The sequence below is a fragment of the Micromonospora sp. MP36 genome, assembly GCF_008119785.1.
In the GTDB taxonomy this organism is placed as follows: Bacteria; Actinomycetota; Actinomycetes; order Mycobacteriales; family Micromonosporaceae; genus Micromonospora.
Genome location: NZ_VSFA01000038.1, coordinates 1 through 57,671, shown reverse-complemented (window position 1 = coordinate 57,671; position 57,671 = coordinate 1). Strand labels below are relative to the sequence as shown.

The window sequence follows — 57,671 nt, the reverse complement described above, 5'->3', positions numbered from 1 at the left end:
CCGGCGGCCGGTCCGACCGCCCTCCGCCGAACGGCCAGCGGGCACTTGCGCCGATTGGTCGACCGTGACGGCTCGGGTACGATCGGTCAGGAAAAGCCGCTCGACGACTGGTTTATCCGCGTTGACCGGACCGGCTCCGGCCCTGCGACGACCTGTGGCGTCCCAGGCGTGTTTTTCGTTACCTCGACCCGCCGCGATCGGCGGTTGAGAATTCTCACTCTTTCGCCGCCGGATGGCGGCTTGTCCACCCGGGTATCGGCTCCTAGCGTTAGCCCGGCTCTGGGCTGGCCCACGCCGCCGGTACGGTATGTCCGCCGACGGCCGTACTTCGCGGCACGTGTGTCCATGCGCGCGCCCCGCACGCTTCCGCGGGCGCCGATACAGGTCAGCGGGGGGTTGATGGTTCGGGTGCAGCTCCGGTCACCGGGCCGGGACAGGCGCCGGGTACGCCGGCACCGGCACGCGCCGGCCCGGAGAACGGAAACGGCGAATCCATGACCGGTGAGCTGAGCGAGGCGGTTGCCGCGGCCCAGGCGGGCGACGAGGAGGCCTTCCGCTTCCTCTACCGCAGCCTGCAACCCGGGCTGCTGCGCTACCTCACCGCCCTGGTCGGCGCGGACGCCGAGGACGTCGCCTCCGAGGCCTGGCTGCAGATCTCGCGTGACCTGCCCGGCTTCGCCGGCGGGGAGTTTCGCGCGTGGACGGTCACCATCGCCCGCAACCGGGCCATGGACCACCTGCGCCGGCAGCGTCGGCGGCCGTCCCTGCCGGTGCCGGTGCAGGCGCTCAGCGAGCTGGCCGGGGACGCCGACACCGCCGAGCGGGCCGGCGAGACCATCGGTACCGAGAGCGCGCTCGCGCTGATCGCCACGCTGCCACAGCGGGAGGCGGAGGCGGTGCTGCTGCGCGCCGTGATCGGGCTCGACGCGGAGACCGCCGGGCGGGTGCTGGGTCGGCGGGCGGGCGCGGTCCGTACCGCCGCGCACCGGGGGCTGCGCCGCCTCGCCGCGCTCCTGGAACGCTCCGACGTGCGCCAGCCGTCGGGCCGGGCCGAGCAGGCCACCCCGCCCCGCCCCCGTACCGGTCGGGGGCGACCGGCGCCGAGCGCACCCAAGGCCGAGCCGGCGGACGGCTGACGTGAGGGGAATCTGGATGCGATTTCGCCGGTCCGGCGGGCCCGCCCACCGGGCGGAGTCCGAGGGTCTGCTCGACGCGGCCCGTGGCGGTCAGCCCCCGACGGCCGAGGCCGATCCGCTGGCCCACCTGCTCGCCGCGGCGGCGGCGCCGGCCGAGCCGGGCGAGCTGTCCGGAGAGGAGCAGGCGCTCGCCGCGTTCCGGGCGGCCCGCGCGGCACCCGTACCGGCTACGGCTCGCGTGGCGCGTCGGTGGGGACGGCTCCGCGTCGGCGCGGCGGCCTGGCTGGCCGGGCTCGCTGCCACCGCCACCGCCGGGGTCGCGTTCGCCGCGGTGAGCCTCGACCGGCCCGACGAGCCGGCGCCGCCGGCCCCGACCACGCCGGGCAGCACCGGCGGGGAGAGCGCGGCGTCGCCGACGGGGTCCGGTGACGACCCGACCGCCACCGGAACGCCCGGCGCGGCCTCGACCACCGGCACCGGCCCGACCCCGACCGGCGGACCCGGCCAGCCGGCCGGCGCCGGAGAGCTCGCCGGCCACTGCCGGGCCTACCTGGCCAAGTCGCCCAGGCAGCGGGCCAGGGCGCTGGAGACGCCGGGCTTCGCCGACCTGGTCACCGCGGCGGGCGGGGCGGACCGGGTGGAGGACTACTGCCTCCGGCTGGTCCCGGACCGCGCCCCGAAGTCGTCCCCTGCTGCCCCCGCCACGTCGCCTGCCGCTCGCACCACGTCGCCCGAGGCCGCTCGCGCGACCACGCCGGCTCCGGCTTCCGACAAGGCTCCGGCTTCCGACAAGGCTCCGGCTTCCGACAAGTCGAGCACCGGCCGAGCAGACACCGGCAAATCGGGCAACGGCCCGGCAGGCGCGGCCAACGTGGATCGCTGATCCTGGCGCGGGCGCTGGCGAACGATCGCCGCCGACGCCGGCCGCGACCGGAACCCGGACAAAAATTCATCTCCCTCGGCGGGCGGGATCCGTCTGCTAGACAGAAGATGGGTGGGACCGCGGACGCCCCCGCCGGTGACGGTGCGGGCGTCCGTCGACACCGTGGTCGCCCACCCCGCACGGGGAGAGGAGTCTTCTCTTGGTGATGTCACCGGAGCTGGACCGGACGACCGTCCTGCCGGACGTGGCCGCCGCCGCCCGGCACATCGCCAGGATCTGCTTCAAAACCGGGCCACCCACGCTCACCGGCGTCGAACTGGAATGGACGGTGCACGACGCCGCGGACCCGGCCCGCCCGGTCGACCGCGAGCGCCTGCGCCGGGCGCTGGGGCCGCACTGCCCCGTCACCCTCGACCCCACCAGCCCTGCGGAGAGGCTCCGGCACGGCGGCACCGTGACCGTGGAGCCGGGCGGGCAGGTGGAAGTCTCCTCCGCGCCGCGACCGTCGATCGCCGCGCTGATCCTGGCCACCGAGGCCGACGTCGCCGAGCTGACCGCCGCGCTGGACGCCGCCGGCCTCGCCCTGGGCCGCACCGGCCTGGACCCCTGGCGCTCCCCGTGCTCCGTCGTGGAGACCCCCCGCTACCAGGCCATGCGCTGCGTCTTCGACCGGCACGGTCCGGCCGGTCAGGTCATGATGTACAGCACCGCCGGCCTGCAGGTCTGCCTGGACGCGGGCGAGCCGGAGCAACTGGCCGGACGGTGGGCCGCCGCCCACGCCGTCGGGCCGCCGCTGCTGGCCGCGTTCGCCACCGCCGACCGGTACGCCGGCCGGCGTACCGGATGGGCGTCGGCTCGGATGGCCGCCTGGCTGGCCATCGACGCGGCGCGGACCCGGCCGGTCTGGTCACCCGCCCAGCCCGACCGCGACCCGGTCACCGCCTGGACCGAGTACGCGCTCGCCGCGCCGCTGCTGTGCGTACGCGGCGACGGTCCAGACTGGACGCCGCCGGCTGACGTCACCTTCGCCGACTGGCTGGCCGGGGCGCTGCCCCGCCCGCCGACCACCGACGACCTGGCGTACCACATCAGCACCCTCTTCCCGCCGGTGCGGCCGCGCGGCTACCTGGAGGTCCGCTACCTGGACGCCCAGCCCCGGCGGGAATGGACGGTGCCGCTGGCAGTGCTGGCCGCGCTGTTTGCCGAGTCGACGACCACCCGGGACGCGCTGGCCGTGGCGGCCCCGGTCGCCGACCGCTGGCAGGCCGCGGCCCGGCACGGGCTCGCCGACCGCCCGCTGGCCGCCGCCGCGGTGGCCCTGTTCGACCTGGCCCTGGCGGCCCTGCCCCGGCTGGACCTGCCGGCCGGGATCCACGAGGAGACGAGCCGAGGAATCGTGCGGCGCCGCGCCGCCGCGGAGAGGGGACACCGGTGACCACGACCGAGCGGCCGGGTACGGACAGCGAGCAGCTACGCAGCCGGATCGCGGCGGAGCTGGACCGCACCCGGACCCGCACCGCGCTGCTGACCGACGCGGTGGACGACGACGACCTGATGCGGCAGCACTCCACCCTGATGTCCCCGCTGGTCTGGGACCTGGCCCACGTCGGCAACCAGGAGGAGCTCTGGCTGGTGCGGGACGTCGGCGGCCGCGGGCCGGTGCGTCGCGACATCGACGACCTTTACGACGCGTTCAAGCAGCCCCGCAAGGACCGACCCGCGCTGCCCCTGCTGCCCCCGGCCGAGGCCCGCGCCTACGTGCGCACCGTCCGGGACAAGGTGTACGACCTGCTCGACGGGATCCGGTTCACCGATCGGAAGCTGATCGAGGACGGCTTCGCGTTCGGGATGATCGTGCAGCACGAGCAGCAGCACGACGAGACGATGCTCGCCACCCACCAGCTGCGCGCCGGGGCGCCGGTGCTGGACGCGCCACCGCCGCCCGAGCCGCGCGGCCGGGTCGGCGGCGAGGTGCTGGTGCCGGCCGGTCCGTTCACCATGGGCACGTCGACCGACCCGTGGGCGCTGGACAACGAGCGCCCCGCCCACCCGGTGGACCTGCCCGCGTACGTCATCGACGCCGCACCGGTCACCAACGGTCAGTACCGCGCCTTCATCGACGACGGGGGGTACGCCGAGCCGCGCTGGTGGAGCGCGGCGGGCTGGCGACACCGCGTCGAGGCGGAGCTGAGCGCGCCGATGCACTGGCGGCGGGACGGCGACGGCTGGGCGTACCGCCGGTTCGGCCGCTGGTCGCCGGTGCGCGACGACGAGCCGGTGGTGCACGTCTGCTGGTACGAGGCGGAGGCGTACGCGGCCTGGGCCGGCAAGCGGCTGCCCACCGAGGCGGAGTGGGAGAAGGCGGCCCGCTGGGACCCGGCGACCGGCCGGTCCCGCCGCTACCCGTGGGGCGACGACGACCCGACCGTCGCGCACGCGAACCTGGGGCAGCGGCACCTCTGGCCGGCGCCGGTGGGCGCGTACCCGGCGGGCGCCTCGCCGCTCGGCGTGCACCAGCTCATTGGGGACGTCTGGGAGTGGACCTCGTCCACCTTCCGAGGGCATCCCGGCTTCGTGGCGTTTCCGTACCGCGAATACTCCGAGGTCTTCTTCGGCGACGAGTACCGGGTGCTGCGCGGCGGCTCCTTCGGCACCGACCGGGCGGCCTGCCGGGGCACCTTCCGCAACTGGGATTACCCGATCCGGCGGCAGATCTTCAGCGGGTTCCGCTGCGCCCGGGACGCCCGTCCCGAGGAGGCGCACTCGTGAACGAGCGGAGCGGGGCGCCGGCGTGAGCGGCGGTCCCGGCTGATGTGCCGCCACCTGGCGTACCTCGGTCCGCCGGTCAGCCTGCGCAGCCTGCTGTACGACCCCCCGTACGGGCTGCTGCGGCAGTCCTGGGCGCCCCGCGACATGCGCGGCGGCGGCACGATCAACGCGGACGGCTTCGGCGTCGGGTGGTACCCGGGGGCCGGCGACCCGGTCCGCTACCGGCGGGCGCAGCCCCTCTGGAGCGACACCACTCTGCCCGAGCTGGCGGCGGTGACGGTCGCCGGTGCGGTGCTGGCCGCGGTCCGGTCCGCCACGGTCGGTATGCCGGTGCAGGAGGCGGCCGCCGCGCCGTTCGCCGAGGGGCGCTGGCTGTTCAGCCACAACGGGGTGATCCGGGGCTGGCCGGACACGGTGGTGCCGCTCGCCGCCGAGCTGCCGGTCCGCGACCTGCTGACGTTGGACGCGCCGACCGACGCCGCGCTGCTGTGGGCGCTGGTCCGGCACCGGCTGCGGGCCGGGCACGATCCGACGCGGGCGGTGGCGGACACCGTCGCGGCGGTCACCGCGGCCGCGCCCGGGTCGCGGGTGAACATGCTGCTCACCGACGGTACGACGGCGGTGGCCAGTGTGGCCGGGCACGCCTTGTCGGTGCGCCGCGGCGCGGAGTCGGTGCTGTTGGCCTCGGAACCCCTCGACGACGACCCCGACTGGCAGGCGCTGCCGGACGGGCAGCTGGTGGTGGCGACCGCTACCGGGGTGCACACCCGGGACCTGGTGGTCGCCTAACCAACGTTTCCACGGGTAGGGCAGGACGTTCGGGTAACGGAAGGGACACCTCATGGGCGCGGAGCCACTGGAGATCTACCTGGCGGAGCAGGACCTGGACCGGAGCCTGCGGGAGGACGTACGGGTCGGGCTGACCGCGCAGCCGAAGTGGCTGCCACCGAAATGGTTCTACGACGCCCGGGGCAGCGAACTCTTCGGCGAGATCACCCGGCTGCCGGAGTACTACCCGACCCGGGCCGAGCGGGCGGTGCTGACCGAGCACGCCGACGAGATCGCCGAGCTGACCGGGGCGAAGACCCTGATCGAGCTGGGCTCCGGCTCGTCGGAGAAGACCCGGCTGCTGCTGGACGCGTTCACCCGCCACGGCGACCTGGGCACGTTCGTGCCGCTGGACGTGTCGGTCAGCGCGCTGCGGGAGTCCACCGACCAGATCGCCGCCGAGTACCCCGGGCTGCGGGTACGCGGCATCGTCGGCGACTTCACCCGGCAGCTCGACCGGCTGCCCACCGGCGGCCGGCGGCTGGTGGTGTTCCTCGGCGGCACCATCGGCAACCTGCTGCCGGTGGAGCGGGCGGAGTTCCTCACCGCCATGCGCGCCGCACTCGAAGCCGGGGACTGGCTGCTGATCGGCACCGACCTCGTCAAGGACCCGAAGGTGATCGTGCCCGCGTACGACGACACGGCCGGGGTGACCGCCGACTTCAACCGCAACGTGCTCCGCGTGATCAACCGGGAGCTGGGGGCGGACTTCGACCCGGAGGCGTTCACCCACGTGGCGGTCTGGGACCCGGAGCACGAGTGGATCAAGATGCGGCTGCGCGCCGAACATCCGACCCGGGTGCACGTGCTGGACCTGGACGTCGAGTTCGCCGCCGGTGAGGAACTGCGCACGGAAGTGTCAGCGAAGTTCCACCCCGAGGGGATCGCGGCGGAGCTGACCGACGCCGGCTTCGCTTCGCACGCGTTCTGGACCGACCCGGACGGGCTGTTCGGCGTCACCCTCGCCCGGGCCGACTGAGCGTGCCGGGCCGCCGCGGGTCACGCCGTGCACCCCCGGCGACCCTGCCCACTGGGGTGGGCTAGGCTGGGCCGCGCGAAGGGGAGTAGCCCCCAATGTCGTGGTCGACATACTGATGCGTTCCGCATCCGGCCACGCGGCCCCGGTCCCCGGGGCGGGCGAGACCTTCGACTCAGGCTGTCGCAGCCGGGTCGAGGGCGCCCCCGTACCTCCTCCCGGCTTGATCGGGAAGGTTCACATGGACGGTTTCCTCGTCGCCCTGGTGATCAGCTTCGGCGTCATCTTCGTCGCCGAGCTGGGCGACAAGTCCCAACTCATGGCCCTGACGTTCGCCACGCGGTTCAAGCCCGTGCCGGTGCTCATCGGCATCACCATCGCCACCGCGATCGTGCATCTGGCCTCGGTGGGGATCGGATACGGCCTGCACGCGGCGCTGCCCACCACCTGGATCTCGCTCATCGCCGGGGTGGCGTTCCTCGGTTTCGGCGCGTGGACGCTGCGCGGCGACAAGCTCACCGAGGAGGAGAAGCAGAAGGCCGAGAAGAGCAGCAAGTCCGCGGTGATCGCGGTCGGTGTCGCGTTCTTCCTGGCCGAGCTGGGTGACAAGACCATGCTGGCCACCATCACCCTGGCCACCAAGTACGGCTGGTTCGGCACCTGGCTCGGCTCCACGCTCGGCATGGTGGCCGCCGACGCCCTGGCGATCCTGGTCGGCCGGCTGCTCGGCCGGCACCTGCCGGAGAAGATCATCCGGTACGGCGCCGCGGTCCTGTTCGCCATCTCCGGCCTGTGGCTGATCCTGGAGGCGGTCAACAAGCTGACCTGAGCCCGGCGACCGGCACCGCCGCCGGCGACCGACCGGTCGCCGGCGGCGGTGCCGGCGATCGTCGAGCCCCGCCCCGGGTATGAAGATCTGCGCCGCGCTGCGCTGGGGGCCGCCACCGCATAGCGTGAGCGACGAGAGGCGAACCTTCGACGACCTTGGAGGTCAGCGCATGGCCAGGCACGACGAGCCAAACGAGTACGGCTTCGCCGGGGACCCCACCGCTCCCGAGCCGCCGCCCGGCGCGCGCCCCGACGAGCAGGACCTGGCCGAGGCGGTGGCGGTGCCGGCGGACGACCTCATGGAGCCGTACGCCGAGGCGGTCGAGGAGGAGACCGAGGAGCGGGAGGAGCCCGAGGAGGAGCGCACGGCCGATCGGCGGCGCTGACGCGCGACCTCCGGCGCTCCCGGCGCTAGGCGGCCCCCTCCTGATAGACGTCCGGGATGCCGTCGCCGTCGGCGTCCCGGCTCTCCCGCTCCGAGATCCGCCGGTACGCCCGGTTGCGGCGCAGCAGCACCGTCGAGGCCAGCACGGCCGCGACCAGCGAGCCGAGCAGCACGGCCACCTTCACCCGGTCGTACTCCGGGCTGCCGGCGCCGAAGGCCAGCTCGCCGATGAGCAGCGAGACGGTGAAGCCGATGCCGGCCAGCAGCGCCAGCCCGAGCAGGTCCGCCCAGGTGATCTCCTCGTCGAGTTCGGCGCGGGTGAACCGGGCGAGCAGGAACGTCGAGCCGAACACGCCGATGGCCTTGCCGAGCACCAGACCGGCGGCCACCCCGAGCACGACCGGGTCGGTCAGCACCGCGCCCAGATCGACGTCGACCAGCGACACGCCGGCCGCGAAGAACGCGAAGACCGGCACCGCCAGGCCCGCCGAGACCGGCCGCCATTTGTGCTCCAGCCGTTCGGCCAGTCCCGGCCCGCCGGCCCGGGAGGGCAGCACGGGCACGGTGAAGCCGAGCAGCACCCCGGCCACCGTGGCGTGCACCCCGGAGGAGTGCACCAGGGCCCAGGCGAGCACGGCCAGCGGGACGAGCGCCCACCACCAGGTCCGCCGCCGCTGCACCAGCAGCGCGAAGACGGCGATCGGCGCCAGCGCCGCGAGCAGCGGCACGGGGTGGAAGTCGGCGGTGTAGAAGACGGCGATGATGATGATCGCGAAGAGGTCGTCGACCACCGCGAGGGTGAGCAGGAAGGCGCGCAGCCCCTGTGGCAGGTGCGAGCTGACCACCGCCAGCACGGCGAGGGCGAAGGCGATGTCGGTGGCGGTCGGGATGGCCCAGCCGCGCAGCCCCGTCCCGCCGGTGGCGAGGACCACTCCGACGTAGCAGAGGGCGGGCAGCAGCATGCCCCCCATGGCGGCGATCACCGGCACGGCCGCCCGCCGGGGATCGCGCAGGTCCCCGGCCACGAACTCGCGCTTGAGCTCCAGACCCACGACGAAGAAGAAGATCGCCAGCAGGCCGTCCGCGGCCCACGCGGCGAGGCTGAGATCCAGGTGCGGCGCCGCGCCGCCGGGCCAGGGCACCCAGCGGCCGAGTTCCGCGTACGCGGACCGCCAGGGCGAGTTGGCCCAGATCAGCGCGATCACGGCACCCAGCAGCAGCAGCCCGCCGCCCACCGTCTCGGTACGCAGCATGTCGGCCAGGAAGCGCGCTTCCGGCCAGGAGCGGCGGGAGAGAAGGCGTTCGGGCAGGCGGCGGTGCGGGGTGCGATTGGTCATGCGATGTCCGACTCCGGCTCGTCGATCGGCAGGGAACTCGCCGACCAGACTTCCCGGCACACCGCTGTCGACCCTATCCGGACCGCGCCGGCGGTGCCGATCCGGGCTGGTGGGACGCTTCTCTCACCCGTTGGCCGGAAGCGTCCCACCGCCGGCGGCTCAGCGCTGCCCGGGCAGCACCGGCAGCGACACGCCGACGTGCTCGCAGCGCGCCGCCAGCCGCTTGATCAACTCGTCCGGGTCGGCGTACGGGTCCAGCCCGCGCACCTCCTCGGGGGCGAGCGCCGGCACCCGTACGTGCGAGATGAGCGGGTGCAGCGGCCGGCTGTCCGCCTCGTCGACGCCGAACAGGTGCTCGTGCAGCTTCTCGCCCGGCCGCAGACCGGTGTAGACGATGTCGACCGGGTGGTCCGCCTCGGCGGCGAGCCGGCGGGCCACGTCGGCAATGCGTACCGGCTCGCCCATGTCGAGCACCAGCGCCTCCCCGCCACGGCCGATGGCGGCCGCCTGGAGCACCAGATGCACGGCCTCCTGCACGGTCATGAAGTAGCGGGTCACGTCCGGGTGCGTGACGGTGATCGGCACCCCGGCCCTGATCTGCGCCTGGAACGCGGTCAGCACCGAGCCCCGGCTGCTGAGCACGTTGCCGAAGCGGACGCTCAGGTACGCCCCGCCGAGCTGGTCGGCGAAGTGAGCGGTGAGCCGCTCGGTGATCCGCTTCGAGTAGCCGAGCACGCTGGTCGGGTTGGCCGCCTTGTCGGTGGAGATGTTGACGAACTCGGCGACGTCCCGGCACGCCTCGAGGACGTTGAGGGTGCCCCAGACGTTGGTCTTGATCGCCTCCCCGGGGTGCCGCTGGAGCATGGTGAGGTGCTTCAGGGCCGCCGCGTGGAAGACCACGTCCGGCTGCCGGTCGGCGATGATCCGGGCGATGCCCTCCGCGTCGCGGATGTCGGCCAGGATCAGCTCCGGGCCGTCCAGCAGCGCCCGCCCGTACAGGGACATCTGCAGGGCGTGCAGGGCCGACTCGTCTCGGTCCAGCATCATCAGCTCGCCCGGCTCGGAGCGGGCGATCTGCCGGCACAGCTCGGAGCCGATGGAGCCGCCGGCGCCGGTGACCAGGACCCGACGCCCGGCCAGGCCGCTGCGTTCCACGGTCAGCTCGGCCACCCGCTGGGCCCGCCCGAGCAGGTCGGTGAGCTGCATGTCCCGGACGTCGGTGACGGCGACCGGGCGGTCGAGCAGTTCGCGGACCGGGGGGAGCACCTTGAACGCGGCGCCGGCCTGGAGCGTGCGGGCGCGTACGTCCCGCAGCAGCGCCGCGTCCGAGCCGCTCATCGAGAAGATCACCGTGCCGGCCCGGGTCGCCGTCACCGCCGCGGCGATCTGCTCCCGGCCGCCCAGCACCCGCAGCCCGTCCAGGCGCAGCCCCCGGTTGGCGGGGTCGTCGTCGAGCAGGCCGACCGGCCGATACCGGCCCTGGGAGTCGCTCAGGAGCACCCGGACCAGGCGCTCACTGGCCGCGTCCACGCCGTAGACGAGGCACCGCTCGGCGGTGCGGACCGGCTGGCGGTGCCGTTCCTGCCGGGCCCGCCAGGCGGCGCGGCCGGCGGCCATCAGCACCAGGGCGACCGCGCCGCCGAGCAGCGGGGTGGTGGCCGGCGCCGGCCGCTCCGTCCACGGCGGCAGCAGCAGGCAGGCCAGCGTGGCCAGGACGGCGATCGCGGCCCGGCCGGCCAGCCCGCGGGCGTCTCCGGCGCTGCCGATCGGGTGCCGCCCGTACATCCGGAAGCGCAGCAGGGTGAGCACCGCGTACAGCGCGGCGCAGCCGAGCGCGACGGCCAGCACCCGTACGCCGCCGACGGCGGTCAGCTCGAACTCGTAACGGGTCCAGGCCGCGCCGAGAAATCCGCCGCACCACGCGGCGGTGTCCAGCGTTAACAGAGACAGGGTGGCCGCACGGCGGGTCACCCTGTCGCGGGGCCGGGCGGCGTCTCCGGCGGCGGTTGCTTCGCGATCCATCATTGTCCTCTGCGTCCGAACCGGGAATGGAAGGATTTAGACCGTATGTGCGCTTCTAATCGTTTACATTCGTCCAGTCGCTTACTGTGATGTATAGGCGCTTTCGATCCTGGCACGGCTACTGGGTGTTTTAGGGGGCTTTCGTGCAGTTTCATCGGCTGATCGGCGTGTCGCGAGGGGGAGGGTGATGGACGTTCTCAGCTACCTGCGCCTGGTCCGACGCCACTGGTGGATCGTCCTGATCACCGTGATGGTCGCCCTGGCGGCGGCCGCCGTGATCACGGTCCGGACGCCGCCCAGCTATCAGGGCTCGGTGACCTTCTTCGTCACCACACCCAGCCAGGGGGTCACCGACGCCTATCAGGGCGGCCTCTTCCTCCAGCAACGGGTGAAGTCCTACGCCGACCTGCTGACCAGCGACCGACTGGCGCAGAGCGTGGTGGCGGAGAGCCCGCTCGGGCTCACCGCCGACCAGGTGCAGCGCCGGATCAGCACCTCCACCGAGGCCGGCACGGTGTTGCTGAAGGCCACCTTCACCGACACCGACCAGACCCGGGCGTTGAAGACCACCGAGGCACTCTCCGCCAGGTTCGTCGACCTGGTGCAGAAGGTGGAGACGCCGCCGGACGGCAAGTCACCGCCGGTCAAGCTGGAGGTGGTGAGTGGCCCCCGGGTGACCTCCACTCCGATCGCGCCGCAGCCGGTGCGCAACCTGGTCATCGGCGGGCTGCTGGGCCTGCTGCTCGGCGCGGGGCTGGCCGTGCTGCGGGGCGTGGCCGACGTGCGGATGCGGGACGGGGCCGCGCTCCAGCGGGTGACCGGCAGCCCACTGCTCGGCGAGATCCCGTTCGAGTCCAACGCCAAGGCGGCCCCGCTGATCGTCGGCGAGGCGGCCAACTCGCCCCGCGCCGAGGCGGTCCGCAAGCTCCGCACAAACCTGCGCTTCGTGGACGTGCACGAGCCGGCCCGGGTCATCGCGGTCACCAGCGCCCTGCAGGGCGAGGGGAAGACCACCATGGCGTGCAACACGGCCATCGCGTTGGCCGAGGCGGGCTGGCGCGTACTGCTCATCGACGCCGACCTGCGCCGGCCCAAGGTCGCCGACTACCTCGGGGTCGACGGCGGGGTGGGCCTCACCGACGTGCTGGTGGGCGACGTCCAGGTGGGCGACGTGGTGCAGCGGTGGGGCGACAAGTCGCTGCTCGTGCTCCCCAGCGGTGCCACCCCGCCCAACCCGAGCGAGTTGCTCGGCTCGAAGGCGATGGCGGACCTGCTGGTCGCGCTGCGGGAGTCGGCCGACATCGTGGTCATCGACACAGCGCCGCTGCTCGCCGTCACCGACGGCGTGGTGGTGGCCGTGCAATCGGACGGTGCGTTGCTGGTCACCCAGCAGGGGCGGACCTCGCGCAGCCAGGTGGCCGCCGCGGCCCGGGCGCTGCACTCCGTGTCGGTGCGCCTGCTCGGCTGTGTGCTGAACATGGCCAAGGTGGCCCGGGCGGACGCCTACCAGTACGAGGCGTACAAGGTCGTCGTACCGCCGGCCGGGCCGTCCGTGCCCACCGACCGGGCGGGTGTCACCCGGCGCGGCGCGCACGGGGCGCCGCCGCCGGCGGACCGTACCCAGGAACTCACCCGGCTGTCCGGATGAGTGCCAGCACGGGTCGGATCGACCGCTCGATCTCCTCGGCGCAGCGCCGGAAGTCGACGGGCGAGCCGCCGATCGGGTCGCGCAGGTCGTCCGCGTCGGGGGTGGCGGGCTGCAGCCGCCCCCGGGCGCGGGCGGCCGCCGCCACCGCCGCACGGATCGTGGATCCGCCGCGCGTGGCGGGGACCTCGGCCGCGGCGGCCAGCCGGGCGAACTGGCGCAGCGTGAAGGTCCGGTGCAGCGCGGCCGGGGCCAGCGCCGTGCAGACGGAACGCTGGCGGCGGGTGGCGGCCAGCACCAGGGTGGCCCCGGTCAGATGCTCCGGGCGCAACCGCCGGGCGCGGAACGCCGCCGGATCCGCGCCGGTCCCGGCCGCGACCGCGACGGCGTACGGATGCATGGGCGCCCCGTCGACCGCGTCGATGCCCGCGCTGGCCACGGTGACCGGGACATCGCGGAGCAGCCGCCGGGCGAGGAACTCGGCCATCGGGGACCGGCACATGTTGGCGTGGCACACGAACAGCACCCGGTCGACCATCGGCACCCCTCTCGTCGGCACGGTCGCGCGGCGGATCGCCGCGACGGCAGGGTTCGGGCGGTCGCGGCCGGACGCAGAGGGGATGCGTGCATGGTATGGGGTGCGCCTGGTCGGGTGGGGCGATAACGCACGGGGAGCACAGCCATGAAGATCGGCATCCTGTCGTACCACTTCCCGCCGGAGCCGGCGTTCATCCCGGGCAGCCTCGCCGAGGAACTGGCCGCCCGGGGTCACGAGGTGCGCGTGCTCACCGGCTTCCCGGACTACCCGGGTGGCCACGTCTATCCCGGCTGGCGGCAGCGGTGGCGGCACCAGACGCACAGCGAGCGGCTGACCGTCCGCCGGGTGCCCCGGTACACCGGCGGCGACGGATCGGCCAGGGCGCGAATGGCCAGCTGGCTCTCGTTCGCCGGCAGCGTGGCGCTGACCGGCCGCCGCTACCTCGGTGACGTCGACGCCCTGTACGTCTTCCAACTGCCGGCGGTCACCTTCGCCGCCGCCGCCCTGGTGCGGCTGCTCGGTCGGGTACCGACCGTGCTGCATGTGCAGGACGTCTGGCCGGAGGACGAACCGTCCCAGCCGGACGAGGGCCGCCGGTGGTCCGGGCGGCTCGGGGCCACCCTGCGCCGGATCTACCAGGAGGCCGGCGGCATCGCCGTCACCGCGCCGTCCATGCGGGACCTGGTCGTCGCCGGCGGTGCCGACCCGGACCGGGTGGGGGTGGTGCTCAACTGGACCGACGAACGGGTCTTCCGGCCGACCGAGCCCAGCGCGGCCGCCCGGCAGCTGATCCGCCGCGACGGCCGGTGCGTGGTGATGCACGCGGGGACGATCGGCGTACGGCAGGGCCTGGAAACCGCGGTGCGCGCGGCGGCCGCGCTGGGCGACCGGATGGATCTGGTCCTGGTCGGCTCCGGAGCGGAGGAGCGGCGGGTGCGGGGGCTCGCCGCCGAGCTGCGGGCGGACAACGTGCGCTTCGTGGAACGACGCTCGCCCTTGGACATGCCGGCGCTGTACGCGGCGGCCGACTACCAGCTCGTCATGCTGCGCGACCTGCCCGAGCTGCACGGGATGGTGCCGGGCAAGCTCCAGGCCGCCCTCTCCTGCGCGTCGCCGGTGGTGGCCTCCGCCGGCGGCGACACGGTGGCGCTCGTGGAGCGGGCCCGGGCCGGGTTGTCCTGCCCGCCGGAGGACTGGGCCGCGCTGGCGGACCGGTTCTGGCTGGCGTCGACGATCCCGCCGACCGCGCGGGTGGACATGGGCCGCCGGGGGCGGGACGCCTACCTGCGGGAGATGTCGTTGCGGGCCGGCGTCGACCGGATCGAGCAGATGCTCCACGACGTCTCGGTGTCGGCGCGCGTACGCCGCTAGGGCGAGCCGCTATCGCAAAGCAGGACGCGCCGCAGCAAAGCGCCTGATAACGCCCTGATCGAGTTTCCCTTTGTGGTAGAAAGCGATCTATCGACAAGTCTGTCCGGTTCGGCCTGGAGGAATGGCGTGGCGGAGAGCGGTGTGTCGCGTCGCCGGCGAAGGTCTCGCCGGCGGAACCGGGCCCGGGTCCGGCGCGTCCTGCTCATCGGGCTGGTGGTCGTCTCGCTGGTGTTGACGGCCGGTGGCTGGGTCGGCTTCCGGGGTTGGCAGGCCCGCGCCCACCTGCTCAACGCGGCGGGGCTGGCCAAGGAGCTCAGCTCCCAGGTGGTGGGCGGCGACGCCGGCCGGGCCCAGCGGACCCTCGCCGCGCTCCAGGAGCAGGCCGCCGCCGCCCGGAGCGCCACGGGTGACCCGGGCTGGTGGCTCGGCCAGCAGACGCCGTACGCCGGGAACAACCTTGCCGCCGTGCGCCGGATCGCGGTGGCGGTGGACGACCTCGCGCGACTCGCCTTCCCGACCCTGCTCCGGATCGACCTCGCCTCGCTGGTACCCAAGGAAGGGCGACTCGACCTGGGCCGGCTGCGCACCGTCTCCGGGGAGGTGTCCGCGGCGGATCGAGCGGTCCGGGAGACGAACGAGCGGCTGCGAGCGGTGCCGACGGGCGACCTCGTCGGGCAGGTGCGCGACGCGTTGACCGGGCTGCGTGGCGAACTCGACCGGCTCGCCGGCCTGACCGCCGCCGCGGACCAGGGCGCCCGGCTGCTGCCGCCGCTGCTCGGCGCCGACGGTCCCCGTCGCTACCTGCTGGTGTCACAGAATCCGGCGGAGTTGCGGGCCACCGGCGGCATGTTCGGCGCGTACGCGGTGATCAGCGCCGACGGCGGCAAGATCCGGATGACCGGGCAGGGCGCGTCCGCCAGCATGCAGTACTTCGACCCGCCGTTGCGGGTGGATGCGGAGATGCGCCGGCTCTGGAACGACCTGCCGGGGACCTTTCCGGCGGACGTCAACCTCAGTCCCGACTTCCCGACCGCGGCGGCGCTCTACCGCGAGATGGTCCGTCGGCGCACCGGGACGACGGTGGACGGAGTGCTGGCGGTGGATCCGGTGGTGCTGTCGTACCTGCTCGGCGTCATCGGGCCGGTGGCCGTGCCCGGCCGCCCGTCCCTGGCGGCGAAGACGGTGGTCCGGACGCTGCTGAGCGACTCCTACCGGGACCTGGACGTCAAGGCCCAGGACGCCTATTACGCGCAGGCGGCCTCGGCCGTGTTCGACTCGCTCTTCACCAAGACGGTCAACCCGCGGGAAGTTTTGACCGTTTTCGCCCGTTCTATTACTGAACGCCGGATATTATTCTGGAGTGTTCATCCCGAGGAGCAGCGCGTCCTGGGCGACAGCCCGTTGACCGGGCGGCTCCCCGAGCAGGACACCGTGCCCACGGTCGGCGTCTTTCTCAACGACGGCAGCGGCGCGAAGCTCGGCTATTACCTGCGGTTCTCGGCAAACCTGACGGTCGGCGACTGCCAGCCCGACGGGCGCCGAGAGCTCCGGCTGCGCGTCACGGTGCACTCCACCGCGCCGCGGTCGGGCCTGGACAAGTCGGTCACCGGCGCCGCCCTCGCCGGCGACCCGTACACGGCCCGCACCTTCGTGTCGGTCTACAGCCCGACCGGCGGGGCGGTCCTCGGCGGCCGGCTCGACGGGCGGGACACCGCGATGGGCAGCGGTACCGACCGCCGCCGCCAGGTCACCGTGGCCAACGTCGAGGTCAAGCCGGGCCGGACCCGGACGCTCGACGTCACGCTGCTCACCGGGCAGACCGGCGCCGGCAGGGCCGAGCTGGTACTCACGCCCACCGTCACCCCATGGACCACCCAAGTTGCAACCGCACCAAGCTGTGACCAGTAGTAGGAGGGAATCCACATGCGGCTATCCCGCATCATCATGGCGCTCACGGTCGGCGTGGCCGTGGCGGCCGCGCCGACCGCGGCCGGGGCGGCGCAGCCGCAGCCACCGGTCTACCCGCCGCCCGTCGCCGCGCTGACGGTCGGCCCCACCACCATCAGACTCGGCGAGACCTTCACCCTCCGGGGCCGGGGCTTCGCCGACGGCGAGCGGGTGGCGATCCACGTCTCCATCTCGGGGGTGCCGGCCGCCGCTCCCGCCCAGGGCGCGGCCCGGCGCAGCGACGGCACCACCGTGGCGATGGCAAACGTGTCCTACGCGCAGGCGCAGCCGCAGCCGGCGCCGGTGGACTTCGACGTGACCGCCGACGGCGACGGCAACTTCACGGTCACCTACCGGCCGACCCGGCCGGGGCGGTACACCTTCACCGCCACGGGTGCCTCCGGCCGGACCGCCACCGCCACCGGCATCGTGCTCCCGCCGCGGCCGACCGGGCCGCCGCACGGTGGCGGCAACCTGCCGGTGACCGGTTCCAGCGTCAGCACTCCGATGAAGCTCGGCGGCGGCCTCGCCGGCGCGGGTGTCGTCCTGCTGCTGCTCTCCCTGGCCTGGCGTCGTCGCGGCCGCTTCGGGATGGGCTCGCGCTGACCGAGGCGCGCCGGGCAGGACCCGGACCGCGAGGGGTGCCCGCCGGACCACGTCCGGCGGGCACCCTCGTGCACGGGGCCCGGCGGCCGCCGGTGCCGGGCGGCAACCGGCACAATGACCGGATGGACGCGGGCGAGCACTGGACCGATCGCGCCGGGCTGGTCGTGCTGCCCGGCGGCGCCACCGTACGCGGCCGCCGGATCGGCGCGCCGGCCTCGCCGGCCGACTTCGCCGTGCTGCTGGCCGCCGGCCCGACCCCGCCCTGGCCGCACCGGTGGGTCCGCTGGCCCGACTTCTGGGTGCCGCTCGACTCCGCCGACGCGCGGGAGGCGCTGCGGGAGGCATGGCGCCGGGCGTACGCGGGGGAGCGGGTGGAGGTCGCCTGCCGGGGCGGGGTCGGCCGCACCGGCACCGCGCTGGCCGCGCTCGCCGTCCTCGACGGGCTCGCCCCCGAGCAGGCGGTGGCGTGGGTACGCGCACACCACCACCCGCGCGCGGTCGAGACCCCGTGGCAGCGGTGGTGGCTGCGCCGGCTGCCCTGAGCCGGCGCGGTCAACGGTTCACGTAGGCGCGCAGGTGGCGGGCGGTGAGCTGTCCCGCGCCCGGGGCGGGCTTGGCCGGTTACCCCGCGCGACCGGCGGCTGGACGCGGCGTGGCGGACCCGGCCGGGTGTCACCGCGACGCGATCTTGCGGGTTAGTCTCCCTGGTCATGAGAGCTCGGGCCCTGGCCGCCTGCACCGCCGCCGCCCTCCTGGGCACCGGGACGGCCGTCCCCGCCGCGCCGGCCGCGCACGCCGCGCCGACGAGACAGGGCGCAGCCCCGGCACCCGTGCCCTGCCCGAAGGCGCCGGCCCCGAAGGCGTCCCGCCCGCCCCGACCGGTGCCCCCGCCGAACGTGCCGGCGGACCGGGTGGTGGGTGGTGAGCGGCTGGACACGCCCGGGTTGGTCGTGCCCGACGGGGCACCCGCGCCGCCGGCGGTCACCGCCACCTCCTGGCTGGTCGCCGACCTGGACACCGGCGCGGTGCTGGGCGCCTGCGGGCCGCACGAGTACGGCACCCCGGCCAGCACCCAGAAGCTGCTGCTCGCGGCCACCATGCTGCCGAAGCTCGACCCGAAGCAGGTGGTCACCGTGACCCGGGACGACCTGAAGATCGAGCCGGGCAGTTCCGCCGTCGGCCTGCTCGTCGGCGGGAAGTACCCCGTCGAGACGGTGTGGCTCGGGTTGCTGCTCAACTCCGGCAACGAGGCCGCCAATGTGCTGGCCCGGCTCGGCGGTGGCGCGGACGGCGTACCGGGCGGGGTGCGCGCGATGAACGAGGAGGCGCACCGGCTCGGTGCCCGGCAGACGCACGCCGTCACCCCGTCCGGGCTGGACGGCAAGGGACAGTTCACCAGCGCGTACGACCTGGCGCTCATCGCGCGGGCCTGCTTCGCCAACCCGCTGTTCCGCCGGTACGCGCTCACCGAGCGCACCCAGATCCCGGCCCAGCCGGCCCTGAAGAAGGGCGGCTTCCAGATCCAGAACGAGAACCAGCTCATCTACCGCTACCCGGGCGCCCTCGGCGGCAAGACCGGCTTCACCGAGCTGGCCCGGCACAGCTACGTGGGCGCCGCCGAGCGCGGCGGCCGGCGGCTCGTGGTCACCCTGCTCGGCGCCGAGGCCCGCCCGGTACGCGGCTGGCAGCAGGGGGCCCAGCTGCTCGACTGGGGATTCGCCCAGCCCCGGGACGCGTCGGTCGGCCGGCTGGTCGAGCCCGGCGAGCTGGCCGAGGCGGAGGCGGCCCCGAGCGGCTCCCCGGCCCCGTCGCCCACGGTCACGCCGGCGCCCTGGCGAGGGCCGGCCGGTAACGCGCTGGCGCGGATGGCCGACGGTGACTGGCAGGTCATCGTGCCGGTCGCCGGCGTCCTCGCCCTGGCCGTCGGCGGTGTGGTGGCCGCGCTGGTCGCCCGCCGGGGCCGGTCCCGCCGGGTCGGCCGCCGCCGCGCCTGACCCGGCGGACGGATCGGCGCCGTTGTCGCCCGACCCGCGCCGGCCGGGTCCTATGGTCGGAGCATGCGGGACAGCGGCGGGGCCGGCGCCGCCGCGCGGGTCCGCCAACTCCTCGCCGACCAGGGTGTCCCGGTGCGTGCCCTCGGGCCGCTGCCGAGCGACCGTCGCGGCTCCCGCCCCTGGCGGGTCAGCACCGGCGACGGGCGCTGCCTCTTCGTCAAGCTGACCGCCGGCCGGCAGCGGGACGCGGGACGCCTGCGCCGGTGGTACCGGAGGCTGCGTTACCGCCACCTCCCCGACGGTCCCCCGTACGGCACGGCGGTGCGGAAGGCCGAGCACGAGGCGGAGCTGCTCCGGCGCGCCGCGCGGGCCGGGGTGCGGGTGCCGAGGCTGCTGGACGTGACCACCGACCCGGCCGGGGAGGGCCTGCTGGTCGAGGAGTTCGCGCCCGGACGTCCGCTGGACACCCTCCGCCCCGGCGAGCTGGGTGCGGACGCGCTGGCCGACGTCTGGCGGCAGGTGGCGCTGCTGCACCGGGCCGGGCTGGCCCACCAGGACCTGCGCGGCGGCTGCGTGCTGGTGACCGACACCGAGGCGCGACTGGTCGGGCTGGCCGCCGCCGTCGACCGGGCCAGCCCCGAGCAGCGCGCCCGTGACCTGGTCGAGCCGCTGGTCACGCTCGCCGCCCTGGCCGGCGTACGCCCCACCGTCGCGGCCGCGGCCACCCACCTGGGCGCCGACGCGGTGGCCGACTGCCTGCCCTGGCTGCAACCCGCGCTGCTGTCCCGGGCCGGGCGGCACGCGCTGGCCGCCCGGCCCGGCCTGCTCGGCGAGCTCCGCGACGAGATTCTCCACCGCTGCCCGGGCCGCCCCGCCCGGCCGGCCCGGGTGGTCCGGTTCACCGGCCGGGGCATCCTCCTCGTCGTCATGCTCGGCGTCCTGGGCTACCTCGTGTTCGCCCAGACCGGCCAGGTGGCCATGGCCCTGGAGGCGCTGCGCCGCGCGATGCCCTGGGCGGTGGCCGGTGCGCTGCTCGCCGCCGCGGCGACGTACCCGATCAGCGCCCTGGCGCTGCGCCTCGCCGCCCCCGCCCGGATCCCGTTCGGCACCACGGTGGCGGTGCAGGTGGCGTCGGCGTTCGTCAACCGGCTCGCGCCGGGCGCCGTCGGCGGGGTCGCGCTCAGCCTCCGCTACCTGCGTCGGCAGCGCCTGCCGCTGCCGGTCGCGGCCACCGCGATCGCCGTGGACCGGGCCGCGGGCGCGGTCGCCTTCGCGCTGCTGCTGCCCGTCCTGGTGCCGTTCGTCCCGGGCTCCGCGCAGCACCTGGGCAGCGCGGCCGTCGGTCGGGGCCGGATCCTCCTGCTCGTGGTGCTCGCGCTGCTCGCGCTGGCCGTCGTGGCGTTCGGCGTACGCCGGTGGCGGACCCGCGTGCGGCAGGCCCGCCGGCAGGCGCTCGAGGCCCTTCGCCTGCTCGTCCGCAGCGGTCGGATGCTGCGGCTGCTGCCGGTCGGCGTGGCGCTCACCGTGGCCTACGGGGCCGCGCTCTGGCTCGCGTTGCTCGCCGTCGGGCTGCCCTCCGCTCCGGCGCTGATCGCGCCCGTGGTGCTGGTCTCCGCGCTGGGGGAGGGCGTGGCCTCCGTCGCGCCGACCCCCAGCGGACTGGGCGCCACCGAGGCGGCCCTGGTCTCCGGGCTGCTGCTCTACGGGGTGCCGGTGCACACCGCGGTCGCCGGGGTGCTGATCTACCGGCTGGCCACCTTCTGGCTGCCGGTGCTGCCCGGGTACGTGGCACTGCGCATGTTGGTCCGCCGACGCGCCGTCTGAGGGCGGACGCGTGGATGCCGTGGCCCTGGGTATGCGCCGCGACATGGAGAGCGCCGGACGGATTGTGGTGATCTCCGCGGACATCGGCGCCGGCCACGACGCGGCCGCCGCCGAGCTGGCGCGGCGGCTGCGCGGCCGGGGCTTCGTGGTGGACCGGCTGAACTTCCTGGCCGTGCTGCCCCGTCCGGTGCGCTCGGTCTTCCGCGAGGCGTACCGGGGCATCCTGCGGTGGCTGCCGTGGGGGCACGACCGGCTCTTCGCCCCCACCAGCCGGTCCCGCTTGTCCGTTTCGGTGCTCCGCGCGCTGCTCCGGCCGCTCCGGGCCCGAATGCCCGGGAACGACGGAGTCGACGACCGCAGCCACCGCCCGCTGGTCGACTCGCTCGGCGACGCGGTCGCCGTGGTGGCCGCGCTGCTGCAGTCCACCGGCGGTCTCCGGTGAGCGCCGGGCCCGTCGTCCGGGCCGGCTGGGCCGCGGCGGCCGCGCTGCCGGCGTTGCAGGTGGCGCCGGTGGTGACCGCGCTGCCGCCCGTCCGGCGGTGGTTCCTGCCCGGACTGCACGGGGTGGGCCCGCCGGACCGGGTCGCGCTGACCTTCGACGACGGTCCCGACCCGGAGTCGACCCCGCGGTTTCTGGAGGTGCTGGCCGCGCACCGGGTGCGGGCCACCTTCTTCCTGCTCGGCGTGATGCTCCAGCGGGCCCCGGAACTCGGCCGGGAGATCGTCGCCGCCGGCCACGAGGTGGCGGTGCACGGGTGGGCGCATCACAACCTGCTGCTGCGCGGGCCGGCGGCCACCGTACGCGACCTGGCCCGCGCCCACGCGCTGATCGCCGCGGTGACCGGCCAAACGCCCCGGTTCCTGCGCCCGCCGTACGGGGTGCTCACCGGCGCGACCCTGCTGGCGGCGCGCCGGCTGCGGCTGGAGCCGGTGCTGTGGAGCTGCTGGGGCCGGGACTGGACCCGCAAGGCCACCGGCGACAGCGTGTACGACACCGTTCGGGCCGGACTCTCCGGCGGGGGCACGATCCTGCTGCACGACTCCTCGTGCGCCGCCGCGCCGGGCGCCTGGCGGGCCGGGCTGGCCGCCCTGCCGCGGGTGCTGGCGGAGTGCCGCCGCGAGGGCTGGACGGTCGGGCCGCTGGGGGAGCATCGGGACGCGGCGCGGTGATCCTCGCGGGTACCCACCGCCAGGGTGGTCCGGGTCGGTCAACGCCATCCGGTGCTGCACGGCCGGTCAGCCGGAGGCCAGCCGCACCGGGCTCTCGGCGAGTTCCGGCCGGGCGGCCTCCGGCCGGGTCGGGCCGGTGGGTGGCGGTTCCGGCACCCGCAGCCCGACCCGGGCGCCACCGCCCGGCCCGGCGCCGACGGTGACCCGACCGCCGAGCGCCCCGGCGACCGCCCGGACGGTGGCCAACCCGAGACCGGTGCCGGTGGCGGTGGGGCGACCCGGCCGCCCGGCGAGCAGCTCGGGTACGACGTCCGGCGGGATGCCGCTGCCGGAGTCCACCACCTCCACCGTCCACCCGGTGGCGTCCCGGCGGCCGACCAGCGCGATGCGGTCGCCGGGCCCGGTGAACTTCACCGCGTTCTCGATCAGGCAGTCCAGGGCCGCCTCCAGCCGTTCCGGGTTGACCCGGGTCAGCCCGATGGCCGAGCGGCAGGACCAGTCCCGGTCGGCGGTGGGCGCCCAGCGCCGGGCGATCCGGGCCAGCTCGGCGTCCAGGTCGACCCGGCGTACCGGATGCTGCTGCTCCAGCTGCATCAGGGTGACCAGCCGGTGGGTGATGCGGGTGGCCTTGTCCAGCTCGTCGAGGACCACCGCCGTGTCGTCCACCGTGGACGGATCATCATGGGCCGTACGCAGCAGCTCCGTGTAGCCGCGGGCGATGGTCAGCGGGGTGCGCAGCTCGTGCGAGGCGAGGCGGACCAGCAGCTCCTGCCGGTGCGCCCGGTCCCGCTCGGCCTCGCCGAGGCGGCGCATCTGATGCAGCAGCACGTGTCGGCGGTGCACGTGCCAGGCCATCACGATGAAGATCACCGCCATCAGCGGCTCCTCGGCGGTCTCCTCCCAGCGGATCTCGCCGGCGGCCGCGTGGTGGGCCAGGATCACCCCGGTCGTGGTGGTCACCGCGACCAGCGTGGCCACGATCCAGCTCAGCGGCCAGGTGGTGAAGCCGTAGACCAGGGCCAGGCTGATCCAGACCAGGTGGAACGGCACCGTCTCCTGGCCGGGCAGGAACCACATCAACGCCACGTTGACCGCGGCGAAGAGGGCCCAGACTGCGGCCAGGATCCGGTCAGTTGATGGCGTACGCATAGCCCACGCCGCGTACCGTCTCGATCCGGTCGGGGCGGTCCAGCCGGCCGCGCAGCCGCCGGATCGACACGTCGACCACGTTGCTGCCCGGATCGAAGTGCATGCCCCACACGTCGGCCAGCAGCTCCTCCCGGCTGCACGGCCGGCCGGCCCGGCTCATCAGGTGCTGCAACAGCAGGAACTCCCGCAGCGGCAGATCCAGGTGGACCCCGTTGACGGTGGCCCGGCGCCGGTGCAGGTCCAGTTGCACCGGACCGACCCGCAGCCATCGTCCGGCGTCGCCGGCCGGCCGCGCACGCATCCGGGCCCGTACCCGGGCCAGCAACTCGGCCACCGCGAACGGCTTGCCCAGGAAGTCCGCCGCGCCCGCCTCCAGCACCGCGACCCGGGTGCTGATCTCGGGCACCGCGGAGAGCACCAGGACCGGCTGCCCGGGCCGCTGCTCCAGCAGCCGGTCCAGCACCTGGCGGCCGTCCAGCCCGGGCAGCATCAGGTCCAGCACCACGAGGTCGAAGTCGCGGCGCAGCGCCGCGTCCAACCCGGTCGTCCCGGACGCCGCCCGCTCGGTGAGCAGGCCGCCGCCCTCCAGCGCCCGGGTGACCAACCGGCCGATCCGCTCGTCGTCCTCGATCACCAGTACTCGTCCCACCGTGCCCCCACAGCCGTCGGTGACTTTCTGGTGCCCTTATGAAGCGCGCGTCGTGTTCATCTACGCCACGGCCGAACGGAGCGCATTCCTGTCGCCGTTCCGACACAGAACGTCGGCGGCCGGATGACGGTCGGATGACGGCGTCGTCATAAACGGTCGTCGGCGGTCCCGGCCCGCCCATGCTCCTCACACCAGGCCGGCCGCGCACCGCCGCGGCCGGCCTCCGCTGACCGAAGGGGTGAGGGCATGGCGCGTCGTTCCGTCTGGCCGCGCTGGTTCGTGTCCGCCAGTTGCCTGCTGCTCGTCGGGTTCGTGGTACCGCCGGGTCCGGCCGCCGCCGAGCCCACCACCGGTGGCATCACCCTCACGGTGGTCAGTGCCCGTACCGTCGGGCCGGCACCCCAGATCCAGCAGGGCGACCCGGTGACCGACTACCGCTGGATGGTCACGGCGGACGACACCGGCGACCCGCACGACGCGCTGACGCACTGCCTGCCGGCCCGGGCCGGGGTGGCCAGCGCGGCGGACTTCGCCGACCACTGTCGCTGGCCCTCGACCCGCAACACCCCCGGTGCGGTTCCGGTGGTCGCCCAGGGCGACCAGGCCACGCTCGCCACCGGTACGGCGCTGGACGGCCTGCCGGCCGGCCGCTACCTGATCTCGGTGACCGCCGACGGCTACAAGATCGACGGCGAACACTTCTCTGTCAGCCCGGGCCAGACCACCGCGGTGACCGTCGGCATGCAGCCGTACCCGCTGCCGCTCGGAACGGTCCGGCTGCGGATCTTCGAGGACAGCGTCCCGGTCGACGGCACCTACGAGGTCGGCGCCGAGCGCGGTCTGGCCGGCTTCACCGCCCACCTGGCCGACGTGATGGGCGAGGTGACCGTCGACTACTACGGCAACCCGCTCTGCACCGAGTACGCGCACAGCGCCCCGGACGCTACCCACCCGGCCGGCCAGGTGGTCTTCGACGACGACGGCCGGCCGGTGATCGCGAAGGAGTCCACCGGCTGCCGCAGCGACGCGAACGGCGACATCGTCATCCCCAACCTCGGCCCGGACCGCTACGCGGCCTCGGTCGTCGCCCCCGGCGGGCAGACGTGGGCGCAGACCACCACCCTGGAGGGCGGCCACGACTGGGACGTCTGGGTGCAGGAGAACGACACCGGCTACGACACCGAGCAGACCCTCGGCGGCGAGCCGGTGCCGTACGTGGACTTCGGCTTCGTTTCGCCGAAGGCGCTCACCGGCACCGCCACCGGCGCGATCACCGGCACCGTGGTGCAGCTGTACACCTACATCGGTGGGCAGGGCGGCGTGACGGTGCCGGAGACCGGGGTGGCCGGCGGGAAGATCGCCGGCCCGGTGACCCGGCCCTGGGTGGCCCTGTCCGACCTCGGCGACGGCGATCAGATGATCTACCTGGACCGGGGCGCCGCCGACGGTTCCTTCCGCATCCCGCACGTGCCCGACGGCGACTACCAGCTGACCGTCTGGGACGGCCCGCAGGAGATGCTGCTCGACTCGTTCAACGTCACGGTCAGCGGCGGGAAGACCCTCGACGTCGGCCTCAAGCCCCTAGCGGGCTGGTTCACCGAGATCACCGGCACGGTCTTCCTCGACACCAACGGCAACGGGAGGCAGGACCCGGGGGAGAGCGGCGTGCCCCGCTTCCCCGTGGTGGTCAAGGAGCGCGACAACTCCCTGATGGACCAGGCCACCAACAGCGTGGTCACCGACAGCGCCGGCCACTACGCCATCAAGGAGGTGTACCCGCTGAGCAAGTGGCTGGTGCTGGAGGCGTTCCAGACCCGTTACAAGACCACCGGCATCACGTACCAGGCGCCCAACGACCCCACCCCGACCACGCTGCTCGGCGCGGCCGTCGACGTCGACGTGCTGCCCATCATCGGCCTCGCCGGCCGGGTGGACTGGGGTGTGCAGCCGTACCGGGGGGCGGAGAACGGTGGCATCGCCGGCACCGTCACCTACGACACCACCCGCAACGAGCTCGACCCGGCGTACGCGGTCACCGAGCCGTACCAGCCGGGCATCCCCGGCCTCAAGGTCCACCTGTACGCCGTGGTCCGGGACGCCAACGGTGACCCGGTCCGGGACGAGGACGGCTCCCTGAAGAAGGGCCCGGAGCTCAACGACGCGTACACCTCGGAGACCTGGCAGCCCGGCCGCGGCTGCACCGCTCGGATGTTCGACGGGCGTCCGCTGACCGACCAGCTCGCCCTGCCCGACTTCGGCACCGAGGCGAACCAGATGTGCGTCGAGGCCCCGATGATGGGCTTCCAGGCCGCCCCGACCGACAACGACCCGACCAACTTCGGGCAGACCGTCAACGGCAACTACGCGTTCGCCGACTCCAAGCTGAACCTGATCCCGCCGGGCGACCCGGCGAACCCCGGCCCCGACCACGATCTGCCGCTGTACGCGCCGCTGCCCGACGGCCAGACCCAGCCGCTGGTGCCCGACGACTACCTGGTGTCGGTGGAGCTGGGCGAGAACCCGGTCGGCGGCGGCCCGATGTACCTGCCCACCCGGGAGGAGGACGTCAACGTCTTCGACGGCGACGGCTTCCTGCCCCAGGAGAACTTCCCGCCCTCGCCCGACCAGGCGACCGAGCAGCCGGCGCCGCCGGACCCGCAGCCCGACCCGGGCGAGCCCCCGTCGCAGGGCAACGGCATCAACTCGTCGTGCGCCGGCGCGCTGCACACCGTGCACGTCACCGACCCCGCTTTCCGCGACGGTGGCGGCAGCCCGTTCGAGGGCCAGCGACGCCCGCTCTGCGACACCAAGCTGGTCGAGGTCCGGGCCGGGCAGGCCAGCGCACCCAACTTCAACCTGTTCACCCCCGTGCCGCTGCCCACCCACTTCTGGGGCCTGGTCATCAACGACCTCGGCCTGAGCCACGACAAGCGCAGCGTCAACTACGGCGAGGCCGAGGCCATCCCGAACATCCCGGTCGGCCTCTACGACTGGGCCGGCCGCCTGGTGGACACCGTGGACACCGACTTCAACGGCATGTACGAGGCGATCGAACCCTCGACCAGCACGTACAACTGCCCACTGCCGGCCGGGCCGTGCCCGAACATGTACCGCTTCGTCGGCAACGACCCCGGCCAGCCCGGGCACCTCAACGGCAACTACAACCCCCGCTACCGCACCATCGCCACCAACTTCCAGGCCTGGCCCGGGCTCTACACGGTGACCGACACCGCGCCGACCGCGGTCGCCCCGGTGGTGCTGTCGCCCGGCTCCGGGCAGCTCGGCGCGGTGCAGTGCGACCCGGCCGGGGACACCCCGCAGCTCTTCGCGGTCTCCCGGCCCTTCCTGCGCAGCACCGACACCGACCGCCGGGTCACCATCACCGGCAGCGGATTCGGCACCCGCGGTCCGGGCAGCGCCGTCGTCTTCGACTCGGCCGGCACCGACCCGACGGTGACCGTCAACTCCTGGTCCGACCGGCGGATCGAGGTCACCGTCACCGGCGGCTCGGCCGGCCCGGCGGAGGTGAGCGTCACCGCCACCAACGGCCAACGGACCACCAACGGACTCACCTTCCAGCTCCTCGGCACCACCTACGGCACCGGCATCGGCGGGGCGGCCAACCCCCGGCTCTTCCAGGTCAGGCCGCCCGCCTGGGCGGTGCGCACCGGGGAGACCACCTACTCCGGCGTGCAGGCGGCGCTGGAGGCGGCGGCCACCATCGGTGGCATCGCGGTCGTCGCCGTCTGGCCGAACAGCCCCGGACCGGACAACCCCACCGGGGCGTACTACGAGAACGTCGTCGTGCACTCGTCGGTCCGCCTCCAGGGCGTCGGCCCCGGCGGCCGGTACACCGACGGCACGGTGGTCGCCGGGTCCATCCTGGACGGCCGGGCGTTCGGCATCGACAACCCCGCCGGCACCGCGTGGCTGAACCTCGTCGCGTCCCTCCCGCACGCCGGGTCGGCGGGCGTGCCGGACGGCGCGGTGGTGACCGTGCTGGCCCGTCCCGGCCAGTTCAGCTCCGGCAACGCCGTCACCGTCGACGGTTTCCGGATCACCGGCGGCAACCAGTCCGACTTCCCGGGCAACATCAACGTCGGGACCGGCGGGGTGAGCACCCCGTACGGCGCGCCGGGCGCGGTGATCACCCAGGGCGGCGGGGTCTACCTGCACGGTGCCGCCCGCTACACCCGGATCACCGACAACGTCATCGTCGCCAACAGCGGCTCGTACGGCGGCGCGATCCGGGTCGGCACCCCGTACCTGAACACCGGCAACGACCACGTCACCATCTCCCGCAACCAGATCCGGGACAACGGCGGCACCAACCTGGCCGGCGGCATCGGCATCTTCGCCGGCAGCAACGCGTACTCCGTCGACCACAACGCCGTCTGCGGCAACTTCTCCGCGGAGTACGGCGGCGGGATCAGCCACTACGGCCTGTCCTACAACGGCCGGATCGCGAACAACCGGATCTGGCTCAACCAGTCGTACGACGAGGCCGGCGGGATCATGGTCGCCGGGGAGCTGCCGTCGGACCCGACGAAGCTCTCGCCCGGTTCCGGCGCGGTGGACATCGACGCCAACGTGGTGGAGGCGAATCTGGCCAACGACGACGGCGGCGGCATCCGGCTGCTCCAGGCCGGCAACGTGCCGATCTCGGTGACCAACAACCTGGTGCTGGACAACATCTCCACCCACGAGGGCGGCGGGGTCGCGCTCGACGACGCGCCGGACGTCCGGTTCGTCAACAACACGGTGGCCGGCAACATCACCACCGCCACCGCGGCCACCAGCAACGGCCGCGCCGCCCCGGCCGGCCTGTCCACCACCGCCAACAGTGGCCAGCTCCAGGCCACGCTGCCGGCCGGCGCGCCCACCTTCAGCAAGCCGAAGCTGTTCAACAACATCTTCTGGCACAACCGGGCCGGCGAGTGGAACGGCGTCACCGTCACCGGGATCGGCGCCGCCGACGCCCCGGCCGGCGACACCGTCCGCCACTGGGACATGGGTTCCGCCGACGGGGTCGGCCCGCTGACCCCGACCAACTCGGCGCTCCAGGACACCACCGGCACCACGCTCAGCGGCACCAACCGGGTCGGCGCCGATCCGCGGTTCCGCAGCCCGTTCCCGGTGTCGGTGCAGATCCTCACCTCGCGCACCTTCCCGTCGTTCCGGCAGGCCGTGCTGGTGCTCCAGCAGGTCCCGTTGACCGGCATGGGCGACTACCACCTGGCCGACGCCAGCTCGTCGGCCAGCGACCTCGGGGTGCGCTCCCGCACCTACGGCACCTTCACCGTCACCGCCCCGACGGTCGACATCGACGGCCAGGCGCGCAGCACCACCCGCCCGGACGCCGGCGCGGACGAAGTGCCCTGACCGTCCGCGGGCGGCCGGCGCCCACACCGGCTGCCCGCGGACCCGCCCGTCCCACCCCGAGGAGGAGATCGTGAGCGATCCCGTACGGCAGCGGCGCATCAGCCGGCGGGCCCTGCTGGCCGGCGTGACCGGTCTGGGCACCTGGGCGGTCCTGCCGGAGAGCGGCTCCGACGCCCAGCTGCGCCGCCCGGCGGCCGTGCTGCCCCGCGCGGTGCCGAACCCGACGGCGACCCTGCACCTGGCGGCCACCGACGGCTGGGTGTCCATGCCGCAGGGCTCCCCGCCGATCAGCCCGTTCTGGCCCGATCCGCTCGCCCCGGCCGGCACCGACCTGTACGTCTTCGGGTTCCGCGACGTGACCGGCCTGTCCGCCACCGAGGTCACCGCGCAGCGCGGCAAGGCGCAGATCAGCGCCCCGCTGCTCGGCTTCGACCAGGAGACCGACATCAAGATCAAGCTGACCAACCTCGGGCTGGCGCAGCGGCCCGACCTGGTCGACGGGCACACCGTGCACTGGCACGGCTTCCGCAACGCCATCCCGCTCTTCGACGGCGTGCCGGAGCTGTCCATCTCGGTGCCGATCGGCCGCGAGTTCACCTACTTCTACCGGCCGCACGACGCCGGCACGTACATGTACCACTGCCACTTCGAAGACGTCGAGCACGTGCAGATGGGAATGACCGGCATCGTCTACGTACGCCCGGCGCAGAACGCCGGCACCGCCGACGTGCCGCCCGGCAGGTACGTCTACAACGACGGCGACGGCTCCACCCGGTACGACCGGGAGTTCGCGCTGATGCTCACCGAGGTGTGGGCCGAGGCGCACTACCGCGACGCCCACATCCAGACCACCGACTGGACCGATTACAAGCCCTCCTTCTTCGCCTTCAACGGCCGCTGCTACCCGGACACCCTCGCCCCGAACGGCGACCCGCTCAGCCCTGCCGCCGGGCGGCTGCGCTACCAGCCGATCTCCTCCCTGATCACCGCGAACGCGGGCGAGCGGGTGCTGCTGCGGCTGGCGAACCTCGGCTACCAGAACCACACCCTCACCGTCGACGGCATCGACCTGCTGGTGGTCGGCAAGGACGCCGCGCTGCTGCGCGGCCGGGACGGCAGCGCCGAGTACCAGGTGACCAACACCGTCGAGATCGGGCCCGGGGAGAGCCGCGACGTCATCTTCACCGCGCCCGACGCCGGCACGTACCTGCTCTACGACCGCGACCTGACGTCACTGGCCAACGCCGGCGGCGGGCGGGGCGGGCAGTTGACCGAGATCCGGATCTCACCGCCCGGCACGCTCCCGGCGCAGACCCGGGCGAACGCCTGAGATGGGGGTACCGATGCTTCGTCTCGACCGCCGCCGATGGAAGCGGCTGAGCGTGGTGCCGCTCGCCGCCGCCATCGTCGCCGTGCTCGTCGTCCCCGCGCCGAGCCAGTCGGCCGCCAGCCCGCCCGCCGGCCTGGAGTGCCTCACCTCCGGCGACAACGCCTTCGACCTCACCGCCACCGGCGGGTACGCGGCCATGCCGGACGGCAACAGCATCTACATGTGGAGCTACGCGGCCAGCGGCGGCGCCTTCCAGTTGCCCGGCCCAACGCTCTGCGTCACCGCCGGAGTGCAGGTGACCGTGGTGCTGCACAACACGCTCCCCGAGCCCACCTCGATCACCTTCCCCGGCCAGGCGCAGGTGCTCGCCGACGGCCAGCCGGCCCAGCCGGAGACCGACACCGGCGGCACCCTCACCTCGCTCACCACTACCGCCGGAGCCAACTCCGGCTCGGTCACCTACACCTTCACCGCCGGCCCACCGGGCACCTACCTCTACCAGTCCGGCACCGATGTGCAGAAGCAGGTGCAGATGGGCCTGTACGGGGCCCTCGTCGTCCGGCCGGCCGGGCACCCGGACCGGGAGAACGACCGGGCCGACTCGGCGTTCGACCCCGACCACGAGTACCTCTACCTGCTCGGCGAGATCGACCCGGACCTGCACCTGGCCGTCGAGCGCCGGCGGGCGTACGACTTCACGAAGTACAAGGCCCGCTACTTCACCATCAACGGGCGCAGCATGCCGGACACCATCGCCCCGAACCACGCCGACTGGCTGCCCGCCCAGCCGTACGGCGCGCTGATCCACATCCGCCCGTACGACCCGGTCAGCAACCCGAAGCCGGCGCTGATCCGCTACCTCAACGCCGGCTCGGTCAGCTACCCGTTCCACCCGCACGGCAGCGACGAGCAACTGATCGCCCGGGACGGGCGGCCGGCGCAGGGCCCCGGCGGGCAGGACCTCTCGTTCTCCAACTTCCTCATCGACGTCGCCCCCGGGCAGACCGTGGACACCCTGATGGTCTGGAAGGACGCCGAGCACTGGGACCCGAACGCCAACCCGATCCCGGTGCCGCTGCCGTCGTTGCAGGACCAGATCGTCGGCCCCGGCCCGGAGACCTGGTTCGCGGAGAACCCATACCTCGGTGGTGAGCAGGGCGAGCTGCCACCCGGCGTGGTGCAGAACAACCAGTGCGGCGAGTACTACCACGTCGCGCACAGCCACGCGCTGGAACAGGCCACCAACTACGGGGCGAGCTTCGGCGGAATGATGACGCTGATCCGCATCGACCCGCCCGCCGGGTGTCCGGCGTGACACGGCAGGGGAGGGCGACGATGACACTGACCCGTACGCCTCGGCTGGTCGCCGGGATGGCGGCCGCGCTGCTGACGCTCGGCCCGGCCCCGGCGCGCGCCGCGGCTCCGCAGCCGGCGGTGGCCACCGGGCGGACGCCGGCCACCCTCGCCGGTGACCCGGCCCCGCCCCAGGGCACCCTGCCGCAGACCGGCTGCCAGCTCGCCGGCGGCACGGCCACCTGCGACCTCTGGGCCAAGCCCGGCTCGGTGGTGCTGCCCGGCGCCGCGGCGCCCGTGCCGATCTGGGGCTTCGCCTCGACCGACGCCGCCCCGGCGACCCTGCCCGGCCCGGTGCTCGTGGTCGACCAGGGCGACCGGGTCACCATCACCGTGCACAACGGACTCACCGACGCCCTGGCGCTGGCGTTCCCTGCGGTCACCGGGCTCGCCCCGGACCGCACCGGCGCGGCACCCGGCGGCACCCGCAGCTACACCTTCACCGCCGCCCGCCCCGGCACGTACCTCTACCAGGCCGGCCACACCGCACTCGGCGCCCGGCAGGTCGCCATGGGCCTGGTCGGCGCGCTGGTGGTCCGTGCCCCCGCGGTCGGCGGACGGCCCAGCGCGTACGGGGACGCCGCCTCGGTGTACGACGACGAGGCGGTGCTGGTGCTCACCGAGGTGGACCCGGCCTTCAACGCCGCACCGGGCAGCTACGACCTGCGCGCGTACGCCCCGAAGTACCGGTTGATCAACGGCAAGGCATTCCCGGAGACGGACGTGGTCGCCACCGACGTCGGCCGCAAGGTGCTGCTGCGCTACGTCGCCGCCGGGCTGCAGCCGCACCCGATGACCCTGCTCGGGCTGGACCAGAACGTCGTCGGCCAGGACGCCCGACCGGCCGCGTACCCGGAGGCGGCGGTCACCGTGCCGCTGCAACCGGGGCAGGCGGTGGACGCCGTGGTGAGCGTGCCGTCCGGCCCGGACGGGCGGCGCTTCGCGCTGCTGGAGTCCGGCGGCCAGCTCAACAACGCCGGGCAGCGCTACGGCACCACCGTCACCGGCGTCAGCCCGCAACAGGCGTTCGGCGGCATGCTCACCTTCCTCGACACCAACCCGCCCCCGGTCAGCGGCGACCACGTCGGCCCGACCGCGGCGAACGTCCGGGCCGCACCGAGCCCGGCCAGCGTGCGCGACACGGTGATCGTCACCGCCGACTTCACCGACGCGCGCGGCGGCAACTCGGTGGTCGACCGGGCCGAGGCGGTGGTCGACGACCTGCGGGTCGCCGAGGGCACCGGCATCCCGTTCACCGCCGCCGGCTTCGGTGCCGGCCCGACCGTCACCGGCGCCACCGCCACCCTCCCAGCCGACCTGCTCACCACGCTGACCCAGGGGAAACACACCATCTGGGTCCGTGGTCACGACGCGGCGGGCAACTGGGGCGTGGTCGGCAGCACCACCCTGAACCTCGCGGTCACCGGCGCCGTCACCACCGGGGTGACGGTCGGCCCGAACCCGACCCGTGGCAGCGGTGACCTCGCGATCTCCGCCACCGGCGACGACCGCGGCCTCGGCGGCACTGTGACCGGCGCGGAATACTTCGTGGACACCACCGGAGCCAACGGCAGCGGCACCCCGCTCACCCTGGGCATCCCCGACGCGGCGGTGAGCGCCGAGTCCGGCAGCGTCCCGGCCGTGGTGGCCGCGGCCCTGGCCGAGGGCCGGCACACCGTGCTGGTGCACACCGCGGACTCGTTCGGGCTCTGGGGCCCGTACGCCGCCGCCGACCTGGTGGTGGACCGGACGGTGCCGACCCTGCTCTCCGGGGCGGTGGACCCGGCCGCCACCGACGGCCGCACCGGCTCGGCGTCCGACCCGACCGACCTGCGGATCAACGCCGCGTTCACCGACCCTAACGGGGGTGGAGTGCACTCGACGATCGCCGGCGCGGAAGGCTTCCTCGACGCCGGCGGGGCCGACGGCACCGGCTTCACCTTCGTCGCCCTCGACGGGTCGTACAACGGCGCCACCGAGAACACCTACGGGCTGCTGCCGCTCAGCGAGCTGACCGGCGTCGCCGACGGCACCCATCAGGTGCTGGTGCACGCCCGCGACTCGGCCGGCAACTGGGGGCCGCTCGCCGCGGTCACCTTCGTCCTGGACCGGACCGGGCCGGTGGTCAGCGCGGTCACCGCGGCCCCGAACCCGACCGCCCGGGCGGCGACGCTCACCCTGACGGCCACCGCCACCGACGCGGCCGCCGCGGTCACCGCCGCCGAATGGTACGAGGGCGCCGACCCCGGCGCCGGCCACGGCCACCCGATGACGGTCAGCGGCACGGCCCTCGCCACCACGATCGCCCTCAACGGGTTCAGCAGGGGCAACCACACCCTGCGCGTGCGGGCCCGGGACGCGCTGGGCAACTGGGGTACGGCCGGCAGCGTCACCGTCGGCGTGGACCCGCCGAACGCCATCTTCGCGGACGCCTTCACCGGCGGCACGAGCGCCTGGTCGCAGGTGAGCGGCACGGTGTCGGTCTCCGGCGGGCAACTGGTCGTCGGCACGGTGGGGTACGTCGTGGACAACACCCCGGCCGCCGAGCGCAGCATCCATGCCAAGGCGGACGTCATCCTCGGCACGGTCAACCCGCAGACCGCCGTGGTCACCGTCTACCAGCTGCGCAACGCCGCCGGCGGGGCCCTCGCCGTGGTGCAGTACCGCCGCAGCAACGGCGTCAACCAGTTCCGGCTGGGGCTGCTGCGGCCGGCCGGTTGGGCATACACCGGCTGGGTCGCCGCCAACGGCGGGACGGTCCGGCTGGACTGGGTGTCCGCCACCGCCGGCTCCGCCACCCTGAAGGTCGGCGCCGCCACGGTCGGCACGCTGACCGGCGACACCAGCGGCTACACCGTGGAGTCGGCGGCGCTGGGCCTGGTCGCCCGGACCGCCACCACCAGCGGGTCGCTGAGCTTCGACAACTACGCCGCCACGCGCTACACCGCACCCTGACGCCGCACGGGGGCCGGGTGCGCCCGGCCCCTACCTCATCCGAGGAGTCCTGACGATGGTCGCGATCCCGTTCCGCATCCCGCGTCCCCGCCTCGGCCGGGTGGTGCTCCCGCTGCTCGTGCTGGCGCTGGTCGCGGCGTCGATCGTCCGCTTCGGCGGATACGCCGACGCCCGGCAGGGCTACGCCGTCCCGCACGACGGGCAGCTGGAGGCCACGCTCGGCATCCGCTTCACCCAGGCCGCCGTGGTCGGCGACGGTGGCCTGGTGGAGCTGCGCTACGTGGTGCTCGACACCCAGAAGGCGTCGGCCTTCCAGAACGACACCAAGCACCCGCCCCGGCTGCGCAACGAGCGCTCCGGCAAGCTGGCCTGGCGGGCGGCGCTGATGAAGCAGGGCCACGAGCTGCGCCCCGGCCAGAGCTACTACCTGCTCTACCTGAACAACGACAGCGCCATCAAGCGCGGCGACAAGATCGAGATCACCTCCGGTCAGCGCCGCCTGGCCCACGTGCCGGTGCGGTGAGCCGCATGTGCCGCCTGGGCCACCTCCTCACCGCCCTCACCGTGGCGGGCCTGACCGTGCTGGTCGGGCCCACCCCGGCGCAGGCCCACGCGTACCTGGCCCGCAGCGCGCCGGCCGACGGCGCGGTGCTCGACCGGGCACCGGACACCCTCACCCTGGCCTTCACCGAGCACGTGGAACTCTCCGCCGCCCGGATCAGCCTGGTGGACGGCGACGGCCGGCCCTGGGCGGTGACCGGGCTGGCGCTGCGCGGCGAGGACGGCGCACCCGCCACCGACGCCGACAGCGAGGAACCGGTCACCCTGGTCGCCGGCCTGCCGGCCCTGCCGCCGAACACCTACCACGTCTCCTGGCGGACCCTCTCCTCCGACGACCTGCACACCACCGGCGGCACCCTGGTCTTCGGCATCGGGCGGCAGGTCACCGCCGTGGGCGTCACCCGCCCGGCCGCCCCCGGCCCCCGCGAGACCGCCGCCCGGGCGGTCGGGCTGCTCGGCCTCGCGATCCTGCTCGGCGGCGCCGCGCTGGCCCTGCTGACCGCGGCCGGCACCCGCCGCCGTGGGCGGACTGGTGGAGATGTGGACCTCGCGCTGCCTCGTCGGTTGCTCGTGGTTGCCGGGTGCGCGGGGGTGGTGGCGCTGCTCGCCGCGCCCCTGCAACTGACCATCCAGCTGTCCGGAGCGGGCGGCGGGCGGTGGCCACTCCTGGTCGATCAGCTCACCAGCGGCCGTTGGCTTCTCCGTGAGGTCGGCACGGCGGCGCTGCTCGCGGCCGTGCTGGGCGCCACCCGCCGGCTCCGGGCCGGCCGGGCCGTTCCCGGGGCGGTCGCCGTCGGGCTGGCCGGGGCGCTCGCCGCCGCGGCGGGCACCGCGCTGCTCGGCCACCCGATGGGCGGGCCGCTGCGGACCGCGCTGGTCGGCGGGGTCCACGTGCTGGCCGCCGGTGGCTGGGCCGGCGCGGTCCTGGCCGCCGTCCTCGCCCTGCTGCCGGCGGCTCGCCGGGCGCCCGACCGGGCCGCCCAGGTCCGCGCGGTGCTGCGCGCCTTCGCCCCGCTCGCCGTCGGCTGCCTCACCCTGCTCCTGCTCACCGGGCTGCTGCTCACCGGCCCCCAGGTGGCCACCGCCGACGCGCTGCTCGGCTCCCCGTACGGGCTGCTGCTGCTCGCCAAGGTCGCGGCGGTCGGCGGGGCCGGGCTGCTCGGTGCGCGTACCGCCCGGCGGCTGCGGCGGGCCGACCTGCCCTGGCGGGGCCTGCGCGCCGAGGCCGGGCTGCTCGCGGTCGTCCTCGCCCTGGCCGGGGCGCTGGCCGCCGCCGGGCCGGGCCGGGGCCCCGCCTTCCCGGTGGCCGACGCGCCGCGGTCCGTGCCCCAGGTCACCGGCCAGGCCGCGGACCTCGTCGACACCGTGGCCGTACGCCCCAACCGGCCGGGACGCAACGTCGTCAGCATCAGCGTGGGGGACACCCGCCGCCCGGCCCCCGCCCAGGTGACCGGAGTGTCGCTGCTGCTCACCGGCCCGAACGGGGAGCGCGCGGTGCATCCGGTCACCCGGACCGCCGACGGCTGGGTGGTGACCGTCGACGACATTCGCTCGCCCGGCCAGTGGCGGGTCGGGGTGACCGTGCTGCGCGAGGGGCTGCCCCCGGTCAGCGACACCCACCCCTGGCTGGTGCCCGCCGGCGACGCTGCCGCCCCCGTACGCGTCTCGGCGGCCCCGCTGCGGCCGGCGCTGGACCGGGCCGCGCTGCTGGTCGCGCTGGTTGCGCTGGCCGGCGCGGCGTTCGCCGGGCGGCGGTGGTGGCGTGGCCGCCGGTCCGGCACCGACCCGGACGGCCCGGTGCCCGCGGACCGGCTGGCGGTCACCGGCGGCGTCCCGTCCGGTCTGTGAGGCGGGCGGGTAATCGGCCCAGCCGGTGGCCCACCACCCGCCCGCGCCCGATCGGAAACGACAGATTCACGGAAAGAGCGGCCAGTCCGCTTGCGGAAGCCACTCTTTCCGTGAATCTGCGGGCGGCGACACTGGTAGACAGGGCGGGGTGGGGAGTGGGAGACGGCGGGGCGGCGGCGTCCGGGGGGCGGCGGTCCTGGTCGTGCTGGTCGCGGCGCTCGGCAGCGCGTGCCAGCGGCCCGCGCCACATCCCACGCCGGCACCCACCCCCTCGCCGACGCCGTCGCCGGGGGCGCGCGCCCCGGCCGACTTCGTCGACGTCACCGCCGTCGACCCGAGCATCCGCACCGACATCCGGTACGCCACCGCGCACAACTTCGTCGGCCGGCCGATCACCGGCTACCCGGAACCGCGGTGCCTGCTCACCCGGGCGGCCGCGGAGGCGCTGCACCGGGTCCAGGCCGCCGCGCTCGCCCAAGGCCACAGCCTCAAGGTGTACGACTGCTACCGCCCCCAGCGGGCGGTGGACGACTTCGTCGCCTGGGCGAAGGCCCCCGGAGAGCAGCAGATGAAGGCCGAGTTCTATCCCGACGAGCCCAAGAACCGGTTGTTCGCCGACGGGTACATCGGCGCCCCGACCGCGCACAGCCGGGGCAGCACCCTCGACCTGACCCTGGTCCCGGTGCCCACCCCCGACCAGCCGGCGTACGCGCCGGGACAGCCGCTGCTGCCCTGCACCGCGCCGGCCGGGCGCCGCTTCCCGGACAACTCGATCGACATGGGCACCGGGTTCGACTGCTTCGACCCGCGCGCCCACACCGCCGACGCCCGGATCACCGGACCGGCCCGGGACAACCGGGAGCTGCTCAAGCGGCTGATGACCGCGCAGGGCTTCGAGAACTATCCGCGGGAGTGGTGGCACTACCGCTACCGCGACGAGCCGTACCCGGACACGTACTTCGACTTCCCGGTGGCCCGGTCCTCGCTGCGGTGAGCGCCGCCCCGGCGGGGAGCGGCGCCCACCACGGCGTCAGAGGATGCCGCGGGCGGCGAACGCGGCGCGGGTCGCGGTCGCGGCCTGGCCGCCGTAGAGCCGCTGCGCGGCGGCCACGGTCGCCAGCGCCGCGTCCCGGAAGGTGGTGTCCTTCCGGAAGTCGAACTGCGCCTCCACGATCAGCGTGGTCGCCTTGCGGTCGCCGAGGGCGGTGCGGATGTCCCACAGCGCCCGGGACCAGATCTCCCCGTCGGCGTGCACCTCGCCCCGCAGGTCCGTCGGATAGACCTTGGTGCCGTCGAGGCGGCGCAGGCAGTGCGGGGCGGTCCGGGTGTACGAGACGGAGTCCCAGTCGGCCACGCACGCCTCCGGGGTCCGGGTCGGCACGCCGGTGGCCCAGCTGGTGACCGCGACCGCCAGATAGTCGCCGAACGCCTCGCCGATCGCGCCGGACTCCAGGGTGGTGCCGAAGCCCGGCACCTGGCCGTCCTGCACCGAGTGGCCGTACTCGTGGACGATCACCTCGGCGTCCTCGGCGTCGTCCACCCCGCCCTTGCCCAGGCTGATGTTCGCCTTGTCCTCACGGAAGAACGAGTTGTCGCCGCCGTACTGGTCGATGCGCAGCTCGATCTGGCGCTGGTTGACCGGACGCAGCGCGCTGCCGAAGCCCAGCGACTGCAGGTACGCCTGCGCGGTGTTCACCCAGTGGTAGCCCATGACCTGCTCGAACTGGTCGGCGTCGCGGTGCCACGCCGGGAACGCGCCGTCGACCGCCCGGGCGGCCGTGCCGGTGCTGCTCTTGACCACGACGTACCGGCCGGTCAGCGTGCCCGAGGAGTCCAGGTTGGTCAGCAGCACCGACCGGTACGCCCCGGCCAGCGCCGGATAGTCCGCGTCCTTCTGATCGGTCAGCAACTGGTCGCCGAGCTGCTGCACCGGGTTCGGGGCGAAGACCGTCGCGGTGGCGGTGTGGCCGTAGGGATCGCCGGCTGCCTGGACGGTGGTGCCGCCGGCGACCAGCGCCGCGGTGACCGCCGAGACGACCAGCGCGGAACGTCGGAGGTGGGGGTTCATCCATGATCCCTTCTGAGGATCGAATGCGCTGAGACTAAGAGTTGAGTCGTAACGGTTGTTGCGGCTCACGGCCCGGCCCAGCTGCACCCGATGGCGAGTGTGGCTGCTTGGGTTGGGTGGTCCTGCGTGGCCGTGGCACCCGGTGTACCGGGTGCTCGTTCTCATCAGGGGTGTCCCGTGGTCGGGTCTTTCGTCCGGCAGAGGCCACCAGGGTGGTGGCTGCCGCACCTACCGTGCCACGGCCGTGGGGTCGGGGCAGGGTGGCCACGGTTGACCGGGCCAGGGCCTCTTGCTGCCCTTGCACCCGGGCCGCGAGCGCGGCCCGGAAGTTTTCATCGATGTAGGCCGTTGCCGGCTGGTCGGGGTCGGTCAGGCGGACGCAGGCGGCCATCGCCGCGGCGACCAGGTCCCGGTCCCCGGTCAGACCGCAGGCCTGGCAGGTGTGGGTGCGCTGGCCGAGGGGTTTCTTCTCCCGGCGGCCGCATGGGCACTGCTGAGACAGCGCCGTCTGCCGGGTTCCGGCCCGTAGCAGCCGGCCACCGGCCGCCGCGCACTCGGCTTTCAGCGCGGTGGTGAGCATGCCCGGGGAGAACAGGCCGATGCCGCGGCCCCACAGCCGCGCCCAGGCGCGGATGTCGGTGTGCTCGACGACTAGGTGCGGGCCGTGCACGGCGATGATGCTGCGGGCGGTGTCGCGGGCCCGGGCGTGTCTCGCCTGTGACGCGGAGCGGCTGTCGGCGGCGTGCCGGCCGCGGGTGCGCCGGTAGGTGGTGGACAGGGTGTCGCAGCGGTACGCCTGCTTCGGCCGGCCGGCCGCGTCCGATACACGGGCGCCGCCGGGAAGGTCAACATTTCTCGCCGGCAGGCCGGCGCCGGCGCGACGGGCCGCGCGCTTCTGCTGCCGTACGGACGGCTGGTACTGGTGGGGGTTGCTGTTGCGGCGGGACCGGTCCAGGGTCCGCTGCCGACGGCGGGCGGTGACTGCGGCCTTCTCCGCCGCGGCGCGCTGGCTCGGGGTGACGGCCACCTGGCCGGCGGTGAGGCCGCCAGGGGCGCCGGGGTCGGCGGGCATGGAGACGACCGATAGGTTGGACACGTTACCGTCCACCCCGCCGACCCGGTCCCGGGGTGCGGCCGCCCGCCGGGTGGCGACCGCGGGACTGGTCCAGCCCTGGTCGAGGATCATCATGTGGGCGTAGACGCGCCACCCGTCGGGCGCTTTCGGGTCCTCGACCCGCACCAGGTCGATCTTGTGCCACTGGTCGGGTCGGCCGAGGAAGTGCTCCAGGCGGCCCTGCTGTCCGGCACCCTGCGGCAGCCGGACCGGCAGGACCAGATCCTGACCGCAGCCGGTGAACACCACCGCCAGCGGCCCGTCGTACGCCCACCAGCCGGCCGAGCCGGCGGGTCGCTGCGGTGCCGGCAGGACAGCTGGCTGCGACAACGCGGATTCCGGGTCACGGGGCGGGAACGCCGTGCGGTGCCCGTCGAGGGAACCGACCAGCCGGAACGTCTCCCACGTGCGCGGCTTCGTGTGCGAGCGGGCCCGGCCGGGGATCCGGGTCGAGTCCCACCAGGTGCCGACCCTCGGCCGGCCGTGCCGGTGGCCGGTGGCGTCGGCGAACAGGTGCCGGTCGACCGTCTCCCAGACCTCGTCGGCCAGGTGCATCGCCAGGGCTTTGGTCAGATGATGACGCAGCCACACCGACTCTTCGAGGTGCTGGTATGCGGCCTGCTCAAACGCGGCCCGGGACAGCCGGAACCGGCGGCGCGCCTCGGCCGGGCCGCCCTCGGCGCGCAGCCGGTGCGCGGCCCAGTACGCGTCCACCCGCGCCTGGGCCTGCCGCTGCAACGCCCGCCGCAGTTGGAACTCGGCGGCGAACATGCCGAACACCCGGCGCCGGCGGCCGGGCTCGGTCAGATCCACCTCGAGCCGGATCACCGCGGTCGGTGCGTCCTTGTCCCGACGCCAGTTTGTCCCTTTCGACTTGCCCCGCGTGCGCCGGGCGCCGGTCGGCTCTGCCGTCAACGTTCCCGTCACCTCCACCCGCATGCGCAGCACCATGCCGGTACACGGCAGCATACGACCAAGATCCGCACATGTGCATCAGCCACCGCTACCAGAACCCGGTCTCACCAGCCTGACCGGCCCGCAACTGTCGGCTCTCGCCGTCCGTGTCGCCGCAGCGCTACCACCCACGACCGGCCGGCCGCAGAAGCTGTCCCTCACCGACCGCATCCTCGTCACCTACGCGGCGGTACGCACGAACCTGACAACCCGGATGCTCGCCGCCGTGTTCCGCATCAGCCAGACGATGGTCATGCGGGCCCTGCGGCACCTGCAACGCCATCGAAGAACTACCGACGCAGCGTGAACCTGCAGGTGGTCGTCCGCCGCTGCGACCGAAGCGTGGTTGCCGCAGGCGTCGGCCGGGAAACCGGAACGACACCGTCGTCGCCCGCGCGCAACCCGGCCTGCTCGCCGCGGCGCCACAGCACCCTTGGCGATGGCGCCTACCGGTCCGCTGTGACCACACCCACCCGCCACCAGAACCGCCGGATCATCCGGGACGACGCCTGGCGACAGCACCGCCGTCGCCGCGCCACCGCCGAACACGTCATAGCCCGGCTCAAGGACTGGCAGATGCTGCGGCAGATCCGCCGCCGCGGCGACCAGATCGACCACGTGATCGGCGCCGCCGTCGCGATCTACAACACCGCCTCGACCAGTTGCGACTTAACTCGTAGGCTCGCCGTCGACCACTGCCAAGCAACCACGAGCAGGCGGCCTGCCTGCGAGGAAGGAATCCCGTGGAGACCGAACGGATCGGCCCGCCGCTGCTGGCCGGGGAGCGGGAGATGCTGCGCGCGTTCCTCGACTTTCACCGGGCCACCCTGGCCATGAAGTGCGAGGGGCTCACCGACGAGGAGCTGCGCCGGCAGTCGTCACCGCCCTCGACGCTGTCGCTGCTCGGCCTGGTCCGGCACATGGCCGAGGTGGAGCGCACCTGGTTCCGCCGGGTGATCAACGGCGAGGACATTCCGCTGGTCTGGTCGGACAGCGGCGACTTCCAGGAGGCGTACGACGCGAGCTCCGCCGACCGGTCGGCGGCGTTCGAGGCGTGGCAGCGGGAGGTGGAGCACGCCCGCCGCATCGAGCGGGAGGCCGAGTCGCTCGACGTCACCGCCTACAACGCGCGCTGGCAGGAGGACGTCTCCCTGCGCCTGGTGATGCTGCACATGATGCACGAGTACGCCCGGCACAACGGACACGCCGACTTCCTCCGCGAGGCCATCGACGGGTCAGTCGGCGTCTGACCCGTAGACCCGCGCCGGTCAGCCGGTGAGGTCGCGGCGCAGCGGCAGCCAGGCCAGCACGTCCTGGATCTTCGCGTCCCAGTACGCCCAGTCGTGGTCGCCGGGGGAGAAGTCCACGGTGACCGGCGTCCCGCGGCGGCGGGCCGTGTCGACGAAGCGGACGTTGTCCTCGTACAGGAAGTCCTCGGTGCCGCAGGCGACGTAGAGCGCGGGCAGGTCGTCGCCGGCGCGCTCCAGCAGCGCCACCGTGTCGTCGTCGGTGCCCGTCACCTCCCGGTCGCCCCACACGGTGTGCCACACCGCCGGGTTCACCGGGCTGGTCGGGTGCGCCCGCCGCCGGCTGACGTCCAGCGCCCCGGAGAGGCTGGCCGCGGCCGCGAACCGGCCCGGCTCGCGCAGCGCCCACTTCACCGCCCCGTAGCCGCCCATCGACAGGCCGGCGACGAAGGTGTCCGCCCGCCGGTCCGAGAGGCGGAAGAACGAGTGGCAGACCCGGGGCAGTTCCTCGCTGAGGAAGGTCCAGTAGCGGTTGCCGTGCGCTTCGTCGGTGTAGAAGCTCCGCCCGGCCTGCGGCATCACCACGGCCAGCCCGAGCGGCGCCACGTACCGCTCGATCGAGGTGCGCCGGGTCCAGATCGTGTCGTCGTCGCTCAGCCCGTGCAGCAGGTAGAGCACCGGCGGATCGCCGACGGTGACGCTGCCGGCCATGCCGATCTGCGTGGCGGCCCGCTCCGGCAGCAGCACCGTCATCGACGTGCCCATGCCGAGCGCCTCGGAGAAGAAGTCACACCGGATCCGCGCCATGGTGATCAACCCTACCGATGCCGGCCCTCACTCGGGGAATTCGTCGTACGCCCAGCCGGAGGTGATGCCGCCGCCGTCGTCGAGTTCGTGTGCGACGACCTCCCACGAGGGGTCCTGCTCCCGCGCCGCCCGCTGAAGTTCGGGGCCCAGGTACAGCAGCGCGTAGGGCTGGGCCCGCAGCCGGGTGACCTCTTCTTCGGCAGCCACCGCCGCGAACTGCCGGACGTCGGTCAGCACGTCGTCGGAGATGGTGCCGAGGGCCACCGCGGCGGTGGGGGAGAGCGCCCGGCAGGCTCCGGCGAACAGCAGACAGAAGTCGCGCCACCGGTCCGGCTGCTCGGCGATGTCAGAGTGGAAGTCGCGGCTGAAGTAGCTGATGACGAGGATGTCGCCGGCCGGGCCGTCGACCAGCTGCGCCCGGGAGCTGAGACCGTTCCACTCGCAGTGGAGGAGCCGCTCCCGCTCCTCGAACACCAGGCCGTCCGACCGAAGGTCGATGACTTCCGACAGTCCGCGCAGCCACCGTTCGTCGTCCGGCGGGGCCGTACGGAGGAAGAAGACCGACGCGTCCCGCCACTCGGTCATCGTCCTGCTCCGTCGATCCGGGGCCCGAGGACCCGCACCCGCCGGCCGCCCGGCCCGACGCGTCTCTCCAGCTCCTCCGCCGCCTCCGGGGTGATCCCGTTCTTCGGGTAGTAGATGATCCGGGGGTTCGGGTACTGGACGGGCCAGTTCGGATCGGGATCCGCTGCCACGCCCAACTGCTTTTCCAACTGCGTCCAGGCCTCGTCGACGTCGCCGACGTCGACCAGATGTTTCCGCTTGGCGTCGATGAACTCGAATCGCCCGTCCCGGTATCCGACCACGTCGACTTCCTGCTTGCTGTATCCGCGCCGCTTGACGTTGATCGACACGGCCCGCACGTCGGGGTGGGCGAGCGCCACGTCGACCTCCCACTCCATCGTCAGGATGCGGTCACCGATCCGCGGGTTGAACTCCCGGGCGTCCCTCAGCATGACGTCGAGCTTCCCGCGGAGATCCCGGAACTCACTCTTCACACCCTCGAATCCGCCTGCCTTGCTGGCGTCGGGGAACCTCCGGTCGAGTTCGGCGATCTTCCGCTGCACCGTCTCCGCGTTGCGGAGCCAGACACCGACTCGCCTCCGCTCCTCCTCGGTGAGGTCGGTCCAGTCCCGGAGCTTCTTCGCCAGACCGGTCGCCGCCCGCCCCAATGCGCCGTTCGCCTGGGCCTTGACCAGGCGCTCGCCTGCCACCCGCGGTCCGAGCTTCGCGATCACGGTCTCCAGCGCGTCCAGCGCCTCCGGGTCGTCCGTCAGCGCCGCCCGAAGCCCGTCGAGACGCCGCTGGTCCGCGGAGCTCACCCGGCCCCCACCGGCCGGGTTCGCGGTGTGCCCGGACTGGTCGGCGGGTAGGTCGTGCACCGCGGCGAGGATCCGCGCGGCGCAGCGGGCCGCGGCATCGCGGTGGAAGTAGCCAGCCTGTTCGGCGCCGCCGCGGGCCAGCTTCCGTTCGGACTCGCACATGCCGGCGTTTCGGCCAACGGCGACCGCCCACTGCTGTATCGACGGTCCGTGTTGGGCGCTGAGCTGTGCCGCGGTGGCCGCGTCCAGCCCGCGCCAGAGGCCGGTGCCGGTGAACCTCAGCGGCACCACCGAGGCGAACGTGGCCAGCAATTGTCGGTAACGCTCGTCCGCCTGGCTGCCCTGTCGCAGGGCGGCCCGGGACGCGGCCCGGGCCTGATCCAGCTCCTGTGCGTAGGTTGTCATGGCGCCGGCGCAGGCGTGGTACGCCGCGCCGAGGTGATCGGCATACCGGGGGAGCGTCCCGAGCTTTCCGTCGAGGATCTCCGCGTAGTCGCCCCAGAGCCGCAGGCCGGCCCGCTCGGTGGCGACCCCGTGGAGTCGCTGGGTGTGCCGCTGCGCCTGCTCGGCCCGCTGCCGGAACTGCCCGGCCAGCGCCCGGACCTGCTCCGGCGACCCGGGGGTGGGATCCTCGGTGAGGTCGAGGACGGCCCAGTTCTCCCCGCCGGGAAGGCTCAACCGAGGCCGCCGGCGAGCCGGTTGTCCAGGTCCTGGTATTCCCGGACGACCTCGTTGAGGAAGGTCGACATGCCCTCCAAGCCATCGATCATGTTCTGCGCGCCGGTGGACCACTGCTGGTACGAGTCCTGGAACCGGCCGGAGGCGAGCTGGGTGCGGAACTCGCTGCCGACCAGTTGGTCGATCATGGACTTGAGCGCCTGGAGTCGCTGGGTCATGTCCTGCTGCCCGGTCCTGAGCTGGGCGGCGGCTCGCTGCAGGCCGTCGTAGCCGACGTTCACATCGGTCATCGGTCGCTCCTTGGGTTGAGGTGGCCGGGCGAGACGTGGTCACCCAACATCCGGTCGATGGAGAACTGCCCGGCGGCGACCTCGTCCAGCCAGCGCGCCAGGCGGTCCACCGACCCGTACAGCTCGGCGTGGGCCTTCGTCGCGGCGCTCGCGAAAGCCCGCACCGCCTCCTCCACCGCCGCGGAGCCGGCGGACAGGGGGCCGTCGAGGCCCTGCCGGGTGGCGTCGGCGTCGGCGTCGGACCGGACGGCCGCCAGCTCTCGCGCCAGGCGCCGCACCCCGTCCGGGTCGACAGCGAACCGTTCCGCCATCCGTCCGTCGCCCCTTCTCCCCCGGCGGGTGGGTGGTGCCCGCGGTCGGGGGGACCCCTGCCGTCACCCCGTGCCCGATACTGTCCACAGTGACTTTACGGCTTCGCGGCAAGGGGTGGGTGTGCAGGAGTCCCGGGCGTCGGAGCACCTCGTGGCGGGGCGCTACCGGCTCACCGAGGTGCTGGGTCGCGGTGGGATGGGCGTGGTCTGGCGGGCGACCGACGAGCTGATCGGCCGGGCGGTCGCCGTCAAGGAGGTACGCCCACCGGCGGGCCTTCCGCCGGCGGAGCGGGCACTGTTCGGGGAGCGGGCGCTGCGCGAGGCGCGTACGGCCGGGCGGATCAACCACCCCGGCGTGGTCGCCATCCACGACCTGGTCCCCGCCGAAGCGGACGACGAGGCGGTCTACATCGTCTCCGAGTTGGTGCAGGCGCCCACTCTCGCCGACGTCCTGCACCGGGAGGGCCCGCTGCCGCCGACCCGGGTCAGCGCGATGGCGGTGCGGATCCTGGAGGCGCTGACCGCCGCCCACGCGAACGGCGTGGTGCACCGGGACATCAAGCCGAGCAACATCATGGTGCTCGATGGCGACGGGGTGAAGCTCGTCGACTTCGGCATCGCCCAGGCCGCCGACGACACGCGGCTGACCCGCGACGGGGTGATGGGTTCGACCGGCTACCTCGCGCCAGAGCTGTTCCATGGCGGGCAGCCCACCCCCGAGACGGACCTGTGGGCGGTGGGGGTGACCCTGTGGCAGGCCGTCAACGGTGTCGGACCGTTCGAACGGGACTCCACCGCGGCGACCATCCACGCGGTCCTCTACGCGGACCTGCCGGCGGTCCGCTGCGACCCGCCGCTCGCCACCGTGATCGCCGGCCTCCTCGTCCGCGAGCCGGCCGACCGGATGTCCCTCCAGCAGGCCCGCGACCTGCTGGCCGGCGCGATCCTCGCCGACGCGCCGCCCGACCCGACGCGCGTCGCGACGCCCGGCGAGCAACCGGGGTCTCCAGAGCCCGGAGCGGCATGGGAGCAGGACCCCACGAACCTCCACGCTGCGACCGGCACCGGACCGGTTCCACGCCAGCGAGCCGCAGCCGCGCGGAGCCCGGAGGAGGGATTCGCCGTGGTCCTGCCGGCGTCGGTCCGCCACCGGAACCGCCTGGTCGGGGTGGTCACGTTCGCGCTGTTCGGGACGGCCGGCTGGCTGCTGCTGCACGCCACGCTGGGGGCACCCCTGTTCACCACCGTCATGATCCCCCTCCTCCTCGCCTGGGTCGTGGTGACGAGCACGATCCGCCCCTCGTTCCGCGGGCGGTTCGAAGTCACCGAGTCGGGCCTGGTCTTCAAAGGGGCCGTGCGAAAGCCGGGGCAGCCGCCCGTCGACACGGTGCTGCGTTGGAAACACATCGACGAGGTCGTCATCGCGCCATCCGGCGCCACCGCCGAGCGGAGCAGGGTGATCGTACGCCCGAACTCCACCGCCCCGGCCACGGTGATTTCGGCGGCCCCGTTCAAGGGGTTCCTACGGCGCGGCGTCGACGGCCGCGTCGTGTACACGCTGGGCGACGTCGACGCCGGCCCGGACGATGTGGCGGAGGCGATCCACGCCGCCGTCCCGGACGGCGTCACTCTCACCGGCCCGACCGGGGGTGACACCCCTCGGGACAGTCGTCTGGTCGGTCCCCGGCGGGACGGGTCGGTGTTCTGGATCCTGGCCGTCCTGGCCCTGATCGCCGGCACCCTCTACTACCGGCACCAGAACGCGGATCTGGTCACCCTCGCGGAGGAGGAGACAGCCGTGGTCGCCTACAACCCAGCCGGGACGGCGCTGGCCAGCGGCGCCGACCGGACGATCACGGTGTGGAACCCGGCAACCCGGCAGAAGACCGCCCTGCTTTCCGGTCACTCCGACGACGTCACCGCGCTGGCCTTCAGCCCCGACGGAAAGCTACTGATCAGCGGGGACGACAACGGGGTCATCAAACTGTGGAACATCACGGCCGCGCGCGCCACCGCCACCGTCGCGATGGACGACAGTGAGCTCAAGCTCGGGATCGAGCGGCTGGCGATCAGTCCCGATGGTGCCACGCTGGCGGCCATCAACGACATCGGGGACGTCGGGATGTGGCGGCTGAACAACCTCGGCAAGCGCCTCCTGGACGACGCCAATGTCGAGGTCATCCGGTTCAGCACGGACAGCCGGGTCCTGCTCGGGGTCGACAGTCAGGCCGCCCGGCACGCCTGGCAGACGACGAGCGGTCGCGAGGTGCGTCCGAACGGTGTCTTCGGCCCGATGGCCACGGTCCAGAACGACCACTCCGTCCTGATCCGGGACGCCGGCACCGACCAGATCCTCGCCACCCTCCGCGGCGACGGGGATTCCATCTACGCCGCCGCCTTCGGGCCCGGCGATCTGTTCGCCACCGGCACTTGGGAGCGGATCCAGGTGTGGCACATCCGCACCGGCCGCACGGCGCAGGTCCTGGAGACGAACCTGTTCCGGTGGAGCGTTCCCCGCTGTGACTCGCTGGCGATGCGGTCGGACGGGCGGGCCGTGGCGTGCGCCAGCGACGACGGGCTGCGGGTATGGACCTTCGCGCCGGAGCACTGACGATGATCCTCCGCCTGACGGTCCACGATCCAGCCACCGGTAGCAGCCAGGACATCGAGGTCACGGCGGCCCCGCGGAGCAGTGTCGCCGCCCTGCTCGCGGCGCTCCCGCTGCCCGTCGACGGACGGCCCTGCTTCGTCGGCGCGGTCCCGCTGGATCCCCGGGCCAGCCTCGCGGACACACCGCTCGTACCCGGGTCGATCATCAGCGTGGGCGAGCCCGGGCCGACCGGTCGTCCCGCCGGGGGTGCGAACGCCGCCGGCGTGCTGGAGGTGCTGAGCGGCCCGGACGTCGGTCTCGCCGTCGCCCTGGGGCCTGGCCGGCACCTCATCGCCCGAAGCTCGAAGGCTCCCGTGCCGCTGCGGGACCGGGACGTCTCCCGGCAGGCCCACGCCGAGCTGGTGGTCCACGACGACGGCACCGCTGAAGTCGTGGACGCCGGTTCCAGCAACGGCACCTTCGTCGGCGGGGTACGCATCACCGCACCGACCCGACTGACGCCCCGGCGCCTGCTCCGGCTGGGCGCCGACGAGCTGCGGTGGACCCCCACCCCGGCCGGCAGGCTCCGGGCGGTCCGCGCCCCCGACGGCAGACTCGACTTCGACCGGGCCTTCGCCGCCGCGCCGGCCGTGCCGAGCATCGAGGTGACCTTCCCGGTGCAGCAGCCTCCGGTGCGGGGCAACGCCCCGATGACCCTGCTCGGCGCGGGGGTCGCCGTGGTGGCGGCGCTGCTGCTGCAGCAACCCCTGCTCTGGCTGGGCGCGGCGGCAGCCGTCATCGGCTATCTCGTCATGAGCTCGTCGGAGGATCTCCAGAGCACGAAACGGAAGCAGGCCTTCACGGCCGCGAAGAAGACCGTCGAGGAGCAGATCAGCGAGCAGGTGTCGGCGGAGCAGCGCGTCCGCCGGCTGCTCGCACCCGGCCCCACGGAGATAGCCGAGACGGCCACCGGCGAACGCGCCGACCTGTGGACCCGCCGCGCCGACTCACCGTACGGGCTCACCCTGCGGATCGGCACCGCCGACCAGCCGGCCGCGGTGACCGCGCGCGGCGAGCCGTGGCCCGGCTTCGAGACGCCGACGGTACGCGCCGTCCCGGTGACCGTGGACCTGCGGACCACCGGCGTGCTCGGCGTCGTGGGCGCCGCCGAACCCGTCGACGGCATGCTGCGCTGGCTGCTGATCCAACTGGCCACCCTGCGCGGCCCCGACGACCTGCGACTGTTCCTGATCACGGCCGGTGGTGCCGACCGGCTGGACTGGATCCGCTGGCTGCCGCACCTCGACGCCGGCGCCGGGGGGCCCGTGCCGTGCCGGATCGGCAACACCCCGCAGACCCGATCGGCCCGCGTGGCCGAGCTGCGCCAGCTGGTCGCCGCCCGCCGCGCCGATCGGGGGCCGGACGCGGCCGCCCGGACCGGCGACGAGGTGGTCGTCGTCCTGGACGGCGCGCTGGCGCTGCGCGAGCTGCCGGGCATGGACGAGGTGCTGCGCGACGGTCCGGCCGTCGGGGTGTACCTGATCTGCGCCGACCGGCATGGCATGAACGAGTGCCGGGGCCTGTGCGAGGTCGGCCCCCGCATGGCGACGCTCACCCGTGGGCCCGGCGAGCCGCGCGTCAGGACGCAGGCGCACACGCTCGACGAGGCCAGCGCCGAACACCTCGCCCGCGCGCTGGCGCCGATGCGGGACCGAGCCACCCTGGCTGCGGCGCACCACGCCATTCCCGACCGGGTACGCCTGCTCGACCTGCTCGGAGTGGGCGTGCCGAGTGCGAACGACGTGCTCGCGCTGTGGGGCGAGGGCCGGGGACCGCGTACCCGGGTGATCCTGGGCGCGGACGCCCGCGGGCCGGTGCACGTCGACCTGGCCGGGCAGGGCCCACACACCATGCTCGGCGGAGCGACCGGAGCGGGCAAGAGTGTCCTGCTGCAGACGCTGGTCACCGCGTTGCTGCTGGCCAACCGGCCGGACGAGCTGAACCTGGTCCTGGTGGACTTCAAGGGCGGCAGCGCCTTCCTGCCGTTCGAGGGCTGTCCCCACGTCATCGCGCTGATCAGGTCCACCGGGGAGAGTGCCGCCGACGTCTTCGACGACGCCGCCGCGGCTCGGGTGCTGGCGTCCATCCGCGCCGAGGTGAGCCGGCGCGAGTCGCTGTTGGCCCGCTACGAAGGCGAGATCGACCGGTACTGGGACAGGCGTCGCGCCGGAGCGGACCTGCCGCCGTTGCCGCGACTGGTGATGATCTTCGACGAGTTCGCCCGGGTGCTCGACACCGCACCCGACTTCGTCCGGGAACTGGTGAACGTCGCAGCCAAGGGGCGCTCCCTCGGCATGCACCTCGTGCTGGCCACGCAGTCGTTGCAGGGCAAGCTCTCGCCGGAGCTGAAGAACAACGTCTCGCTGCGGATCAGCCTGCGGCAGAACGAGGCGGCCGACAGCACCGAGGTGCTCGGCGTGCCGGACGCGGCCGCGATTCCCGGCACCCGGCGGGGCCGCGGGATGATCTTCTGCACGACGGGCGAGACCCGCGTGCCGCAGGAGTTCCAGTCCGGCTACCTCGGCGAGCCGCCGCCCTCCGGCGCCAGCCCCGTCACCGTCCGTACCCTCGACCGGGCGGACCTCGGCGCACCGCGCCCCGCCGCCGGCGCCCCGGCCGGGGACGGCCCGACCGACCAGGAGTTGGCGATCGCGGCGGTCCGGGACGCCGCCGGGTCCGCCGGCCTGTCCGCCCCCTTCCGGCCGCTGCTGCCAGCACTGCCCGCGACGCTGACCCTGGCCGACCTGACCCGACGGCAGACCGTGGCGCCGCCCGTCACCGCGGTGCCCTTCGGCTTGGCGGACGAGCCCGGGCGGCAGGCGCAGCCGGCGGAGTTCCTCGACCTCGCCGCCGCCGACCGGTTGCTGGTCGCCGGCGGTCCACAGTCGGGGCGTACCACCTTCGCCCGGGCCCTGATCACCAGCCTGGTCACCCGGTTCGGGCCCGACCAGGCGCACTTCTACGTCGTCGAGCGTCACCCCGGCGGGTTGGCCGACTACGCCGACCTTCCGCACTGCGGCGGGGTGTTCACGCCGGCGGACCCCGATCGGATCCGCCGCCTGATCACCTGGCTGGGTCAGGAGGTCCGCCGACGCGGCGCGGCCAGTCCCGGTGCCGACGGCGTACCGTCGCCCAGGATCGTGGTGGTCATCGACGGATGGGAACACTTCGAGGACCATGGCAACCCGGACTTCGTGGAAACCGCCCTGCTCACCACGCTGCGGGGAGTCGTCAGCGCCGGCGCCCCGCTCGGAGTGCACGTCGTACCGCTCGGCGGCGAGGACATGCTCAACCACAAGCTGCCGCGCCTGTACAACCGGCGGTTGCTGCTGCCCTTCCCGAAAGAGGACACCCGGCGCGCGCACCTCAGCGCCGCGATGGCGAGCCCGTCGGTCCTGCCCGGGCGGGCGATCGACGCCGCCACCGGATGTCATCTCCAGATCTGTCGGCCGACGCGGTCTGTCGCGCAACTCATCGAGGACACCCAGGACGTCGCTCCGGGCGTCGACCCGGCACGCTTCCCGTTGCGGTTCCCCGCCCTGCCCGTCCGGGTGACCCTCGGAGAGCTGTCCCTGCCCGAACCGCCGCCGTCCGCCACGTGGATCCCCCTCGGCGTCGGCGCGGACGACGTGACTGTCGGTGTCGACTTCTTCGAGACCGGGCCCCACCTGCTCCTGATCTCCGGGCCGTCGGGGGCCGGTCGCAGCACCGCCGCCGCCACCGTCTCGCACGGGTTGGCCAGGCGGGGGGTGGGTGTCCTGGCGATCGCACCACCGCGGTCACCGTTGCCGCGTCTCCTCCCCGATGATCCGGGCGTACGGGTGCTCACCGGCGCGGCCATCAGGGACAGCGACCTGCGGGCGGCCGCCGCGGCCTTCGACGGCGTTCCGTTCGTGATGGTCGTCGACGACGTTGACCACCTCGCCGTGCTCCCCACCGAGCAGGGCTTCACCAGCACGCCCACGCTGTTCGAGGAGATCGCGCATCCGGCAGCGCGGGGCGAGCGCGGCCTGGTCCTGGCCGGGGACGCCGCTCCGGTGCTCACCGGCTTTCCCGGCCCGGCCGCCCGCCTGATCAACACGGTCATGACCACCGGGCTTCGCCTGTTGCTCACCCCGGAGAACCGCGCGGTGGCACTGGCGCACAACGTCGCCCTGGAACCGGACCAGTACTTCACCGACCGGCCCGGCCGGGGCTACCTGTCGACGGGACACGCGCCGACACTGCTGCAACTGGCCATGCCGGCCTCGGAACCGACATAGGTCCGGTCCGGCGGGCCAATCTTTTGCCGTCGAGCGGGCAACGCCCGGCACAGCGGGCACCTGCACCCGCCCGGCCGCCACGGTAGTTGAGTCGAACGGCCTGCCCGGGGATACCGGCTGGCTCTCGCTTACCGAAGGTGACGTTGCAACATGTGCCGGACCGCGACGAGCATCGGCAATCGAGCGATGTCCGATTCGCCGACCCAGGTTGGTGCGGTCGTCGAACCGTCCGGCTCGTCGCGGGTCGTCCCGCTGATGACGGATACGGCGTACAACGCGAATACTCCATGGAAGTCGACTCCGCTCGGAAGGAGCCGATGATCGGAGCCCACCTCCAGCAGCGCATCGACCTGAACGTGGTAGCCGGTCTCCTCGGCGAACTCCCGCACCACCGTATCGGCGGGATCCTCGCCGTGGTCTACGCCGCCGCCCGGCAGCATCCACTTGTCGACGTCACCGTGCGTGTCGTCGCCGATGCGGACCATCAGCACGGCGCTTTCGCGTCGCGCGAGCCCGTATGCCGATACCCGCTGCCAACGCCGCGGCGTGGTCATGTTGGCTGTACTTCGGGGTAGCGGGGGTCTGGGTGGGGTGCGGGCCCGTCCCGGAGCACGTGGTCTGCGAATGCGGTTACATAGGCCGAGGTCGCGGCCAGGCAGCGATCGCCGTCGATCGGGCCGAGTTGGGCCAGTCCGTGCAGGGGTGTCGGGATGTAGTAGGCGCCGTAGTCGGTGAAGTTGAAGTGTTTCGCGCCGCTGACCTCGTACCGGAAAGTTGGGCCGGTGCTGGCGGCGCGCAGGGTCCGGCTGGCGGTGTCGATGTCGCGGTCTGTGGCGTCGGTGGGGTGGCAGGCACCGGCCAGGCAGTCACCCGGGGTGCCGAGCAGCATCATCGGCGCGGTCAGGCCCTGGTGCACGACCGTGCCGTAGGGGGTGCCGTCCATGTCGACCGCGCCGGCGCAGCGGGGGTCGTCGTGGCATGACTGCAGGGCGGCGGCACCGCCGAAGGAGTGCCCGATGTAGGCGACCCGCGACGCGTCGACGTGGCCGGCGAGGAGCTCGCCGGCGTCGGCCATCTGCCCGGTGACGAAGCGGAAGTCGGCGGCCCACAGCGTCACCAACTGGTCGAGGGCGTCCCGGCTGAGCTCCGGCGGGTTGCCGGCCGCGGTGCGACCGACCGGCTGTCCGTGCAGGACGGTGACGCTGGCGCTGTAGGTGGGCGTGATACCGGCGACCACGTAGCCGTGGCTGGCCAGGTCTTCGGCGAGCGCGCTGAACTGCGGCGCGGCCAGGCCCAATCCAGGTTCGAGCACCACGAGGGGGAACCGCCCGTCGGCCACCCGGGCGTCGGCCACCGAGTGGGTACGTACCGCGTCGAGGCGGCCGGCCAGGATCCCGAACTGCAGCATTCTCGCCCAGTGGCCGGGCGCGTACGGTGCCGGCCGCTGGGTGGTGCCGGCCGGCGCGGGGTACCACGCCCAGACCGACAGCTCGCGCTGCCGCCCAGGTTCGGGGGCGAGCGGATCGGTGCGAGCGGTATCGGTCCAGTCGAAGGTGGTTCGGCCCACTCGGTACGGCCCGGTCGGTGCCGGCAGGGTCCGGGGCAGCACGTGCCGCACACCCAGGTAGCCGACCGTGCCGACGATCGTCAGCACCAGCGCCAGCGGCACCGCCACCAGCGCCTTGGCCAGGCGGCTCCGGCGCTGGCGGATGGTCTGCGCCAGCAGGGTGACCAGCCCGGCAAGGACCGCGATCGCCGCGATCAGGCCGGCGAGGCGGCCCCAGCCGGTGACGGGGAAGTCGACCAGGGCGCCGATGCCGTCCCGGAACCCGACCGCGACCGGCACGCTCGCGATCGCCGCGTATCCGGCGCATACCAGCGCGGGCCGCCGCGCCGGCGCGGCCGACCGGGTCGGCCGTAGCACACCGAGGTAGGCGTTGAGCGGGATGAGGGCGGTGACGATGCCGGCGGTACCGATCAGCAGCCGCATCGCCGCCGCCTCGGCGGGATGCGGGCCGAGGCCGTCGCCGAGCGCCTCGGCCACGGTGAACCAGGCCGACACGGCGACGCTCGCGAGCACCACGGTGGCCAAGTGGTGCCGGCGCAGCCCGTGCCGGCCACCGACGACTACCCGCCGTACCCGGTCGAGTGCCCGCGCCGCTGCCCGGCCAGCGGTGCCACACCGGGCAACGAGGCCGCCAATGCCGACCAGCACGTCCTCGACCCAGTCCGGACCGGCCGGAACGCGGGTACCCCTACCGGCCCACCACATCGCCGCGGCGACCGCCAGCGCGACCAGCGTGACCAGGGCAAGCCCGGCGATCAGCAGCCGACCCGTGCCGCCCCACCTGTCCTCGTGCACCCGTAGGCCGACCGCGACCCAGTCGGTCGCCGCGGTCGCCGCGACCATGCCCACCAGCGCCCAGGCTCCACGCAGCAGATCCTGCCGTGCCGCGGCGATCCGAATCGCGAACGCCACGGCCAGAGCCGGCACCAGCAGTTGGGTGAAGGAGACGACGACGTCGTACGGGTCGTCCTGCCAGGGGCTGTGCGCCCGCAATGCCTGAACCTGCGTGGTGGCCACCACGAACGCGGTGAACAGGACTGCGCAGCCCACGCACCACCACGACAACCGGCGTACGCGTTCTTCGCCCATGCATCGTCTCCCTGTCTCGTTACTACGTGAGACGATACTACGTGAGACGATACTCAGGTCAACGCCGCAAGGCCGGGGCCGTCCGGCCCGCGCTCACCAGCGCGCCGCAGGCAGCCAGCACCGCGGTCGCCGCGCCAGCAAACGCCAGCGGCCCGTCGCCGGCCAGCAGTACCGCCGCCACCTCCACGACGGCGAGCACCGTCAGCGCGGTCGTCACACCGACCGCCAGTACGGCAGGCAGTCGCATGACGCCAACCGGTGGTGCGGCCCGGCGCAGCGTCACCGGCGGGCCGGCCGCGCCGACGCCGGCGAGGACGGCCAGGCCGGCCAGCCAACCGAGCACCGCCGCCACGAACGCGGGGGACGGGTGCGGCCATGCCGCTGGGTGTCCGCGCCTCAGCAGCCACACGCCACCCGTACCCGCCGTGTCGAGCAGCAGCAAGACGACCGTGGGGAGCAGCGGTCGCCACACCCGGCGCCTGCCGGATCGCAGTGCCGGCACCAGCACCCGGCGGGCCAACAGCAGCGCGCACCCGGCCGCGACGGCGCCGCCCGCCAGCAGCACCAGCCACGCAACCCACACCAGCGTTCGCACCGTGCCGGTCGCACCCGGCACCGGCGGGTCGAGCAGGGCCCGGGCCACCATCGGCACCGCCAGCATGCCGAGGCACAAGGCCACCCAGGTGGTCGACAGCCCGGCCTGGACGCGGAGGCGCACCCGCTCGTCCGGCGACCCGGTGAACCTCGGGCGGACCCACGCCGCCGCCGCACCCACCGCGAGATCCCAGCACACGCGTCGCCCGGTGCCGGTGTCCTCGACCAACGCGGCCAACTCGGCACCGTACCGCTCGCGGAACGACGGCGGGTAGCAGGCCAGCAGTAGGCGGATCACGGGTGTACAGCCGACAGCCGCGCGAGACCGGTGCGCGCGAACCGCGACATGTCGGTCAACCGCTCCGACAACGCCTGTGCTCCGGCCGCGGTCAACCGGTACGGCCGGCGGCGCTCGTCGCCCGGCAACGCCTCCACCAGACCGCGGTCCTCCAGCCTCGCGAGGGCCCCATACAGCGTCCCCGGCCCCAGCTCGATCCCCGCTTGCTCGAGGACGTCCTGCACGATCGCGTACCCGTGCTTCGGCCCGCCCGCGAGGCTGCCGAGAATCAGCAGCGGCGGGTTTCCCCACGCCAACTGGTCCGCACGACGCACCACGCGACACCTCCTCTACTACGTCATACGATACAGTCCGGCGGTAGAAGCGTGATGTTCTGCATCGCATCGGCCTGATCTGCCGGCCCTGACCACCATTACGGCCGCATCTCGCCTACTGGCGGGCGGCGCTGCGCATCCGAGACGGGCGTCCGGGATCTGTTCCAACGCCGCGTCCAGGACGGTGATGTGGTCGGTGGCGGTGTCCGACCCGGCGGTCGCTGCCGGGTAGACGTGGTGAGGGTATCCAAGATCGGCGTTGCTTACCCCGACGTCGAGCTGCTGGAGCTGTTCGTGGACGCTGATCTGGACACGCGACCGCAAGGGCGAACCCACCCGGTTCGGCAAACTCGCCCGCGTCCGGCAGTGGGTCGAGGCGGTGTTCGACACCCTGAAAGGCCAACTCGACCTGGAAGCCCACGGCGGACGAACGCTGGCAGGCGTGTTCGTCCGGGTCGCGCAACGCCTCTTGGCCCTGACCGCCGCCATCTGGCACAACTGGAACATCGACGCCCCGGTCAAGCGATCTCTCACTGCCTACGACCACTGAATCTTCAAGA

General features: G+C 73.7%; 44 protein-coding genes and 1 pseudogene. 29 read left to right on the top strand and 16 right to left on the bottom strand.

All coding sequences use genetic code 11. The features are described from left to right. The first annotated feature begins 494 nt into the window (after nt 1-494). From FXF52_RS23100 to FXF52_RS23065, 8 genes are all read left to right on the top strand, one after another. Entirely contained in the window at nt 495-1,136 is a 642-nt protein-coding gene (locus tag FXF52_RS23100) for an RNA polymerase sigma factor (protein ID WP_148799948.1), read from the top strand. Nucleotides 1,137-1,152: 16 nt separating this feature from the next. Next, complete coding sequence (locus FXF52_RS23095; RefSeq protein WP_148799946.1) at nt 1,153-2,019, top strand: hypothetical protein; 867 nt, start codon at nt 1,153-1,155, stop codon at nt 2,017-2,019. A 199-nt stretch (nt 2,020-2,218) separates the two neighbouring features. Further along, entirely contained in the window at nt 2,219-3,454 is a 1,236-nt protein-coding gene (gene egtA, locus FXF52_RS23090) for an ergothioneine biosynthesis glutamate--cysteine ligase EgtA (RefSeq protein WP_148799945.1), read from the top strand. Next, the gene (egtB, locus tag FXF52_RS23085; RefSeq protein WP_148799943.1) at nt 3,451-4,788 is read left to right on the top strand and encodes an ergothioneine biosynthesis protein EgtB; all 1,338 of its coding nucleotides are present in this window, start codon (nt 3,451-3,453) and stop codon (nt 4,786-4,788) included. Before egtA ends, egtB begins: the two co-directional genes overlap by 4 nt. A 42-nt stretch (nt 4,789-4,830) precedes the next feature. Continuing rightward, on the top strand, nt 4,831-5,577 hold the full coding sequence (gene egtC / locus FXF52_RS23080; protein WP_148799941.1) for an ergothioneine biosynthesis protein EgtC: 747 nt from the start codon (nt 4,831-4,833) through the stop codon (nt 5,575-5,577). Between the two features lie 52 nt (nt 5,578-5,629). Then, nucleotides 5,630-6,595: an L-histidine N(alpha)-methyltransferase gene (egtD, locus tag FXF52_RS23075; RefSeq protein ID WP_148799939.1), complete on the top strand. Its 966-nt coding sequence runs from the start codon at nt 5,630-5,632 to the stop codon at nt 6,593-6,595. 238 nt (nt 6,596-6,833) lie between these two features. Next, nucleotides 6,834-7,421 (top strand): TMEM165/GDT1 family protein, encoded by a 588-nt coding sequence (locus FXF52_RS23070; protein ID WP_148799937.1) that lies wholly within the window; start codon nt 6,834-6,836, stop codon nt 7,419-7,421. 169 nt (nt 7,422-7,590) lie between these two features. Further along, complete coding sequence (locus FXF52_RS23065) at nt 7,591-7,806, top strand: hypothetical protein (RefSeq protein WP_148799935.1); 216 nt, start codon at nt 7,591-7,593, stop codon at nt 7,804-7,806. Nucleotides 7,807-7,831: 25 nt separating this feature from the next. Here FXF52_RS23065 and nhaA read toward each other — a convergent pair whose 3' ends face one another. Both nhaA and FXF52_RS23055 read right to left on the bottom strand, forming a co-directional pair. Continuing rightward, on the bottom strand, nt 7,832-9,142 hold the full coding sequence (gene nhaA, locus FXF52_RS23060; RefSeq protein WP_148799933.1) for a Na+/H+ antiporter NhaA: 1,311 nt from the start codon (nt 9,140-9,142) through the stop codon (nt 7,832-7,834). A gap of 159 nt (nt 9,143-9,301) precedes the next feature. Continuing rightward, nucleotides 9,302-11,164 carry a polysaccharide biosynthesis protein gene (locus tag FXF52_RS23055; protein WP_148799931.1) on the bottom strand — a complete coding sequence of 621 codons (1,863 nt, stop codon included), beginning with the start codon at nt 11,162-11,164 and terminating at the stop codon, nt 9,302-9,304. A 187-nt stretch (nt 11,165-11,351) separates the two neighbouring features. Between FXF52_RS23055 and FXF52_RS23050 the strand changes: the two genes are divergently transcribed. After that, nucleotides 11,352-12,812 (top strand): polysaccharide biosynthesis tyrosine autokinase, encoded by a 1,461-nt coding sequence (locus FXF52_RS23050; RefSeq protein ID WP_148799929.1) that lies wholly within the window; start codon nt 11,352-11,354, stop codon nt 12,810-12,812. Here FXF52_RS23050 and FXF52_RS23045 read toward each other — a convergent pair. Beyond that, nucleotides 12,793-13,347, bottom strand: a complete 555-nt coding sequence (locus FXF52_RS23045; protein WP_148799927.1) for a low molecular weight phosphatase family protein — start codon at nt 13,345-13,347, stop codon at nt 12,793-12,795. The genes FXF52_RS23050 and FXF52_RS23045 overlap by 20 nt on opposite strands. 144 nt (nt 13,348-13,491) lie before the next feature. Here FXF52_RS23045 and FXF52_RS23040 point away from each other — a divergent pair, with 144 nt between their 5' ends. The 8 genes from FXF52_RS23040 (at nt 13,492) to FXF52_RS23005 (ending at nt 22,259) form a co-directional block, all read left to right on the top strand. After that, the gene (locus tag FXF52_RS23040; RefSeq protein WP_148799925.1) at nt 13,492-14,718 is read left to right on the top strand and encodes a glycosyltransferase family 4 protein; all 1,227 of its coding nucleotides are present in this window, start codon (nt 13,492-13,494) and stop codon (nt 14,716-14,718) included. A gap of 126 nt (nt 14,719-14,844) precedes the next feature. Further along, nucleotides 14,845-16,626 carry a DUF4012 domain-containing protein gene (locus FXF52_RS23035; RefSeq protein ID WP_255472238.1) on the top strand — a complete coding sequence of 594 codons (1,782 nt, stop codon included), beginning with the start codon at nt 14,845-14,847 and terminating at the stop codon, nt 16,624-16,626. A 15-nt stretch (nt 16,627-16,641) separates the two neighbouring features. Further along, nucleotides 16,642-17,271, top strand: a complete 630-nt coding sequence (locus FXF52_RS23030; protein WP_148799921.1) for a hypothetical protein — start codon at nt 16,642-16,644, stop codon at nt 17,269-17,271. A 122-nt stretch (nt 17,272-17,393) separates the two neighbouring features. Next, nucleotides 17,394-17,813, top strand: a complete 420-nt coding sequence (locus tag FXF52_RS23025) for a protein-tyrosine phosphatase family protein (protein ID WP_148799918.1) — start codon at nt 17,394-17,396, stop codon at nt 17,811-17,813. 168 nt (nt 17,814-17,981) lie between these two features. Continuing rightward, complete coding sequence (locus tag FXF52_RS23020) at nt 17,982-19,265, top strand: D-alanyl-D-alanine carboxypeptidase family protein (protein ID WP_148799916.1); 1,284 nt, start codon at nt 17,982-17,984, stop codon at nt 19,263-19,265. Nucleotides 19,266-19,328: 63 nt separating this feature from the next. Next, nucleotides 19,329-21,089, top strand: a complete 1,761-nt coding sequence (locus tag FXF52_RS23015) for a lysylphosphatidylglycerol synthase domain-containing protein (protein WP_148799914.1) — start codon at nt 19,329-19,331, stop codon at nt 21,087-21,089. Nucleotides 21,090-21,099: 10 nt separating this feature from the next. Continuing rightward, nucleotides 21,100-21,531, top strand: coding sequence for a hypothetical protein (locus FXF52_RS44130; RefSeq protein ID WP_148799912.1), 432 nt, complete (start codon nt 21,100-21,102; stop codon nt 21,529-21,531). Then, entirely contained in the window at nt 21,528-22,259 is a 732-nt protein-coding gene (locus FXF52_RS23005) for a polysaccharide deacetylase family protein (RefSeq protein WP_148799910.1), read from the top strand. Before FXF52_RS44130 ends, FXF52_RS23005 begins: the two co-directional genes overlap by 4 nt. Nucleotides 22,260-22,325: 66 nt before the next feature. Here FXF52_RS23005 and FXF52_RS23000 read toward each other — a convergent pair whose 3' ends face one another. Both FXF52_RS23000 and FXF52_RS22995 read right to left on the bottom strand, forming a co-directional pair. Then, nucleotides 22,326-23,408, bottom strand: a complete 1,083-nt coding sequence (locus FXF52_RS23000; protein ID WP_148799908.1) for a cell wall metabolism sensor histidine kinase WalK — start codon at nt 23,406-23,408, stop codon at nt 22,326-22,328. Continuing rightward, nucleotides 23,389-24,042: a response regulator transcription factor gene (locus FXF52_RS22995; RefSeq protein WP_255472236.1), complete on the bottom strand. Its 654-nt coding sequence runs from the start codon at nt 24,040-24,042 to the stop codon at nt 23,389-23,391. Before FXF52_RS22995 ends, FXF52_RS23000 begins: the two co-directional genes overlap by 20 nt. 261 nt (nt 24,043-24,303) lie before the next feature. Here FXF52_RS22995 and FXF52_RS22990 point away from each other — a divergent pair, with 261 nt between their 5' ends. The 7 genes from FXF52_RS22990 to FXF52_RS22960 all read left to right on the top strand — a co-directional run bounded on the left by FXF52_RS22990 (nt 24,304) and on the right by FXF52_RS22960 (nt 38,480). Then, nucleotides 24,304-29,439 carry an IPT/TIG domain-containing protein gene (locus FXF52_RS22990; protein WP_148799904.1) on the top strand — a complete coding sequence of 1,712 codons (5,136 nt, stop codon included), beginning with the start codon at nt 24,304-24,306 and terminating at the stop codon, nt 29,437-29,439. Between the two features lie 70 nt (nt 29,440-29,509). Then, complete coding sequence (locus tag FXF52_RS22985) at nt 29,510-30,769, top strand: multicopper oxidase domain-containing protein (RefSeq protein WP_148799902.1); 1,260 nt, start codon at nt 29,510-29,512, stop codon at nt 30,767-30,769. Nucleotides 30,770-30,782: 13 nt separating this feature from the next. Further along, the gene (locus tag FXF52_RS22980) at nt 30,783-32,084 is read left to right on the top strand and encodes a multicopper oxidase domain-containing protein (protein WP_187413647.1); all 1,302 of its coding nucleotides are present in this window, start codon (nt 30,783-30,785) and stop codon (nt 32,082-32,084) included. A gap of 20 nt (nt 32,085-32,104) precedes the next feature. Continuing rightward, complete coding sequence (locus FXF52_RS22975; RefSeq protein ID WP_148799898.1) at nt 32,105-35,077, top strand: multicopper oxidase domain-containing protein; 2,973 nt, start codon at nt 32,105-32,107, stop codon at nt 35,075-35,077. A gap of 55 nt (nt 35,078-35,132) precedes the next feature. Next, nucleotides 35,133-35,600 carry a hypothetical protein gene (locus FXF52_RS22970; protein ID WP_148799896.1) on the top strand — a complete coding sequence of 156 codons (468 nt, stop codon included), beginning with the start codon at nt 35,133-35,135 and terminating at the stop codon, nt 35,598-35,600. Nucleotides 35,601-35,605: 5 nt separating this feature from the next. Next, nucleotides 35,606-37,486: a copper resistance CopC family protein gene (locus tag FXF52_RS22965; RefSeq protein ID WP_148799894.1), complete on the top strand. Its 1,881-nt coding sequence runs from the start codon at nt 35,606-35,608 to the stop codon at nt 37,484-37,486. Nucleotides 37,487-37,634: 148 nt separating this feature from the next. Then, a complete protein-coding gene (locus tag FXF52_RS22960) occupies nt 37,635-38,480 on the top strand; it encodes a M15 family metallopeptidase (RefSeq protein WP_148799892.1) in 846 nt (281 codons plus the stop codon). 36 nt (nt 38,481-38,516) lie between these two features. On the opposite strand, the gene FXF52_RS22955 is transcribed toward FXF52_RS22960, so the two are convergent. Continuing rightward, nucleotides 38,517-39,554 (bottom strand): M36 family metallopeptidase, encoded by a 1,038-nt coding sequence (locus FXF52_RS22955; protein WP_148799890.1) that lies wholly within the window; start codon nt 39,552-39,554, stop codon nt 38,517-38,519. A 34-nt stretch (nt 39,555-39,588) separates the two neighbouring features. Next, on the bottom strand, nt 39,589-41,619 hold the full coding sequence (locus FXF52_RS22950) for a zinc ribbon domain-containing protein (RefSeq protein WP_187413646.1): 2,031 nt from the start codon (nt 41,617-41,619) through the stop codon (nt 39,589-39,591). Between the two features lie 37 nt (nt 41,620-41,656). Here FXF52_RS22950 and FXF52_RS22945 point away from each other — a divergent pair, with 37 nt between their 5' ends. Beyond that, nucleotides 41,657-41,929 (top strand): transposase family protein, encoded by a 273-nt coding sequence (locus FXF52_RS22945; protein ID WP_148799886.1) that lies wholly within the window; start codon nt 41,657-41,659, stop codon nt 41,927-41,929. Nucleotides 41,930-42,365: 436 nt separating this feature from the next. Next, nucleotides 42,366-42,872, top strand: coding sequence for a DinB family protein (locus FXF52_RS22940; RefSeq protein WP_148799884.1), 507 nt, complete (start codon nt 42,366-42,368; stop codon nt 42,870-42,872). Between the two features lie 18 nt (nt 42,873-42,890). Here the strand turns inward: FXF52_RS22940 and FXF52_RS22935 are convergent, their stop codons facing one another. The 5 genes from FXF52_RS22935 to FXF52_RS41785 are packed head-to-tail and all read right to left on the bottom strand — an operon-like array spanning nt 42,891 to nt 46,337. Next, nucleotides 42,891-43,676, bottom strand: coding sequence for an alpha/beta hydrolase family protein (locus FXF52_RS22935; RefSeq protein ID WP_148799882.1), 786 nt, complete (start codon nt 43,674-43,676; stop codon nt 42,891-42,893). A gap of 27 nt (nt 43,677-43,703) precedes the next feature. Then, nucleotides 43,704-44,261, bottom strand: coding sequence for a hypothetical protein (locus FXF52_RS22930; protein WP_148799880.1), 558 nt, complete (start codon nt 44,259-44,261; stop codon nt 43,704-43,706). Next, complete coding sequence (locus FXF52_RS22925) at nt 44,258-45,736, bottom strand: hypothetical protein (RefSeq protein WP_148799878.1); 1,479 nt, start codon at nt 45,734-45,736, stop codon at nt 44,258-44,260. The genes FXF52_RS22930 and FXF52_RS22925 overlap by 4 nt, the downstream gene beginning before the upstream one ends. Beyond that, nucleotides 45,733-46,026: a WXG100 family type VII secretion target gene (locus tag FXF52_RS22920; RefSeq protein ID WP_148799876.1), complete on the bottom strand. Its 294-nt coding sequence runs from the start codon at nt 46,024-46,026 to the stop codon at nt 45,733-45,735. The genes FXF52_RS22925 and FXF52_RS22920 overlap by 4 nt, the downstream gene beginning before the upstream one ends. Further along, nucleotides 46,023-46,337: a hypothetical protein gene (locus tag FXF52_RS41785; protein ID WP_187413645.1), complete on the bottom strand. Its 315-nt coding sequence runs from the start codon at nt 46,335-46,337 to the stop codon at nt 46,023-46,025. The genes FXF52_RS22920 and FXF52_RS41785 overlap by 4 nt, the downstream gene beginning before the upstream one ends. 121 nt (nt 46,338-46,458) lie before the next feature. Here FXF52_RS41785 and FXF52_RS22915 point away from each other — a divergent pair, with 121 nt between their 5' ends. Continuing rightward, nucleotides 46,459-48,948, top strand: coding sequence for a WD40 repeat domain-containing serine/threonine protein kinase (locus FXF52_RS22915; protein WP_187413644.1), 2,490 nt, complete (start codon nt 46,459-46,461; stop codon nt 48,946-48,948). 2 nt (nt 48,949-48,950) lie between these two features. After that, the gene (locus FXF52_RS22910) at nt 48,951-53,249 is read left to right on the top strand and encodes an FtsK/SpoIIIE domain-containing protein (protein WP_148799871.1); all 4,299 of its coding nucleotides are present in this window, start codon (nt 48,951-48,953) and stop codon (nt 53,247-53,249) included. Nucleotides 53,250-53,377: 128 nt separating this feature from the next. Here FXF52_RS22910 and FXF52_RS22905 read toward each other — a convergent pair whose 3' ends face one another. Genes FXF52_RS22905 through FXF52_RS22890 form a run of 4 tightly spaced genes read right to left on the bottom strand, consistent with a single transcriptional unit; the run spans nt 53,378 to nt 57,114 of the window. Then, complete coding sequence (locus tag FXF52_RS22905) at nt 53,378-53,803, bottom strand: NUDIX hydrolase (RefSeq protein ID WP_148799869.1); 426 nt, start codon at nt 53,801-53,803, stop codon at nt 53,378-53,380. After that, nucleotides 53,800-55,905, bottom strand: coding sequence for a hypothetical protein (locus FXF52_RS22900; protein WP_222870619.1), 2,106 nt, complete (start codon nt 55,903-55,905; stop codon nt 53,800-53,802). The genes FXF52_RS22905 and FXF52_RS22900 overlap by 4 nt, the downstream gene beginning before the upstream one ends. 58 nt (nt 55,906-55,963) lie before the next feature. Further along, nucleotides 55,964-56,797: a hypothetical protein gene (locus FXF52_RS22895; RefSeq protein ID WP_148799867.1), complete on the bottom strand. Its 834-nt coding sequence runs from the start codon at nt 56,795-56,797 to the stop codon at nt 55,964-55,966. Next, nucleotides 56,794-57,114, bottom strand: a complete 321-nt coding sequence (locus FXF52_RS22890) for a PadR family transcriptional regulator (protein WP_255472235.1) — start codon at nt 57,112-57,114, stop codon at nt 56,794-56,796. The genes FXF52_RS22895 and FXF52_RS22890 overlap by 4 nt, the downstream gene beginning before the upstream one ends. Before the next feature lie 313 nt (nt 57,115-57,427). On the opposite strand from FXF52_RS22890, the pseudogene FXF52_RS22885 reads away from it, so the two are divergent. Beyond that, a pseudogene (locus tag FXF52_RS22885) lies at nt 57,428-57,661 on the top strand (IS982 family transposase); the annotation flags it as partial. Between the last annotated feature and the right edge of the window lie 10 nt (nt 57,662-57,671).

Coding starts and splice junctions, on each gene's coding strand:
- FXF52_RS22920 (WP_148799876.1), bottom strand. CDS start 46,026: ATGACCGATGTGAACGTCGGCTACGACGGCCTGCAGCGAGCCGCCGCC.
- FXF52_RS22930 (WP_148799880.1), bottom strand. CDS start 44,261: ATGACCGAGTGGCGGGACGCGTCGGTCTTCTTCCTCCGTACGGCCCCG.
- FXF52_RS41785 (WP_187413645.1), bottom strand. CDS start 46,337: ATGGCGGAACGGTTCGCTGTCGACCCGGACGGGGTGCGGCGCCTGGCG.
- FXF52_RS23020 (WP_148799916.1), top strand. CDS start 17,982: ATGAGAGCTCGGGCCCTGGCCGCCTGCACCGCCGCCGCCCTCCTGGGC.
- nhaA (WP_148799933.1), bottom strand. CDS start 9,142: ATGACCAATCGCACCCCGCACCGCCGCCTGCCCGAACGCCTTCTCTCC.
- FXF52_RS23055 (WP_148799931.1), bottom strand. CDS start 11,164: ATGGATCGCGAAGCAACCGCCGCCGGAGACGCCGCCCGGCCCCGCGAC.
- FXF52_RS22990 (WP_148799904.1), top strand. CDS start 24,304: ATGGCGCGTCGTTCCGTCTGGCCGCGCTGGTTCGTGTCCGCCAGTTGC.
- FXF52_RS23015 (WP_148799914.1), top strand. CDS start 19,329: ATGCGGGACAGCGGCGGGGCCGGCGCCGCCGCGCGGGTCCGCCAACTC.
- FXF52_RS23070 (WP_148799937.1), top strand. CDS start 6,834: ATGGACGGTTTCCTCGTCGCCCTGGTGATCAGCTTCGGCGTCATCTTC.
- FXF52_RS22975 (WP_148799898.1), top strand. CDS start 32,105: ATGACACTGACCCGTACGCCTCGGCTGGTCGCCGGGATGGCGGCCGCG.
- FXF52_RS22970 (WP_148799896.1), top strand. CDS start 35,133: ATGGTCGCGATCCCGTTCCGCATCCCGCGTCCCCGCCTCGGCCGGGTG.
- FXF52_RS22910 (WP_148799871.1), top strand. CDS start 48,951: ATGATCCTCCGCCTGACGGTCCACGATCCAGCCACCGGTAGCAGCCAG.
- FXF52_RS22950 (WP_187413646.1), bottom strand. CDS start 41,619: ATGGTGCTGCGCATGCGGGTGGAGGTGACGGGAACGTTGACGGCAGAG.
- FXF52_RS23050 (WP_148799929.1), top strand. CDS start 11,352: ATGGACGTTCTCAGCTACCTGCGCCTGGTCCGACGCCACTGGTGGATC.
- FXF52_RS23100 (WP_148799948.1), top strand. CDS start 495: ATGACCGGTGAGCTGAGCGAGGCGGTTGCCGCGGCCCAGGCGGGCGAC.
- FXF52_RS22955 (WP_148799890.1), bottom strand. CDS start 39,554: ATGAACCCCCACCTCCGACGTTCCGCGCTGGTCGTCTCGGCGGTCACC.
- FXF52_RS23030 (WP_148799921.1), top strand. CDS start 16,642: ATGCGGCTATCCCGCATCATCATGGCGCTCACGGTCGGCGTGGCCGTG.
- FXF52_RS22980 (WP_187413647.1), top strand. CDS start 30,783: ATGCTTCGTCTCGACCGCCGCCGATGGAAGCGGCTGAGCGTGGTGCCG.
- FXF52_RS22900 (WP_222870619.1), bottom strand. CDS start 55,905: ATGGGCGAAGAACGCGTACGCCGGTTGTCGTGGTGGTGCGTGGGCTGC.
- FXF52_RS23040 (WP_148799925.1), top strand. CDS start 13,492: ATGAAGATCGGCATCCTGTCGTACCACTTCCCGCCGGAGCCGGCGTTC.
- egtD (WP_148799939.1), top strand. CDS start 5,630: ATGGGCGCGGAGCCACTGGAGATCTACCTGGCGGAGCAGGACCTGGAC.
- FXF52_RS23000 (WP_148799908.1), bottom strand. CDS start 23,408: ATGCGTACGCCATCAACTGACCGGATCCTGGCCGCAGTCTGGGCCCTC.
- FXF52_RS23025 (WP_148799918.1), top strand. CDS start 17,394: ATGGACGCGGGCGAGCACTGGACCGATCGCGCCGGGCTGGTCGTGCTG.
- FXF52_RS23045 (WP_148799927.1), bottom strand. CDS start 13,347: ATGGTCGACCGGGTGCTGTTCGTGTGCCACGCCAACATGTGCCGGTCC.
- FXF52_RS23095 (WP_148799946.1), top strand. CDS start 1,153: ATGCGATTTCGCCGGTCCGGCGGGCCCGCCCACCGGGCGGAGTCCGAG.
- FXF52_RS22905 (WP_148799869.1), bottom strand. CDS start 53,803: ATGACCACGCCGCGGCGTTGGCAGCGGGTATCGGCATACGGGCTCGCG.
- FXF52_RS22935 (WP_148799882.1), bottom strand. CDS start 43,676: ATGGCGCGGATCCGGTGTGACTTCTTCTCCGAGGCGCTCGGCATGGGC.
- FXF52_RS22965 (WP_148799894.1), top strand. CDS start 35,606: ATGTGCCGCCTGGGCCACCTCCTCACCGCCCTCACCGTGGCGGGCCTG.
- FXF52_RS23065 (WP_148799935.1), top strand. CDS start 7,591: ATGGCCAGGCACGACGAGCCAAACGAGTACGGCTTCGCCGGGGACCCC.
- egtC (WP_148799941.1), top strand. CDS start 4,831: ATGTGCCGCCACCTGGCGTACCTCGGTCCGCCGGTCAGCCTGCGCAGC.